General features: G+C 65.0%; 59 protein-coding genes and 3 pseudogenes (1 of these 62 only partly in view). 23 read left to right on the forward strand and 39 right to left on the reverse strand.

Features of this window, described 5'->3' with window-relative positions; translation table 11 throughout:
* The first annotated feature begins 225 nt into the window (after positions 1-225).
* Entirely contained in the window at positions 226-378 is a 153-nt protein-coding gene (locus AC1DF4_RS16560; RefSeq protein WP_476914000.1) for a maltokinase N-terminal cap-like domain-containing protein, read from the forward strand.
* Positions 379-873: 495 nt separating this feature from the next.
* Here AC1DF4_RS16560 and AC1DF4_RS16565 read toward each other — a convergent pair whose 3' ends face one another.
* The 10 genes and pseudogenes from AC1DF4_RS16565 to AC1DF4_RS16610 form a co-directional block, all read right to left on the reverse strand.
* On the reverse strand, positions 874-1,641 hold the full coding sequence (locus tag AC1DF4_RS16565) for an SCO1664 family protein (RefSeq protein WP_476913903.1): 768 nt from the start codon (positions 1,639-1,641) through the stop codon (positions 874-876).
* A complete protein-coding gene (locus tag AC1DF4_RS16570; RefSeq protein WP_476913904.1) occupies positions 1,641-2,195 on the reverse strand; it encodes a DUF3090 domain-containing protein in 555 nt (184 codons plus the stop codon). The genes AC1DF4_RS16565 and AC1DF4_RS16570 overlap by 1 nt, the downstream gene beginning before the upstream one ends.
* A 24-nt stretch (positions 2,196-2,219) precedes the next feature.
* On the reverse strand, positions 2,220-2,912 hold the full coding sequence (locus AC1DF4_RS16575) for an MSMEG_4193 family putative phosphomutase (RefSeq protein WP_476913905.1): 693 nt from the start codon (positions 2,910-2,912) through the stop codon (positions 2,220-2,222).
* Between the two features lie 353 nt (positions 2,913-3,265).
* Positions 3,266-4,468: a cation:proton antiporter gene (locus tag AC1DF4_RS16580; RefSeq protein ID WP_476913906.1), complete on the reverse strand. Its 1,203-nt coding sequence runs from the start codon at positions 4,466-4,468 to the stop codon at positions 3,266-3,268.
* Positions 4,469-4,629: 161 nt separating this feature from the next.
* Positions 4,630-5,732 (reverse strand): annotated as a pseudogene (locus AC1DF4_RS16585) (MFS transporter).
* A gap of 31 nt (positions 5,733-5,763) precedes the next feature.
* Positions 5,764-5,943: a hypothetical protein gene (locus AC1DF4_RS16590; RefSeq protein WP_476913907.1), complete on the reverse strand. Its 180-nt coding sequence runs from the start codon at positions 5,941-5,943 to the stop codon at positions 5,764-5,766.
* A gap of 16 nt (positions 5,944-5,959) precedes the next feature.
* The gene (locus AC1DF4_RS16595) at positions 5,960-6,940 is read right to left on the reverse strand and encodes an aldo/keto reductase (protein WP_476913908.1); all 981 of its coding nucleotides are present in this window, start codon (positions 6,938-6,940) and stop codon (positions 5,960-5,962) included.
* Between the two features lie 183 nt (positions 6,941-7,123).
* Entirely contained in the window at positions 7,124-7,987 is an 864-nt protein-coding gene (locus tag AC1DF4_RS16600) for an SDR family oxidoreductase (protein WP_476913909.1), read from the reverse strand.
* The gene (locus tag AC1DF4_RS16605; protein ID WP_476913910.1) at positions 7,911-8,942 is read right to left on the reverse strand and encodes a helix-turn-helix transcriptional regulator; all 1,032 of its coding nucleotides are present in this window, start codon (positions 8,940-8,942) and stop codon (positions 7,911-7,913) included. Before AC1DF4_RS16605 ends, AC1DF4_RS16600 begins: the two co-directional genes overlap by 77 nt.
* A 107-nt stretch (positions 8,943-9,049) precedes the next feature.
* Positions 9,050-10,270 carry a glycosyltransferase gene (locus AC1DF4_RS16610; RefSeq protein ID WP_476913911.1) on the reverse strand — a complete coding sequence of 407 codons (1,221 nt, stop codon included), beginning with the start codon at positions 10,268-10,270 and terminating at the stop codon, positions 9,050-9,052.
* A 104-nt stretch (positions 10,271-10,374) separates the two neighbouring features.
* Between AC1DF4_RS16610 and AC1DF4_RS16615 the strand changes: the two genes are divergently transcribed.
* The 3 genes from AC1DF4_RS16615 to AC1DF4_RS16625 all read left to right on the forward strand — a co-directional run bounded on the left by AC1DF4_RS16615 (position 10,375) and on the right by AC1DF4_RS16625 (position 12,404).
* Positions 10,375-11,085: a TetR/AcrR family transcriptional regulator C-terminal domain-containing protein gene (locus AC1DF4_RS16615; RefSeq protein WP_476913912.1), complete on the forward strand. Its 711-nt coding sequence runs from the start codon at positions 10,375-10,377 to the stop codon at positions 11,083-11,085.
* A 423-nt stretch (positions 11,086-11,508) separates the two neighbouring features.
* Positions 11,509-11,730, forward strand: coding sequence for a YegP family protein (locus AC1DF4_RS16620; protein WP_476913913.1), 222 nt, complete (start codon positions 11,509-11,511; stop codon positions 11,728-11,730).
* The gene (locus AC1DF4_RS16625; protein WP_476913914.1) at positions 11,727-12,404 is read left to right on the forward strand and encodes a PAS and ANTAR domain-containing protein; all 678 of its coding nucleotides are present in this window, start codon (positions 11,727-11,729) and stop codon (positions 12,402-12,404) included. Before AC1DF4_RS16620 ends, AC1DF4_RS16625 begins: the two co-directional genes overlap by 4 nt.
* Positions 12,405-12,996: 592 nt before the next feature.
* On the opposite strand, the gene AC1DF4_RS16630 is transcribed toward AC1DF4_RS16625, so the two are convergent.
* The gene (locus AC1DF4_RS16630) at positions 12,997-14,211 is read right to left on the reverse strand and encodes a virginiamycin B lyase family protein (RefSeq protein WP_476913915.1); all 1,215 of its coding nucleotides are present in this window, start codon (positions 14,209-14,211) and stop codon (positions 12,997-12,999) included.
* 242 nt (positions 14,212-14,453) lie between these two features.
* Here AC1DF4_RS16630 and AC1DF4_RS16635 point away from each other — a divergent pair, with 242 nt between their 5' ends.
* Positions 14,454-14,720 carry an amidohydrolase family protein gene (locus AC1DF4_RS16635; protein ID WP_476913916.1) on the forward strand — a complete coding sequence of 89 codons (267 nt, stop codon included), beginning with the start codon at positions 14,454-14,456 and terminating at the stop codon, positions 14,718-14,720.
* A gap of 298 nt (positions 14,721-15,018) precedes the next feature.
* Positions 15,019-15,468 (forward strand): P-loop nucleotide/nucleoside kinase family protein, encoded by a 450-nt coding sequence (locus AC1DF4_RS16640; RefSeq protein ID WP_476914001.1) that lies wholly within the window; start codon positions 15,019-15,021, stop codon positions 15,466-15,468.
* Between the two features lie 139 nt (positions 15,469-15,607).
* On the opposite strand, the gene AC1DF4_RS16645 is transcribed toward AC1DF4_RS16640, so the two are convergent.
* Positions 15,608-15,994 (reverse strand): VOC family protein, encoded by a 387-nt coding sequence (locus AC1DF4_RS16645; RefSeq protein WP_476913917.1) that lies wholly within the window; start codon positions 15,992-15,994, stop codon positions 15,608-15,610.
* Positions 15,995-16,018: 24 nt separating this feature from the next.
* On the reverse strand, positions 16,019-16,834 hold the full coding sequence (locus AC1DF4_RS16650) for a hypothetical protein (RefSeq protein ID WP_476913918.1): 816 nt from the start codon (positions 16,832-16,834) through the stop codon (positions 16,019-16,021).
* 63 nt (positions 16,835-16,897) lie between these two features.
* Between AC1DF4_RS16650 and AC1DF4_RS16655 the strand changes: the two genes are divergently transcribed.
* On the forward strand, positions 16,898-17,929 hold the full coding sequence (locus tag AC1DF4_RS16655) for an NADPH:quinone reductase (protein WP_476913919.1): 1,032 nt from the start codon (positions 16,898-16,900) through the stop codon (positions 17,927-17,929).
* A 113-nt stretch (positions 17,930-18,042) separates the two neighbouring features.
* Positions 18,043-18,582 (forward strand): NUDIX hydrolase, encoded by a 540-nt coding sequence (locus tag AC1DF4_RS16660; protein ID WP_476913920.1) that lies wholly within the window; start codon positions 18,043-18,045, stop codon positions 18,580-18,582.
* Between the two features lie 95 nt (positions 18,583-18,677).
* On the opposite strand, the gene AC1DF4_RS16665 is transcribed toward AC1DF4_RS16660, so the two are convergent.
* The 8 genes from AC1DF4_RS16665 to AC1DF4_RS16700 form a co-directional block, all read right to left on the reverse strand.
* Entirely contained in the window at positions 18,678-19,241 is a 564-nt protein-coding gene (locus tag AC1DF4_RS16665; RefSeq protein WP_476913921.1) for a dihydrofolate reductase family protein, read from the reverse strand.
* 199 nt (positions 19,242-19,440) lie between these two features.
* A complete protein-coding gene (locus AC1DF4_RS16670) occupies positions 19,441-20,619 on the reverse strand; it encodes an ROK family protein (RefSeq protein WP_476913922.1) in 1,179 nt (392 codons plus the stop codon).
* Between the two features lie 26 nt (positions 20,620-20,645).
* Positions 20,646-21,596 (reverse strand): N-acetylglucosamine kinase, encoded by a 951-nt coding sequence (locus AC1DF4_RS16675; protein WP_476913923.1) that lies wholly within the window; start codon positions 21,594-21,596, stop codon positions 20,646-20,648.
* Between the two features lie 94 nt (positions 21,597-21,690).
* Positions 21,691-23,031: a glucosylglycerate hydrolase gene (ggh, locus tag AC1DF4_RS16680; protein ID WP_476913924.1), complete on the reverse strand. Its 1,341-nt coding sequence runs from the start codon at positions 23,029-23,031 to the stop codon at positions 21,691-21,693.
* On the reverse strand, positions 23,028-24,110 hold the full coding sequence (locus AC1DF4_RS16685) for an ABC transporter ATP-binding protein (RefSeq protein ID WP_476913925.1): 1,083 nt from the start codon (positions 24,108-24,110) through the stop codon (positions 23,028-23,030). Before AC1DF4_RS16685 ends, ggh begins: the two co-directional genes overlap by 4 nt.
* Before the next feature lie 48 nt (positions 24,111-24,158).
* On the reverse strand, positions 24,159-25,001 hold the full coding sequence (locus AC1DF4_RS16690) for a carbohydrate ABC transporter permease (protein ID WP_476913926.1): 843 nt from the start codon (positions 24,999-25,001) through the stop codon (positions 24,159-24,161).
* The gene (locus AC1DF4_RS16695; protein WP_476913927.1) at positions 24,998-25,894 is read right to left on the reverse strand and encodes a carbohydrate ABC transporter permease; all 897 of its coding nucleotides are present in this window, start codon (positions 25,892-25,894) and stop codon (positions 24,998-25,000) included. The genes AC1DF4_RS16690 and AC1DF4_RS16695 overlap by 4 nt, the downstream gene beginning before the upstream one ends.
* Positions 25,894-27,243 carry an ABC transporter substrate-binding protein gene (locus AC1DF4_RS16700; protein ID WP_476913928.1) on the reverse strand — a complete coding sequence of 450 codons (1,350 nt, stop codon included), beginning with the start codon at positions 27,241-27,243 and terminating at the stop codon, positions 25,894-25,896. The genes AC1DF4_RS16695 and AC1DF4_RS16700 overlap by 1 nt, the downstream gene beginning before the upstream one ends.
* 212 nt (positions 27,244-27,455) lie before the next feature.
* Between AC1DF4_RS16700 and AC1DF4_RS16705 the strand changes: the two genes are divergently transcribed.
* The 8 genes and pseudogenes from AC1DF4_RS16705 (at position 27,456) to AC1DF4_RS16740 (ending at position 35,615) form a co-directional block, all read left to right on the forward strand.
* Positions 27,456-28,163, forward strand: coding sequence for a 4a-hydroxytetrahydrobiopterin dehydratase (locus AC1DF4_RS16705; RefSeq protein ID WP_476913929.1), 708 nt, complete (start codon positions 27,456-27,458; stop codon positions 28,161-28,163).
* Positions 28,164-28,467: 304 nt separating this feature from the next.
* Positions 28,468-28,998: pseudogene (locus tag AC1DF4_RS16710) on the forward strand (DinB family protein); the annotation flags it as partial.
* 121 nt (positions 28,999-29,119) lie between these two features.
* A complete protein-coding gene (locus AC1DF4_RS16715; RefSeq protein ID WP_476913930.1) occupies positions 29,120-30,259 on the forward strand; it encodes an aminopeptidase P family protein in 1,140 nt (379 codons plus the stop codon).
* A gap of 256 nt (positions 30,260-30,515) precedes the next feature.
* On the forward strand, positions 30,516-31,958 hold the full coding sequence (gene gadC / locus AC1DF4_RS16720) for a glutamate/gamma-aminobutyrate antiporter GadC (protein WP_476913931.1): 1,443 nt from the start codon (positions 30,516-30,518) through the stop codon (positions 31,956-31,958).
* Positions 31,955-32,401, forward strand: coding sequence for a hypothetical protein (locus AC1DF4_RS16725; protein ID WP_476913932.1), 447 nt, complete (start codon positions 31,955-31,957; stop codon positions 32,399-32,401). Before gadC ends, AC1DF4_RS16725 begins: the two co-directional genes overlap by 4 nt.
* A 3-nt stretch (positions 32,402-32,404) precedes the next feature.
* On the forward strand, positions 32,405-33,751 hold the full coding sequence (locus AC1DF4_RS16730) for a M20/M25/M40 family metallo-hydrolase (protein WP_476913933.1): 1,347 nt from the start codon (positions 32,405-32,407) through the stop codon (positions 33,749-33,751).
* Positions 33,752-34,350: 599 nt separating this feature from the next.
* On the forward strand, positions 34,351-34,959 hold the full coding sequence (locus AC1DF4_RS16735) for a lytic transglycosylase domain-containing protein (protein ID WP_476913934.1): 609 nt from the start codon (positions 34,351-34,353) through the stop codon (positions 34,957-34,959).
* 191 nt (positions 34,960-35,150) lie between these two features.
* Entirely contained in the window at positions 35,151-35,615 is a 465-nt protein-coding gene (locus AC1DF4_RS16740) for a phage tail protein (RefSeq protein WP_476913935.1), read from the forward strand.
* A gap of 58 nt (positions 35,616-35,673) precedes the next feature.
* Here the strand turns inward: AC1DF4_RS16740 and AC1DF4_RS16745 are convergent, their stop codons facing one another.
* From AC1DF4_RS16745 to AC1DF4_RS16760, 4 genes are all read right to left on the reverse strand, one after another.
* Entirely contained in the window at positions 35,674-36,075 is a 402-nt protein-coding gene (locus AC1DF4_RS16745) for a (R)-mandelonitrile lyase (protein WP_476913936.1), read from the reverse strand.
* Between the two features lie 198 nt (positions 36,076-36,273).
* Positions 36,274-37,290 carry an aldo/keto reductase gene (locus tag AC1DF4_RS16750; RefSeq protein WP_476913937.1) on the reverse strand — a complete coding sequence of 339 codons (1,017 nt, stop codon included), beginning with the start codon at positions 37,288-37,290 and terminating at the stop codon, positions 36,274-36,276.
* 20 nt (positions 37,291-37,310) lie between these two features.
* Positions 37,311-38,192, reverse strand: a complete 882-nt coding sequence (locus tag AC1DF4_RS16755) for an aldo/keto reductase (RefSeq protein WP_476913938.1) — start codon at positions 38,190-38,192, stop codon at positions 37,311-37,313.
* A 204-nt stretch (positions 38,193-38,396) separates the two neighbouring features.
* Positions 38,397-38,771 carry an MFS transporter gene (locus tag AC1DF4_RS16760; RefSeq protein WP_476913939.1) on the reverse strand — a complete coding sequence of 125 codons (375 nt, stop codon included), beginning with the start codon at positions 38,769-38,771 and terminating at the stop codon, positions 38,397-38,399.
* 143 nt (positions 38,772-38,914) lie between these two features.
* On the opposite strand from AC1DF4_RS16760, the gene AC1DF4_RS16765 reads away from it, so the two are divergent.
* Genes AC1DF4_RS16765 through AC1DF4_RS16775 form a run of 3 tightly spaced genes read left to right on the forward strand, consistent with a single transcriptional unit; the run spans position 38,915 to position 40,186 of the window.
* Complete coding sequence (locus tag AC1DF4_RS16765; RefSeq protein ID WP_476913940.1) at positions 38,915-39,796, forward strand: helix-turn-helix transcriptional regulator; 882 nt, start codon at positions 38,915-38,917, stop codon at positions 39,794-39,796.
* Positions 39,793-39,975, forward strand: coding sequence for an NmrA family NAD(P)-binding protein (locus AC1DF4_RS16770; protein ID WP_476913941.1), 183 nt, complete (start codon positions 39,793-39,795; stop codon positions 39,973-39,975). The genes AC1DF4_RS16765 and AC1DF4_RS16770 overlap by 4 nt, the downstream gene beginning before the upstream one ends.
* 37 nt (positions 39,976-40,012) lie before the next feature.
* On the forward strand, positions 40,013-40,186 hold the full coding sequence (locus tag AC1DF4_RS16775; RefSeq protein ID WP_476913942.1) for a hypothetical protein: 174 nt from the start codon (positions 40,013-40,015) through the stop codon (positions 40,184-40,186).
* 53 nt (positions 40,187-40,239) lie between these two features.
* Here the strand turns inward: AC1DF4_RS16775 and AC1DF4_RS16780 are convergent, their stop codons facing one another.
* Positions 40,240-40,923, reverse strand: coding sequence for a DedA family protein (locus tag AC1DF4_RS16780; RefSeq protein WP_476913943.1), 684 nt, complete (start codon positions 40,921-40,923; stop codon positions 40,240-40,242).
* A gap of 216 nt (positions 40,924-41,139) precedes the next feature.
* A pseudogene (locus AC1DF4_RS16785) lies at positions 41,140-41,226 on the reverse strand (DUF427 domain-containing protein); the annotation flags it as partial.
* Between the two features lie 503 nt (positions 41,227-41,729).
* Here AC1DF4_RS16785 and AC1DF4_RS16790 point away from each other — a divergent pair.
* From AC1DF4_RS16790 to AC1DF4_RS16800, 3 genes are all read left to right on the forward strand, one after another.
* Entirely contained in the window at positions 41,730-42,158 is a 429-nt protein-coding gene (locus AC1DF4_RS16790; RefSeq protein ID WP_476913944.1) for a DUF7144 family membrane protein, read from the forward strand.
* Positions 42,159-42,279: 121 nt separating this feature from the next.
* Positions 42,280-42,759, forward strand: coding sequence for a GNAT family N-acetyltransferase (locus AC1DF4_RS16795; protein ID WP_476913945.1), 480 nt, complete (start codon positions 42,280-42,282; stop codon positions 42,757-42,759).
* 285 nt (positions 42,760-43,044) lie between these two features.
* A complete protein-coding gene (locus tag AC1DF4_RS16800) occupies positions 43,045-43,821 on the forward strand; it encodes a type 1 glutamine amidotransferase domain-containing protein (protein WP_476913946.1) in 777 nt (258 codons plus the stop codon).
* A gap of 88 nt (positions 43,822-43,909) precedes the next feature.
* Here the strand turns inward: AC1DF4_RS16800 and AC1DF4_RS16805 are convergent, their stop codons facing one another.
* The 10 genes from AC1DF4_RS16805 to AC1DF4_RS16850 form a co-directional block, all read right to left on the reverse strand.
* Positions 43,910-44,437, reverse strand: a complete 528-nt coding sequence (locus AC1DF4_RS16805) for a DUF427 domain-containing protein (RefSeq protein WP_476913947.1) — start codon at positions 44,435-44,437, stop codon at positions 43,910-43,912.
* 140 nt (positions 44,438-44,577) lie between these two features.
* Entirely contained in the window at positions 44,578-45,456 is an 879-nt protein-coding gene (locus tag AC1DF4_RS16810; protein WP_476913948.1) for a glycerophosphodiester phosphodiesterase family protein, read from the reverse strand.
* Positions 45,457-45,597: 141 nt separating this feature from the next.
* On the reverse strand, positions 45,598-45,924 hold the full coding sequence (locus tag AC1DF4_RS16815) for a DUF1905 domain-containing protein (protein WP_476913949.1): 327 nt from the start codon (positions 45,922-45,924) through the stop codon (positions 45,598-45,600).
* A gap of 122 nt (positions 45,925-46,046) precedes the next feature.
* Positions 46,047-46,595: a TOPRIM nucleotidyl transferase/hydrolase domain-containing protein gene (locus tag AC1DF4_RS16820; RefSeq protein ID WP_476913950.1), complete on the reverse strand. Its 549-nt coding sequence runs from the start codon at positions 46,593-46,595 to the stop codon at positions 46,047-46,049.
* 27 nt (positions 46,596-46,622) lie between these two features.
* Positions 46,623-47,867 carry a non-homologous end-joining DNA ligase gene (gene ligD, locus AC1DF4_RS16825; RefSeq protein ID WP_476913951.1) on the reverse strand — a complete coding sequence of 415 codons (1,245 nt, stop codon included), beginning with the start codon at positions 47,865-47,867 and terminating at the stop codon, positions 46,623-46,625.
* The gene (locus tag AC1DF4_RS16830; RefSeq protein ID WP_476913952.1) at positions 47,868-49,034 is read right to left on the reverse strand and encodes a cytochrome P450; all 1,167 of its coding nucleotides are present in this window, start codon (positions 49,032-49,034) and stop codon (positions 47,868-47,870) included.
* A gap of 256 nt (positions 49,035-49,290) precedes the next feature.
* On the reverse strand, positions 49,291-49,932 hold the full coding sequence (locus AC1DF4_RS16835; RefSeq protein ID WP_476913953.1) for an NADPH-dependent F420 reductase: 642 nt from the start codon (positions 49,930-49,932) through the stop codon (positions 49,291-49,293).
* 163 nt (positions 49,933-50,095) lie between these two features.
* The gene (locus AC1DF4_RS16840; protein WP_476913954.1) at positions 50,096-50,497 is read right to left on the reverse strand and encodes an alpha/beta hydrolase; all 402 of its coding nucleotides are present in this window, start codon (positions 50,495-50,497) and stop codon (positions 50,096-50,098) included.
* Positions 50,498-50,632: 135 nt separating this feature from the next.
* Positions 50,633-51,832 (reverse strand): acyl-CoA dehydrogenase family protein, encoded by a 1,200-nt coding sequence (locus AC1DF4_RS16845; RefSeq protein WP_476913955.1) that lies wholly within the window; start codon positions 51,830-51,832, stop codon positions 50,633-50,635.
* Complete coding sequence (locus AC1DF4_RS16850; RefSeq protein WP_476913956.1) at positions 51,832-53,079, reverse strand: CaiB/BaiF CoA transferase family protein; 1,248 nt, start codon at positions 53,077-53,079, stop codon at positions 51,832-51,834. Before AC1DF4_RS16850 ends, AC1DF4_RS16845 begins: the two co-directional genes overlap by 1 nt.
* 108 nt (positions 53,080-53,187) lie before the next feature.
* Here AC1DF4_RS16850 and AC1DF4_RS16855 point away from each other — a divergent pair, with 108 nt between their 5' ends.
* Positions 53,188-54,084, forward strand: a complete 897-nt coding sequence (locus AC1DF4_RS16855; RefSeq protein ID WP_476913957.1) for a LysR family transcriptional regulator — start codon at positions 53,188-53,190, stop codon at positions 54,082-54,084.
* Between the two features lie 76 nt (positions 54,085-54,160).
* Here the strand turns inward: AC1DF4_RS16855 and AC1DF4_RS16860 are convergent, their stop codons facing one another.
* On the reverse strand, positions 54,161-54,262 hold the full coding sequence (locus tag AC1DF4_RS16860; RefSeq protein ID WP_476913958.1) for a helix-turn-helix domain-containing protein: 102 nt from the start codon (positions 54,260-54,262) through the stop codon (positions 54,161-54,163).
* A 209-nt stretch (positions 54,263-54,471) separates the two neighbouring features.
* Positions 54,472-54,516, reverse strand: the 3' end of a protein-coding gene (locus AC1DF4_RS16865; protein ID WP_476913959.1) for a 3-hydroxyacyl-CoA dehydrogenase family protein. It continues 834 nt past the right edge of the window; 45 of the gene's 879 nt are visible here — the last part of the coding sequence; its start codon lies beyond the right edge, outside the window — the gene reads right to left on this strand; the stop codon is at positions 54,472-54,474.

Below are 54,516 nucleotides of genomic sequence, written 5' to 3' on the forward strand. Positions count from 1 at the left end.
TTTGTGGGAGCGATATAGGAAGGAAGTAAGTGCAGCCATGATGAGTGCCTCCCGACGTGGAACTGCTGCTGCGCCTACTGATTCCGTGGCAAGGGTTTCCTGGCGTCTGAACTCCCACAATGACCCCACATCAAAAGCAATCGCGTCCCTACTGGCACTGGGGGAGAGCGATGAATACTCGTCACCACTGGAGCGGTGAAACTGAGACACACGCCTGGCGGAGAAGTGTGGGGAAAACCAAAATCCAAGGGTCTCGTTGCAAACGACGGCGCAGTTTTTCAGGTTCCGCTGACGTACCGGGGTTCGCCTCTTCCAAGCGGTGACCCGTGCCTTGTCGGCATGATGGTGGCTAGGGACGCTTACGACATGACTTGCTGATTGTTCTTGAGATCGACCGAGGTTTGCGGCCGGTCCGGAATTGCCGCTCTGATACCTGTTCATGCAGGAATGCGGAGGGAACGGCATGAGATGGCAACCGATCCGGAGCTGATCACGAGCTCGCTGGGCCTGGCCGGTCGGTAGGCGGGCCGGCCTCGAGGGCGATTTGCAGGAACCGGTGGGCTTTGCTGCCATGGCCTTCCCAAAAGTTGGCCCGCCGCCGCAGCCATCATTTTTCCCGTCACCGCCGCATCCGGCTTCTGCGTATCCGGCGTCGCTGTCCTGGCTGTCCTCGCTGTTTTGGCGGCGGGAGCTGGCCACGTTGCCCTCAATCAGATCCCGGCGATCTCGGCCTCCCCGGCGTCGACGCATGCTGGCGAGCAGCGCGGCGACGACCCAGACCGGATCCTTACCGATCGCCGGTACGATCGCGGCGGTCGTTCGTGGATACGAGGGCGTATCACATTGAGGAGTCCGGTCGTAGCCGTGATTCCCTTAGAACAGCGGCCAGGGCACCGCCGACATTTCACCGCTCGGAGCCGGAAACCGCCCTGCCAAGCGCAACCGGGCGCAGCGCGCGGCGAGCGATGCGATTTCTTCGGCGCTGAGCAAGTCCGCCAGGTTTCGGCCCAGCCCACCGTGCAGTCCTTCGCTGACACGATCGATGCCGTCGCGTTCCTCGGCGGTCAGAGCGTCTCCCAGCCATCCCCACAGCACCGTGCGCAGCTTGTGGTCACGGTGAAAGGTGAGCCCATGGTCCACGCCGTGCCGGTGTCCGTCGGTCATGGCAAGAATGTGGTCGCCTTTGCGGTCGGCGTTGTTGACGACCATGTCGAACACCGCCATGCGTCTGAGCGCCGGCGAGTCTTCGTGAACGAGGGCGACCATCCGTCCGTTTTCATCTCGTCCCTCGAGAACGCTTTTCCAGCCCGTCTCCGGCACGTGGTCCGTCGATACCACGTTGACGGCGCTTTGGGCGGGGTCTTGCTCCTGCCAGAGCTGCACCATTCCTTCGCCCATCGGACCATCGCGCAGCCAGGTGTGCGGCACGATGTCCCAGCCGAAGACCTGCGAGACCAGGTAGGCGGCCACCTCCCGGTGAGCCAGGGTGCCGTGGGGAAAATCCCACAGCGGACTTTCGCCTGCTATCGGCTTGTAGACGACCACCACGTCGCCGATGCTACCCAGAAATGTAGCGTTTGAAGCCGTCGTGATGCGGCCGGTGAGCGTCAGCTCGGCGGTTACTAGGTCCGGTGCTGGCATCAGACCTCGGGAAGGGTGCAGGTGTGCCCGTCGGGGTCTATGGGGTAACCGCAGAGCGAGCACATCGGGCGCCCGGCGCCCACGATCTCACGTGTGCGCTTGGTGAATGCGCGGGCGGTGCCGACCGGCATTCGCACCAGCAGCATTTCGGGCTCGTTCGCGCCGTCCTCATCAAGCGATTCGTCGTTGACATCGGCATCGACATCGGTGATGGGGTAGGCCTCCATTACGACCTGGGCCGTGGTTGGGTCCCAACCTAAGCTCATGGCGCCGGTGCGAAACTGCTCCTGAACGGCCTCGAGCTGGTCATTGTCGACAAGTTCAATAGGAGTACTCGTGGGAACGCTGAAAGGGTTGCCCTCGACGGTGATGAGCTGGTCGAGAATTTCGTCGATCATGTCCGCGAGCAGAGCCGACTGCTGCTTCTCCAGGGCAATACTCACGATCTGCGTCCCTGCGCGCACCTGCAGGTAGAACGTACGCGCCCCCGGAAGGCCAATGGTGCCAACGACGACCCGATCAGGCCAGGAAAACTCGTGAACACGTGTAGGCATGTCAGTATTTTAGGCACATGAGGTTCATGGCGCCTTTTGGCCTGCACCGCCGCCCACCGGCGCATCGCCAGTGTGGATGCCGTTCGACAGCCACGACAGATCACCCGCGTCGGTGTTGGTCGCGTAGACGCTCGGCCGACTGGCGCCGTAGCGCACGATCGATACGGAGGCGGGGCCCACGTTAATACGCTGGAACAGGTCAAGGTGCATGCCGAGCGCGTCGGCGAGGATTGACTTGATGATGTCACCGTGACTTACCGCCACCCACACGGCCCCTGGCCCGTACTCGGCTTCGAAGGCGGCATCGTGGCGTCGAATCGCTGCCACTGACCGAGCCTGCATCGCGGCCATGGATTCACCGCCGGGAAAGACGACGGCGGACGGTTGCGACTGCACCACCGGCCACAAATCCTCGGCCGCGAGATCACTGAGCGTGCGGCCCTGCCACCGGCCGTAATCGCACTCGGTGAGATCGAGATCGACCGGCGCGTACGGCGTGCCAGCCTGGCGATCGAGGATGAGCTGGGCGGTCTGCTGACAACGCTCAAGAGGGCTCGACACCACCCCGACTACGGGCACGGCCGCGAGCCGGTCTCCGGTCAGAGCAGCCTGGTCACGCCCGATCTGGTCCAGGCTGACGCCGACGGCCCGGCCGGCCAGCAGTCCAGTGGCATTGGCTGTGGTGCGGCCGTGCCGCACGAGGATAACTGTCGCCATCCAACCAGCCTAACCACCCGCTCGATGGCGGTGTGAACCGTACCGGGTCGCGCGTCGAGCAGGCAGATAAAGCACTGGCGGAACCCTTCAAGCACGCCGGCGCGCTCAAAGCCGCCCAGACAGACTCGGCACGCATTGCCAGTTCTAACGACGGTTTGTGCAGACGACTGTAAGGACCAGGGTTACCGGCACGGCGAAGACGACACTTCGGGACATGCAGCCCAGGCTGGTCCAGTGCAACCCTGTACGGTACCTGAAACAGCGCGGTGCAGAGCGGCCGGTCGAACCAGAACGCCCCGTCGTCCTCGGCCTTGGCCGTCGAAAGTCACGGTGGTGTCGCCTGGTCCGGTCTCCTACGGGATATCCTGTGGCCGCGTTGGGGTCGCCGATGGTCTGCGTTGAAGCTGGCGAAGTGCGAGCAGCGGGAACAGGAGTACCGAGAGCATTCCTGCTCCAACGAGTGCGGATGAGATTCCGCTTGAGATGAGCCCCTCGTCCCGGCCAATGGCTGTCACCGCGACGATAATCGGCAACCCCGTTGCCCCAAACAGTATGATGGCCCGTTTGTCGGCAGCAGTGGAGTTGGGGGGAGAAGCGAGCAACGACGGCAGACCGCGGATGATGAGCAGGAGGAGCAGAAACAGAGGGACCAACGCGAGAGCGGCCGGGCTGGCGGTTAGCGCTCCTAGGTCGAAGTCTATGCCGGTGTCGATAAAGAAGATTGGCACGAGGAATCCGAATGCGATGGCGTCGATTTTCGTCTCGATGATCTTCCGGTCTTGTTCGGGAGCGCGGGCGATGGCAACCTTCCAGAGGACTCCAGCGGCGAATGCACCCAGCAGCATGTCGAGTCCCAAGACCATGCTGAGCACGACGAGCACGCTGAGGATGAACATGATGGACCGTATGGCAAACTGGCCGCTGGTGTGGAGGGTCCTGGAGACTTGGGAGTGGAGCAGTGAGTGCTGTGCGCGCGATGCGAGATAAATCGCCAGGCCGGTCAGGAGAACAAACCCGAGGAGTACTGCAGTTGCCGGTCCCAACTGCCTGCCACTAAAGAACAGCGAGATCGCAACCAGTGGACCAAACTCACCGGCTGCACCCAGTGCGGTGACCGCGATACCGATCGGGGATTTCGATTCGCCGGCGTCGCGAAGGATAGGCAGCAGGGCGCCCAGAGCTGTGGAGCACAAGGCGACGCCGATGATCACCGCAGCCTCCGGCGTGGGGGCTAGGACGAGGCCAACGCAAATGCCTGCCGCCAGTGAGATGACCCAGCCCGCAGACGCACGGTTGGCGGGCCGGCCGCGGATTACGGCAAAATCAATCTCGTTGCCGGCAACGAAGAAGAGCATCGCCAGCCCGAATTCGGCCAGTGTATCCATGAACTCGGTGGATTGGATCCACCCCAACAGGCTGGGGCCGAGCAGGATTCCGAGGACAATCTCGAACACCACGATCGGCACCCTGACCACACGATCAAGAACGCGGGCCGCAAGGGGCGCCGCGACAGCCAGCAAGGCGATCAGAACCAATGACGTGGTCAAGCCTTGCATCAGCGGTACCTCCGGTACCTCGGCTGCTTCGAGGAAGAGTATTCCAAAGCTACTGCCACCCCCAGCCATGGCGCCATAACCGCCCATCCCCATGCCATTTGGCGGTTCTTCACGGTTCCTCTCAGGAAGGTGGCCAGGACAAGGAGAAGACCAAGTAGTTATCAGGGGCTGAAATTATGGCCAATCATGAAGTTCGGTCTCTTTCCACACTTTAGGGGGCCCAGCCCCCATAGTGCGACGGCGATGAGAACGATGATGAGGGTCCCGCCGCTGAAGAAGAGCACGGCGAACCCGACGGCGACGGTGGTGGGCGCCGCCGCGAGGGCGGCGTACACCGAGCGGGAGGAGAGTCGGCCGATCAGGATCGTGCCGACGAGTCCGCTGGCCCCGATCAGGAACAGGGTGACGCTGGTGATGTACTTCGGGATTCCGAGGTCCTCGAGATAGGCATCAATGTAGGTGAGAACGACGAAGTGGGCGAGCATGACGAGTGCCCAGCCGATTGCGACCCGCAGCACACCGGGCAGCCGGGCCGTCTGAATGAACGACAGACCCTCCTTCTGGCGTTCGCGCACGGAGGGGACGATAAGGGACATCAGCACGCCTGCGATCAGGGCAAGCACGGCAGCAGCGATGAACGTGACCCGCAACCGAAGGCGTTTCCCGCCAACGATGCAAGCGGTGCACCGAGCGCAATGCCAAGGCTGGTGGCGGCGAAGACAACGGTGATGGCCTTCCCGGCGTGCCGGGGCCCGGCGATGCGAACGGCGACTGCCGGGAAGAGGGTGCAGATCAGCGCATAGCAGGCGCCGCCCAGGAACCGTCCCACGTCGGCGGCGACCAGAGTCGGGGCCAGGGCGACGATGACGTTGCTGGCGACGAAAGTGACCATGACGACATTGAGTGCGCTGCGCCGCGAGAAGCGCAGGGCCAGCGCGGTCAGAGTGAGCACCAGGATCGCGTTGCCGAGCGCGTAGGACGTAGTGAGCGTTCCGGCGGCCGCGGTGCTGATGTTCAAGTCGGCCGCGATGCCTCCGAGCAGCCCGGCCGGACTGAGTTCGATGGCGACGGCGAGGAACCAGGCGAACCCGAGCACCAGGATCGGCGCCCACGGGAACCGCGTGGGCGCAGCCGGTTCCGGTGGGCGAGCGGCCCATTCTGTGAGGGTTACGGCGGAGTTAGTCATGGTCTTCCTGTCTCCTGGGGGAGTTGGGGCGGGCTTGCGAGCGGGGAGCGGACGCAGAGAGGGGCGCGGATCGGGCATCCGCGCCCCTTGTCTTCGTGCTGGTTAGCCGTCAGCCGGCGTTGGTGCCGGCCTGGGATGGTCGTGCCGCACGCACGTAGACGGCGCCGCCGACGACAAGCGCCCGGGTCTGGTTGGGCGTGCCGTGGGTGGTGCCATCCTCGCGGAACGGGGAGGCAAACAGGTCCTCGGTCTCGGCGATCGTCTTGAGCTGCTCAGCTGTCCATTTCATGTTCTGCCCCTTCGGATCAGCGGTCGATGGAGGCCATGTTGGCCTCGTCCTGGCGTTCCCCGGCGGCGGGCCGGAGGGCGTTCAGGCGCTCCAGCTGGTCACCGGTCAGTTCGATACCGTCGGCCTCGGTGTTCTCCTCGACCCGGGTGACCCGGCGGGTGCCGGGGATCGGGGCAATGTCGTTCCCGCGGGTCAGCAGCCATGCGAGGGCGGTCTGCGCCGGGGTCGCGCCGATCTCGGCGCCGATGGCCTTCACCTCGTCGACGATCGCGAGGTTGCGGCGGAAGTTCTCGCCGGTGAACCGCGGGTTGGTCTTGCGCCAGTCGTCGTCGGAGAAGTCGTCGACGGAGCGGATCTGGCCGGTCAGCAGGCCGTGGCCGAGAGGTGAGTACGGGACGAAACCGATGCCGAGTTCGCGCAACAGCGGCAGGATCTCCGCCTCCACGTCGCGGGTCCACAGCGAGTACTCCGTCTGCAGCGCCGAGACCGGCTGCACGGCGTGTGCCCGGCGGATGGTCCCCGGTGAGGCCTCGGACAGCCCGAAGTGCAGCACCTTGCCTTCGGCGATCAGGTCCGCGACCGTACCGGCGGTCTCCTCGATCGGGGTGCCCCGGTCGATCCGGTGCTGGTAGTACAGGTCGATGTGGTCGGTGCCGAGGCGCTTGAGGGAGCCCTCGACGGCGGCCTTCACGTTGGCGGCGCTGCTGTCGATCATGCCGGGGCCGCCGCCGGAATGGGAGACCAGGCCGAACTTCGTTGCGATCTTGACCTGGTCGCGACGGCCCTTGATGGCCTGGCCGACGATCTCCTCGCTCAGGAACGGCCCGTAGATCTCCGCGGTGTCGATGTGGGTGACCCCGAGCTCGAGTGCCCGGTGGATGGTGCGGATCGACTCCGCGTTATCCAGGGCCCCCTCGCTGGTGTAGGTACCGGCCATGGTCATGGCGCCGAGACCGATGCGGGAGACTTCCAAGCCTCCGAGGCGTGCGTTCTTCATGTTGTTTTTCCTTTCGGTGTGGTTCTCAGGCTTGGGAGGTGGGCATGGCCCACATCTCGGCGCTGGAGGATCGGCGGGAGCCGGTTTTTGGGCAGGCGCTAGCCACGTGCGTCCCACGGAATTGACTTGGGCGGTCGGCCGGCGCCCTGGGTTCGGGGACGCGGCCGGCGCCATTAGGGGGTGTTAGGCGTTGTCGTGGGCGAGGTTGCTGGAGAGTTCGCGGTGGGCTTCGGCCTGGTTCTGGAGTTCCTTGGCCCTGGTCTCGAAGACTCCGACGGCGTCGGCTCCGGCAGCGAAGCGCAGTGGCGGCTCGTCCAGCTCGGCCAGTTGGATGAGGGCGTCGGCGAGTTTGGCAGGGTCCCCGCCCTGCAGGCCGTTCATGCCCTTCCAAGCTGTGACCGTCTGCCGGGTGCGCTCGGCGTAGTCCTCGATGGTGGATGCAGCGTAGCTGGTGGATTCCGGGGTGAGCAGTTCGGTGCGGAAGAATCCCGGTTCCACGATCATGGTGCGGATGCCAAATGGGGCGACTTCGGGGGCCAGCGACTCGGCCCAGCCCTCCACGCCGAACTTCGAGGCGGCGTAGGCGGTCAGGAACTCTCCGCCGGCGATGCCGGCGGTCGAGGAGATGGTCACCACGAGGCCTGAGCCCTGGGCACGCAGGACCGGCAGGGCCGCGCGGGTGACGTTCATGGGTCCGAACATGGTGGTTTCGACTTGTCTCCGGAAGTCCTCCGGGGTGATTTCCTCGAAGAAGCCGGCGTAGAAGTTGCCGGCGTTGTTGACAAGCACGTCGATCCGGCCGAACCGGTCCACTGCGGCCTGGATGGCGGCGGCCGCGTCGGCGGGGTCGGTGACGTCCAGTTTCACTGCCAGCAGGTCCTCGCGCGGGCCGATGGCATGGGCTACCTTTTCCGGGTTGCGTCCGGTGGCGACCACTGCGTGTCCGGCGGCCAGGGCCGCCCTGGCGATGTCAGTGCCCATACCGCGGCCAGCGCCGGTGATGAACCAGACCTTCTGCTCGGTCCTGGCGTTGTCTTGTTGAGTCATGTTCTGTCTTTCCTGGGTTAAGTGTTCCGGGCCGCGCGTGGGAGCGCAGATCCGGGGAAGCTCCGCTGGTGGTGGTTGTTTCGGGAGGCGATGCCGCCCAGCTGGCGAGGAACGCCAGCGCGGTCTCGGAGGCTGAGCCGGGCTCGGCGGTGAAGGTAAACAGGGTTTGTCCCTCATCGCCGGGAAGGTGAAGCGTCTCGAACTGCAGCGACAAGTCTCCAGCGACCGGATGATGGAAGCGCTTGTTTCCCGTGGTGTGGATCCGCACGTCATGGCCGGCCCACAAGGCGGCGAACAGCCCGCTGCGTGTCGTCAGCTCGCCGACCAGCTCGTTCAATGCCCGGTCGTGGGGATGCCGCCCCGCTTCCGAGCGCAGCATCGCCACCGTGGTGGCGGCGATCGCGGGCCAATCGGGGTAGAAGTCCCCGGCGCCCGGATCGAGGAAAAGGTAGCGTGCCTGATTCGGCAGCCAGCCGGGAGTCCCCGCACCAGCAGCTGCTGCGGACTCGAATACCGGCCCGTACAACGCGCGGCCCAACGGGTTGGCGGCCAGCACGTCCGAACGTCCGTTCTGCACCATGGCGACTGCTCCGGTCATCCCGTCCAGCAACCGTAATATTCCGGGACGGACCCGCTGCTGTGGTGGCCGGCGCGCCGCGCGCCGGGATGGCGTGTTGGCCGTCCTCGCCAGGTCCATCAAATGCGTCCGCTCTGCCTCATCCAACTGAAGGGCGGAAGCGACAGCGTCGAGCACTGAGTCTGAAACGCCGCGGATGCTGCCGCGTTCCAGCCGCGTGTAGTAGTCCGTGCTTACCCCGGCGAGCTGGGCCACTTCCTCACGGCGCAGGCCCGGCACGCGGCGCAGCTCGCCATAGGTGGGGATGCCGGCCCGCTCCGGGGTGATCTTCGCGCGCCGCGAGATCAGGAAGTCACGGATTTCTTCTTTTCTTTCCATATCCACCACGCTACGCAGGCAGGACGGGCCGTGGCAGTGTCTATCAGACACCCCCACTGGATGAGGATGCAGGCGTGGACCCTCATAAACGACCGTTTTTGGAACGCCTACATCTGCTTAGCAGCGGCCCGCAGCGCTGTCGCGACGGGCGCGGTTCCGTCTTCCGTTGCGAGCATTGCTGCCAGTTGGCGTGCTCGTGCGGCGTAGGCCGGCGTCGTGGTGGCCTGCGTGATGGCGTCGGCCAGCCGTTCGGTGGTGAGTTCCTTGTAGGGGACCTGTTGCGGGCCCGCGCCGAGGGACGTGATCCGTGCGGCCCAGAACGGTTGGTCCGTATATATCGGCACGCTGACCGTCGGCACACCGGCGCGCAGCCCCGCCGCGGCGGTCCCCGCTCCGGCATGGTGGACGACCGCGGCCATCTGCGGGAACAGCCATTCGTGCGGAACAGCACCGATGCTGATGGCATCGGGTCCGGAGGCACCCTGCACGCCCTGCAGTACCGCGCGAACCCTCGCACGGTGCGCGGCGTCGAGCATGAAGTCTGCGTCCAGGGCCGCACTGCTACCAAAGCCGATGAACACCGGGGGCGGTCCGTCCGCGAGGAATTCGACCAGCTCCGCAGGTGGCTGCCAGCCCGGCTCGACTTCTGGCCACCAGTAGCCGGTCATGGTGAGTCCGGATCGCCAGTCCGCCGGGCGTGGGAATATGGTGCGGCTCATGCCGTGGAGAACGGGACTGTTGGCTTTCCTCCGGCTACGGTCGGACGCAGACCGGGCCGTTTTGGGTAAGCCGAGCACCTGGCGGATCCGGGCGCTCGGGGCGTCGTAGGGTGCCTTTCCCGCTGATATCAGTGAACCGAGCAGCTTGTTTCCGACCGGCCCCAGACTGCGGGCGGTCCCCAGAACCACGGGAGGGTAGGCGGTGCTGGGCTCGGTCGGCTGCAGGTGGGCACCGATGGCGGGGACACCGAGGGCCTCCGCAACATCGTAGGCATAGGGGGCGATCGCATTGGCCAGGATCACGTCGGCGCCGGCCTCGGCCGCGGCAAGGGTGCCGGTCGCGGCCAAGTCCATGTAGTCACCGAGTTCGCGCATGTACGTGCGCAGATCCGCGCCCGTGGCCTTCTTACCTGGCGCGGCGGGGCTGACCAGGTGGCTCATATCACCGCGCAGTTCGCGGTACTCACACCCGGCTGCGGTGACCAGCGGGGCATAGGCGGCATTCGCCGCGATTGCGACGTCAAAGCCCAGGGCTTGAAGTCTGCTGCCGAGCCCGGCTATCGGGGCGACATCCCCTCGGGTCCCTGGCGTAATCATGAGTACCCGCATGACATTCCTCATTCCGCTTGATTGCGATCACTGTTCGCAATCAAGAATATAGTGGAATAGGTATGGAACCTAACCCAGGCGGCTAGACGAAAGGCGGAACAGGTATGCCCTCTCATGACCGCGTTGATATCTGGCTGCGGCCGGAGCGTTCCGGTGTCGGGCCCAAACCAGAGCACTCACGCGCGGGGATTGCCGCGGCGGCGATCGATATCGCCGACCGGGACGGCCTGACGGCGGTGTCCATCCGCCGCGTGGCCGCCGGCATCGGAGCCGGCGGGGCGTCCCTGTACCGGTATCTGAAATCCCACGACGAGCTCATCGAACTCATCGTTGACACGGTCAGTAGTGAATACGACCTTGACCCCTCCGATGAACCACCACCGATCCAGCTGCTGAATCTGGCACGGCAAGGCCGGGCCATTATGCACCGGCACCCGTGGCTGGCTCCGCTGCTGCTGACCCGGCCCTCAATGGGCCCCAACGCACTCCGATATCTGGAGCGTGCCTTGTCCGCAATGGAGCCGGTGGACATGCCCGGGCCCGCCAAGCTGCAGACCGTGGCCATGATGACCGCCATCACCTCCGCATTTGTACAAAATGAGCACGCATCAGCCGACAGCTCCGGGACGGGCCGCGACGGTGCGAACGCGCGCCTGCAGTACCTGTCCGATGTAGTCCAGTCCGGAAATTACCCGTTGCTGGCGGGCGCACTCACCGGGCAACCCGACCCCAAGAGACCAGAAGAAGTGTTCAACAGCATCATCACCAATTACTTGGCGGGCGCGGGCCTTCCAGTCGCCGACGGTTCCGCCTGAGGGCACCTGAACCGCCAAACCGAGCTGTGGAAAAACCGCCATTCTGGATTAACAGTCACACCCTGACGCCACGTAGAAAGCGGCCCGACCGTCTCAGTAATCGATGGATTACTGAGATGGGCGCGCCGCTTTTCAACGGCTCTCAGGAGTGTCGGGATTTGTCATTTTCAGAAGCTGACTGCGCAAACCTTCCCCGTGGCATCGGAGGAACTTGGACGATTTGTCCGAACCCGTCCGCCGGTCTTCCTGGCTGGCAGCCGCCTACTCGCCCGTACGTGGGCTCGTCCGTACCGTAGAAGTGGGTGGGGCTGGGGCCACAGGGGGTACGCCCTCTCCCGTTACCGGGCCAACCGGAGCACAGCGTTGCCTTCGGAGTTGATGACGTCGCCCTGGGCTTTTCACCGGGCGTCCAGAGGGGTAACTATGACCGGAGCGTTCGAGCTTTTTCACGACGGGAACCTGGCTTTTGGGTTTAGGTTGAAGGCTGCCGATGGGACGGTCGTGGGGGTATCGGGCCCGTTCCCGGACAGGGCGTCGGCTGTCGAGGATATCCGTGTCGTCCGTGAGTGTGCCGGAATGGGTTTGATCACCGATCTTTGCCCCATGCCGGGGGAGTCCTACGACGGTCTCATGCGGACAATATGAGTTCTTTGGACGGCATGTTCACCTACTCCAGCGCGCTGGGGGCCAATGACTGCACCGCGGGGACCTTTTTCATCGATGCCGTGACCGGGGTGATGACATGGTCCGATGCGCTCTACCGGATCCACGGATACCAGCGGGGAGAAATCGTGCCCACCCTTGAACTCGCCCTGGCGCACAAGCACCCGGACGACAGGGCGAAACTGCTGGAAATGAATGCCGGTCTGGGCAAGGCTGGCGGGCACTTCGCCAGCTACCACCGCCTTATCGACTCCCACCAGCGCGAACACAGGGTTCTGACGACCGGGGAGGCCGTCCTCGACGCGAACGGCAGGCTCTCCTCCATCACGGGAATCATGGTCGACTTGACCTCAACGGTCCGCGCCGAAACTGAACGGGCCGCCAGGGATGCCGTCGCCGGAGCCGTCCGCGCCCGCGCCGTCATCGAACGAGCCCTGGGCATCCTCATGGGACGGCTCAGCATCAATGCCGATGCAGCCTTCTCCCTGCTCTCCGTCCACAGCAACCACACCAACACAAAACTCGCCGCCATAGCCTCCCAGCTTGTCGGCCTCGCCGAAAACCCTCGCAACGCGGCCGCGCTCACTGTGTTCGTCCATGACCTTCGACGTCACACAGTTCGTGCCCCTGGAGTACGCCAAGGGCACGCCAATTGAGGGTTTGGCTTAGGTATGGGAACCGCCGTCTAGTGGTTAGTGCAGAAGGCTTCTAGTGGGAAGATGACACCTTCCATCTCAAATACGATCTATTAGTGAGACAGGCGGGCGGGATCGTCCGGGGCTTCAGGAGCTGCCAGTTTTCGAAGTCGGCTGCACGGAATGTCCACACTCGTCTGCACGTCCCACTACATGTCCGTATGGGGATCCCTCTACCGGACTCTATCGATACCACTCGGCGTGCAGGCGCAGCGATTCAGGACTGACTCCGGGTTCGCATTTGAGAGTAGTGCCTGGCTGAAACCAAGAGTGGGCTTCGCCAGCATGTCCATGAACTCTAGCGGCATGTGTTTCCGCCATTTCCTGTTTGCGACGATCGTGGCTCGGACTGACTTCTTTCGGCGGGGTGAAGCGTGCCATATATAGATAGCTGGCGACCCCTCCGACCTCTGCACACCGTTGCCTGCGACCGAACTGCCCATCCGAAGTTGGTGAAAGCGTGGCGTGGAACCGCGGATAGCTGTGGCTACGGTTTACTGTCCGGGTTTTCCACATCAGCTCGGGACAGCCGGTTAAGCCCGCTCGGGCCAGATCACTTGCTTTGGCCTGCATCGGCGTGCCCGCTCCAGAAACCTGCGCTGTGGTGATCGGCGGGGTGTTCCTCTGACCCGCTGGCGCGGTCGCGAAGGGACGCCATTCGCCGGCGTTGCGTGGCCACGATGAGCAGGGCGATGACGAGAGCTGCTGCTCCGGCCGTTCCAGCGATTCCGGCCGGGGAGTTCCACGGGGTTGTCGCCGCGTCGTCGGGTCGGGTCGCGGCGGATACCGGTGCCGAGGCTGGGGCGGGGGCCGAAGCCGCAACTGCAGCGGCCGTGGCGTAGCGGGCCACGGAACCGTTTCCCGCGCCGCTGCCCGGGGTCGTCACGATGATGGTCCCGTCCGGAGCTACCGCGAGGCGACCGGGGTTGCTCCCTGTCGGGATGGAGGGGCCGGTCGCTGTGGCCCCTGGCGGTATTACGGACAGGGCTGGACTCAGGGCGCTGGCCACGTAGAGGGTCCCGTCCGGCCCGACGGCGGCCTCCGTGGGTCCGCCCGGGACATAGATGCGGTAGGCCACGGTGTCGGCGCCCGGCTTGATGACAGCGACATCATTGGAACTGATGTTGGTGACATAGATAGTCCCGTCCGGGCCGGCGGCGATGCCGTGGGGGTTCTCTGTCCTCCCAGGCGTGGAGCTGACCTGGATGGTCCGCGAGACGGTGTTCGCCCCGGCCGGGATCACCGAAACCGTCCCGCCGTACTGGTTCGTCACGAACGCGGTGCCGTCCTTCGTGACCGCCACTTCCACCGGGCCTGCCCCGACCGTGACAATGCGGTCCACCGCCGATCCATTGGGCGCGATGACCGACACAGTGCCCTCGGCAGGGTTCGGAACGAAGACCGTCCCATCGGGTCCGACGGCAATCAGATGGTTCCCATCCGACACCGGAATGCTCCGTACGACACCCGCCGCCCCGGCCGGGATGACACCCACCACTGCCTCACCCAAGGCACTGTCCTGCTGTGCCACGTACAACGTGCCGTCCGAGGCCAATGCGATCCCGGAGACATTGATACCCGTACTGAGCGTGCGCGAAGGCCGGGACGCTCCCGGCGGTATCACCCGAATCCCGCCGGTGCCGTAATCGCCCACGTACGCTGTGCCGTCACTGCCAACCACTACCCCGAGGGGTGTCCCGCCGACGTCGAGAATCTCGGCAGGAGCCCCCACGGCCGGTGCCGCCCCCAGGAAAAGGACCGCCGTCACCGCTGCGGCAGTCCTCAGACTTTGATGCTTCACGCTTTTCTACCCCCAATAGACGTGGCACCACACAGCGCCACAATGTCATTGCATGGAGCTTAGTCCAGCCACCGGCGACTTTCGGCCCTACGGAATCCAGACAGCATGTCCGTCGGTGTGCGGAAACAGCGCCCGCCCAAGGATCGCTTACTGAGACATCACCGAAACCTGTCCTCGACAAGGATCTGGCTCTCAGCGCGCTGGCTGCGTTGGGAGACAAGAAGCAGTTCGTCCTGCGGCGTTTTTATTACGACGTCGCCCTGTCCGCCAGCCCGGCGGCGTTGCCCAGCCTGCTCGAGGTAGCTGACCCGGATCGCATCACATACGGCACTGACTTCCCGTTCGCCCCCTCCGCGGCGATCGATTTCCTGAACATGCAGTATGAGAACTACCCGCTGGATCCCGGAGTGCGCGCGGCGATAGACCGCGGCAACTCCGAGGCGCTGTTTCCCCGTCTGGGCCCTGACCGAAAATAGGTCATGGAGGGCGTTCCGCCCCGTGGCCGGCTATTGCCCAGGAAGCCGGGCAGCGGCGAGGGCTTCCTCGGCCCTTTCGGCGATCACCGTCGCAGGTGATTATGGCAGTTTGTGTGGGGACCGGTTCTGCAGTCTGAGTTTGGCCCACTTCGCGGCTCGCCGGTTGATGAAACGCAGTTTCAGTTGAGCCCACCCACGGTTGGTTCCATCAGGGTTTCTTTCAGATGGGCATGCCACGCTGCTCCGCCATGAGCGCTCCTTTGGCCCGTACGATCGTGGAATGAGTCGAGTCGTTTTCATGTGCGGCCCAGCCGGCGCAGGTAAATCCACGATCGCTCGGCAACTGGAAGCTGATGGAATGACCCGGCTCTCTGTCGACAACGCTGCGTGGCAGATGGGACTGCGCACCATGCCCCTCGGGTTGGAATATCAACGCGAGATTGATGCAGCACTCCGGGCACGCCTGGTCGCCCTTATCGAGTCAGGTGAAGACGTGGTTCTCGACTTCTCGTTCTGGTCCCTAAGCATGCGGGAGGAATACCGCCGTCTGCTTAGGCCGCTGGGAGTGGAGGCCGAGACCATCTATCTGGCCACGCCTCGAGACGAGGTCCTGGCCCGCATTCGTGCCCGGGGGACGAACCACCCGGACAACTTCAGCTTGACCGAGGAACTGGCGGCCGAGTACTTCGACCACTTCGAGGTTCCGACTAACGACGAAGGACCACTAACGGTCATAGCCAGCTCGTAGAAGGTGTCGCCAATATGGACATGTAACGGGATGTGCAGACGAGTGTGGACACTTCGTGCAGACGACGTCGGCACCCGGACCAAGACCGGTAGGCGTGCTGCCGGTCACTCGGGACCGTCCCGGGATGCGACCCAAGTGTTCATGCAGCACCCGATCCGTACGGACGCGTGATCGCTTCGAGGAAATGTCCGTCAGGATCCGCGAAATAGACGCCACGTCCGCCGTCGTTGTGGTTGATCTGCTGCGGGCGGGACCGTCCCGGGTCTGCCCAGTAGGGGATGCCTTGGGCCTGAATCCTTGCGAATATTCCGTCAAAGTCCTCCTCGCTGACCAGGAATGCGTAGTGCTGCGGGGAGATTGGCCCGTCTGCCGTGGCGAAATCGAGGGCCACTCCGTGGTCGAGGGGCACGGTCATGAAAGACCACATGGCCCGGGGTTTCGGCAGTCCGAGCACGTTGGCCAGGAACTCCGCCGAATGGCGCTTGTCCGTTGCGTAAACGATGGTGTGGTTGAAAGTGACCGTCATGGTGACCTCCTCGGGTGGGGCTGATCAGGCATTGGCGATCGGCAGCACCAGCATGTAGCCGGTCGGCATATCGCTGCTCCAGCGTCGCGGCTCGCGGACGACGAACTGCGTCGCCAGCTGTTCGGGGGTTAGCAGGGCGTTGGGCGCGGGGGACGGTCCCCACTTGTCGTCGCCGTACGGGTAGAGCGGATCCTGGACACGGATGCCGGTGACCGGGAACTCCGGGAACTGGTCGGGGTCGCCGAGTGACTCGAATCCGCTCATCACCCATACGTGGCGGCCGTGCCACATGACCAGCCCGACCGGCCGATCCGTGTCGGCAATGGCGCGCGCCGCGGTCTGCAGCGCCTGCTCGTAGTCGGCGACGCTCACGACGACGTACGGCCCCATCCCGACGTCGGTCAGCACCTCCGCCCAACCCAAGGGGTTGGCACCGTTGAACGAGTTGAACGACCGGGCCCGGGCCATCTCCCAGAGCTCCCCCTGCTGGACGCGATCGGTCCACGTGCCGGCCCCGGTGTCGTCGATGAGGTTGTGCATCATCTGGATGCTCGCCGCCACACACCAGTCAAAGGTGTACTGCGGCACGAAGTCCCCCTCCTGGTAGAGGTTGAGGGCGAACGCCTGGGGCGCCGGGGGCTGCGTGGGAGCCGGCGTCGGGGTGGGGGACAGGGGCCCGTGAGGAGCGGGGACGTCATCGCGTGCGGCCGGCGGGGCCGAGGAGGTCGGGATCGGTGGATCCGTGGTGGCCACATCGAGTCTGATCGTTGGCGCGCAGGCCGAGAGGAGGGTCGCCAGGATGACCAACCAGACCAGAAGACGGAGCGGGGCACCGATCATGATCGGTCCAGTTTATCGCGACGCGGCGGGAATTTTCGGTCCGGGCCGGCGTTAGGTCTGAGTATGAAAGCAATCGTGTACCGTGCCACGGGTGATCCGTCTGTCCTCGAACTCGTTGACCGCGAGGTCCGCGACCCGGGGCGCGGGGAGGTGCGCGTGCGGATCATGGTCTCTGCGGTGAACCCCACCGACTGGAAGTCGCGCCGCGGCGCCAGACCAGGGGAGCCCTTGCCCTTCGCGGAGGTCGTGCCGAACCAAGACGGTGCCGGAACGGTGGACGCCGTCGGACCCGGCGTCGAGCGTCTCCGCGTCGGTGACAGGGTCTGGGTGGCCTTGGCCGCTTACCAGCGCGCCGACGGCGGGACAGCCCAGGAGTTCGCCGTCCTGCCGGCCGAGCGGGTCTTTCCGCTGCCGGAGAACGCCGGGTTCGACCTCGGCGCAAGCCTGGGCGTTCCCGCGATCACCGCCCACAGGGCCCTAACCATCGCCGAGGACGGCCCGCGGCGGCTGCGCCCGGGAGCCTTGGACGGCAAGGTAGTTCTTGTTTCTGGAGGGGCCGGCGCCGTGGGCCATGCGGCGATTCAGCTCGCCAAGTGGGCCGGCGCTGTTGTGATCACGACCGTGAGTGGACCGGCGAAGGCTGCGCTGGCCACGGCCGCCGGTGCTGATCACGTCATCAATTACCGGGAAAGCCACGCGGCCGCGGAGATCCGTCGGATCGCTCCCGAGGGCGTGGACCAGATCGTGGAGGTGGCGCCGGCGCAGAACGCGGAACTCGACCTGGCGGTAATCCGCAACCGCGGCTCCATCGCGGTCTACGCCAACAACGGCGGCGATCAGGTGACCCTGGACGTGCGCAGGCACTTCAGCCTCAACGTCCGCTACCAGTTCGTGTTGCTCTACACCGTTGGCATGGCGGCGGTGCATGACGCCGCCGACGACATCAATGCGGCCATCGCCGACGGCGCCCTTCCGGTGGGAGAGACCGCAGGCCTGCCGCTGCATCGCTTTGACCTGGCTGACACGTCTGCGGCCCACGCGGCGGTGGAAGAGAGCATCATCGGCAAGGTGCTGATCGATGTGTCAGCGAGCTAGCCGATAACGCCTCGGGGGCTAGATGAGTGCACTTCCAGCTGATCAGACAACCGACACCGGTCAGTTTGTCGTGGGATTGAGCTGTTCTTTGGCGCGTGCGGCAAGGTGGCAGCATGCCTCTTGACGATCTGCTCGCCAGCCTCCAGGAAGTTCCCGAGTCCAGTTCGCGAGACGCATATCTACGGTTCGTGACCTCTGCCGGGGATGCGGCGTTGCGTCGCGATGGCGGCCCGGAGCATGTCACAGGGTCCTGCTTCGTCTTTTCGCCTGCATTCGATCGTGTTCTTCTGTGCTTCCATCGCAAGGGGCAGTTCTGGGTGCAGTTCGGCGGGCACATCGAGTCGAAGGACGCGTCGGTGGCGGAAGCCGCCCAAAGGGAGGCCCGCGAGGAATCCGGAATTGTCGACGTCGTCCTGCTATCTACCGCGATCGTTGATCTTGACCGCCACGATCTGCACACGGGATTCTCTTGCACCGCCCACTGGGATGTTGGATTCGCTGCGACCATCGACCCTGATGCCGAGATCGCCGTGAGCGATGAAAGCGACGACGTCCGATGGTTCCCGATCGACGAACTGCCCGATCAGGTGCCAGCAGGCTTCGTCGCGCGCTTGGAACACGTCCGGCGCAGGGCAATCTCACTAACTGGCTGACGCCGCGCCGCCAGCAGTCCTGTCAGGCACAAGCCTGATGAGGTGCGACAACGATCTGGAGGGAGTACTTCCCCGACCACGCGAAGGAATTGCGCTCAGCGCCTCGTCTCGTACCGGGTCAGGACCACGCCGTCGGGAAACGTCCGCGTCTCTACCAGGTTCAGGTTCACCCAGCTGTCCAGCATGGTGAAGAACGGGGTACCGCCGCCCACCAGGACCGGATGGGTGGCTAGGGCGTATTCGTCGATCAGCCCGGCCCGCATGGCAGCCCCGGCGAGCGTTGCGCCGCCGACGCTCATCGGGCCGCCGTCCTCGGCTTTGAGGCGCGTGATCTCGGCGATCGCGTCGCCGGTGACCAGACGGGTGTTCCAGTCGACCTTGTCGATCGTCGAGGAGAACACCACCTTTGGCGTGTCCCGCCAGTTCCGCGCGAACTCGATCTCCGCCGGGGTGGCGTTGGGTTGCTGGTCGCCAGTGGGCCAGTAGGAGCTCATTGTCTCCCAGAGCTTGCGCCCGTACAGCGACAGGCTGCTAGCCTGCTCCTGGTCGAGCCACCACTGGAACAATTCGTCGCTCGGCCCGCCCCAGCCGATGTCGTCGCCGACCGCGGCGATGTAGCCGTCCAGGGTCAGATTCATGCCGTAGATCAGTTTCCGCACGGCGCCAGCCTTCCGTCTCGTATTGGTCGAGGGCGTCATTGAACTCTGTCGTCCCGCATATGATCGGGAGCATCCTGTCCCTCATGGAGCCACCGTAACGGCCCTTGATCTGGATGCCATAGTGCGTCAAGAGGGTTATCGGGTACTAGCGGCCATTCTGAGGCGAAAGAGGAAGCTGGCGCAATGACTTGCACCCCGTTTATGCGCTCGGAACGAGGTCGTTGAGCAGCGCATCGATCGCTTTGGCGGAGTAGACCTTGCGGACGACGAGCCGGGTAAGTCCGTCGACGGCGGCAGTGTCACCGGACAGGCCCGCAGTGACGGTCAGGCCGTAGGAGATCCGGTCGACGACGTCCCGGAGGACCCGGTCACGGACCTGGTTGGCGAAGAGGGGGATTGTCCCGATTTTTCCGCCGAGCACGAGTTTGCTGGGATTGACGGTGGTGACGGTGGCCGCGAGGGCACCGCCCAGGACATCCGCCGCGGAGAGCAGGGCTGCTTCCACGCTTGTATTGCCCGCTTCGGCGGCCGCAATGATGTCATCGAGAGTGTTCATCTTTTCGTTGCGAAGCCGGTCCAGGAGCGAGCCGCCGGAACTGAAGGTGGCAAGGCAGCCGCGGCGTCCGCAGCGGCACAATGCCCCGCCGGAGGCGATGTGGATGTGGCCGATGTCGCCGGCCGCGCCGTGCGCGCCCCGAAGGATTGCACCCTCAACGACAATGCCGCAACCGATGCCAGTGGCGATCTTGACGTAGACGGTGGTGTCGGAGTCGTCACGGCACTCGCCCAGCGCGCTGGCCCGGGCGTCATTTTCGACGACGACCGGCACTGGCCAACGGGCGGACATCGCCGTCATGACGGCACCCGGCTCCCAGCCGGGAATAGTCGTTGGGTGGACGACGAAGCCTGTGTCCGCTTCAACGGGAGCCGGTACTCCCACGCCGATACCGATCAGCTGTTCGTCATTTCCGGCGTCGAGGAGTTCTCCGCCGATCCGGATCAGGGGCTGAAGGACTGCCTCCGCCGGAGCATTGATGAGGTGTTGAACGGTGCGTGCCCGGAGCACCAGCCCGTTGGTGTCGGAAACCGCCACAGTGGCGTGGGTCTGGCCCATGGCGAACGCCAGGACGACGCGGCCACGGTCGTCAAAGCGGATCTTGCGTGAGCGGCGCCCGCCGGTGGCCTCCATGCTTTCGGCCTCGTAGATGAAGTGTCGTCGCAACAGGGCTTCGAGGCGTTCGTACAGAGTTGCCCTGGACATGCCAGTACTGGCCAGCAGTTGCTGCCGTGACATACCCCCGGTGGCCCTGATCAGTTCCAGGAGGCTGCCGTGCGAGGTGGCGCCGGTGATCCTTGCACGTACTCGTTCAGTTGTCATTCCGCCTCCTGTTTCGGCTCATAATCCTAGCGGGCCCGCGCGTACCGTTCAGTGTCGCGGCGGATCCTGGAGGACGGCTGGCTTTCAGTCCGGCCGCGTATCAGGTGCAGGACTCCAACAACGGGTTCCTGGGTCAGCACGCGGACGTCGCTGAGCCCGTGGCCTTTCAGATGCTCCCTGATGTTCTGCACGTAGCCAGGTTGGTTGGTCACCAGGCCGCCGCCGAGTACCACCGGACCTGTCTCGCCGATCCGGGCTGCAACGACGGCCGCCTGTTCGGCCAGGCGCCTGGCACCGGCGTCGATGATGGCGAGGCTGGGGCCGTGGCCGGCCGCCGCCGCATCGAAGACCAGCCGCGAGGTATCGGCCCAGTAGTGGCGTTCGGCGGTGCCGTGGAAAAGGCTGATCAGTTCCTCCGGTGCGGCGAGGCCGCAGTAGCCAAGCAGCTCCCGGGTCAGCAGGTCGGTGTCCTGTCCGCGGTTCGCGCGGTCGAGGCTGTGCCGCACAGCTTCCCGGCCGAACCAGTAGCCGCTGCCCTCATCCCCGAGGAGGTATCCCCAGCCGCCTGCGCGGCTGGTCTGCCCTGTTGCGGTGTTTCCCCAGACGGCTGAGCCGGTTCCGGAGATGATGGCGATCCCGGTGTCCGTACCGCCGGCAGCAAGGATCAGCCGCGTGTCGTGGATGACGGTGACGTCGGCGCGCGGGGCATGGGGAGCGATCAGCCGGCGGAGTTGCTCGGCGTCGGCATCGGTGTCTATCCCTCCGGCGCCGACGACGACGGCGCCGGCGTCGGACGCACCGAGGGCGGACAGGAGTCCGCCGAGCCGCCGGGCCGCTTCCTCAAGGTTGACGTTCTGGACGTTGGTGCTGCCCGTGGATCGGTCATCTGCGATGGAGCCGTCCACGATCCGGATGCCGCGCGTTTTTGTGCCGCCGATGTCGAGCCCGATGACGGTCTTTTGGTGCGCGGCGGTCACAGCCGGTCCTCTGCGATCCTCGCGGTGGCGGCCTGCAGGATGCCCACTGCCTCGTCGATGCGGGCTCGGATGCCGCCTTCCGCAAAGAGAGCGGTCATCGGTCGGCGCCGATCCATTCCAGGGCGGCGGCGGCTGTCCATGCCTGGTTCAGGCTGCCCAGCGGTTCCCCGGTGAACGGTTCGTAGTATTCACCGAACTTCAGGTCCGCGAGTTGGCGCAGCGACGCGGTCTTGAGGGTCTCGAACAGCTCGTTCTGCCCGTCACGCTTCGCTGCCCAGCCAAGTAGAAGGTTTAGGAACGGCCAAACGGGACCGCGCCAGTACGTCCGGGGCCGGAAAGCGGTGCTTGCCGGCGACGTGGAGGTCGGCAGAGGGAACCGCAGGTCCGGGAAGCCCATCCAGCGCGGACCCTGAAGGAGGTTCCGCTGGACGGCCAGGGCTGCGGGGTCGCCGCCGGCGACCAGGGGGGCGAAGCCGGACACCGTCTGGGTGGAAATCCACTCGCCGGCAAGGACGTCGTAGTCACGGGCCAGGCCGGTTTCCGGGTCGATGCTCGACGCGACACCGTTCTGGAACCGCCGGGCGTAGCCCCGCATCTGCTCGGCGTCGTCCCGGCGGCCGATCTCGTCGGCGAGGTCAGCCAGGACGGTACTGGAAGCGGCCATGATGCCGGAGAAGAAGACGTCCCTGACCCGGAAGTCGATGATCTCCTGGACCGCCCGGTCATCGAAGTCAACCGAGGCCATCTGCTGGACCAGCCAGAGATACTTGGTGTATTCGGCATTGTCGGGGCGTTCGCTGGCATCGGCGACGTGGAGTGTGTCGCGACGGGTGAACGGCTCGACCGGCCCGGGTACGATCCGGGAGTAGGGGCCGTCCCAGCGGGGTGAGTTGTCGAACCCCGATTCCCAGCCGTGGTGGATCTCAATCAGGCCAACCCCGTCCGGGTCGCGGACCTCGGCCAGCCAGCGGTGCCACGCCAGCCAGCCGTCGATCGATTCGCGCAGGAAGGCTTCGGCCGCTTCCTGGTCTGCTCCGCCGTTTTCCCGGCCGCGGTCGACGATATGCCGCACCGCGATGGCGTGGACGGGGGGCTGGCAGATGCCGCTGCTCTGGAACCTGGCGGGGCGGGCTGCGGCGGATGCGGTGCCCCAGCGGTCAACGCCCGGGAAGTAGCCGGCGGAGTTTTCGCTGAAGACGATGTGGGGGATCATTCCGGTGGACCATTGGGCCGCCAGCAGGGTGCGGAGCTCCGTGATGGCGCGCGGCACGTCGTAGCGGGCAAGTCCGATTGCCACGAATGCCGCGTCCCAGCTCCACATGTGCGGGTACAGGTTGGGTGCGGCGCTGGTCATGGTGCCGAGATCATTGAGTTTCAGGACCTCGATCGCGGATTGGCGCAGTTCCTCGACGCCGACGGTCGTTGCAGTGTTCACTTGGCCTCCAGTGCCATGGATGTTGCGCTGTCGTAGAAGCGCATGGTGTTCGGGGAAAAGGTGAGCCAGATCGTCTCGTGCGGCGATGTCCGGAAGGTAGGCGGCGCCTGGACCTTGATGGTTTGGCCGTCGACGTCGACTGTCAGGAGCACTGTGGAGCCCATCGGTTCGACAACCAACACAGTTGCCGGGACGTCGCCAGAGGACCGGTCTGTGGCCACTCCGATGTTTTCGGCTCGGACGCCAAGGACGATGTCCGCGTTGGCGAAGGAGCGCAGCATCGAGGGTGCGAACAGATTTTGGTCGCCGAGACGCAGCGAGTCGCCGTTCCCGGTGACTGCGGCGCTGATGAAGTTCATGGGCGGCGAGCCGATGAACCCGCCGACAAATTTGTCGGCCGGTGCGTCATAGACGTCCAGGGGATCCCCAAGCTGGGCGATGCGGCCCTTTCGCATCACGGCCACCTGGTCGCCCAGGGATAAGGCCTCGCTCTGGTCATGGGTGACGTAGACAGTGGTGGTTCCGAGGTCCTTGACAATCTTCTTCAACTCAGAGCGGAACGTCATGCGGAGCAGGGCATCCAGGTTGGATAGGGGTTCGTCCATGAGGAGGACATCGGCGTCCATCACGATGGCCCGTGCCACTGCAACTCTCTGGCGTTGGCCCCCCGAGAGCTGGGCGGGAAGCCGGTCGAGATAAGGGGTGAGCTGCAGGAGGTCGGCGGCCCACTGGACCTTCCGTTCGATTTCCTTGGAGTCCACCTTGGCCATCAGCAGTCCGAAGCCGATGTTGTACCGGACCTTGCGGTGCGGGAACACGGCGTAGGACTGGAAGACCATGGACATGTTTCGTTTGTTCGGCGCCAGGTAGGTGACGTCGCGGCCGCCGACCGAGACCGAGCCGGAGTCAGGGAGCTCCAGGCCCGCCAGCATCCTCAGGAGCGTGGTCTTGCCGCAGCCTGAGGGACCCAACAGGACGGTGAAGTCGCCGTCATTGATGTCCAGGGAGACATCGTCGGTGGCGCGGCCTGCGCCGCCGGGGTATGTCTTGACAAGGTGGGAGATGGAGATGTCAGCCATGATCGGCTCCTTCGAAGGTGATTCCGGGAAGTGTGGAGGGGCGGAGCATCAGCGGATCGTGGAGCCCCACATGTTGATCAGATACCGCCGCATGAAGGCGATGAAAATGATCGAGGGGATAACCAGCGCGAAGCCGCCGGCGAAGCGGTACGCCAGGGGCGAATCCGACAGTGAGGTCAGGACTTGGGCCGGCAGCGTGCGGTGGTCCAGCGTCAGGATGGAGGCGCCCAGCACTTCGTTCCACGACATCACGAAGGTGAAGATCGAGGCCGCAGCCAGTCCGGGCAGCGCCATGGGCATTACCACCCGGGCGAAGGCACCAAACGGACTGCAGCCGAAGATGCGGGCGGCCTCTTCCACATCGGCCGGGACTCCGAGGAACACACTGGCCGAGATCAGGATGGTCGTAGGCAGGGCCAGGGATGTGTGGAGCAGGATGACGCCGTAGGTTGTGTCGTAAATGTTGGCGGTCAGGAACACCTTCGCCAGCGGCACCGACAGCACCACGATCGGCAGGGCCCGGGTAAATAGCAGAAACAATTGGTACGGGTCCTTGCCGGGGAAAGCGAATCGGGCCAGGGCGTACCCGCCGGGGATCCCGATAACCGCAGAGAGGAGCAGGGTGCCCACGCCGACGATCAGGGAGTTGCCCAGTGCTCCGAAGATTCCGGTGGAGGACAGGAACGCGTTGAGGGTCTCGAAGGAGATATTGGTCGGGAGGAGGCTGAGCGGGAACTGGTTGAGGGATTCGCGCGTCGAAAGTGCGGCCAGCGAGATCAGGTAGATCGGGGCCAGCATCATGAGTGAGATGCTGACGCAGGCCATCTGCAGGTACATCCGGTGCCGGCGCCGTCGCCGGAGGGGTGCTGTGTCTACGGTGGGGGTGCTCATCGGGTGCTTCCCTGCCCTTTCTCGCGGAGTGCCCGCAGGTAGAAGATGGAGGTCAGCATCGACGCGACGAGGATAACCAGCGCCAGCGCCGCGGCGACGTTCGGGTTCTGCAGGGCCGTGTACCAGCGGTAGGTTTCGCCGACGACGAGGGGGAAGTTCTGTCCGGTGAGTGCCTGTGCCACCGCGAACGTCTGGAACGCAAGGATGGTGCGGAGTATCAAGGCCACCTGCAGGCTGGGCTTCAGGAGCGGAAGGGTCACGTGGCGCAGGCGCTGCCAGAAGGTGCCACCAAAGACCTGGGCGGCTTCGTCGTAGTCCTTCGGGATGCCCTGCAGGCCGGCGACGACGATCACCAGGACCAGCGAGGTGGAGCGCCAGACTTCGGCGATGAGGACGCAGAAGAAGAGCGTTGCCTGGTTGTCGTAGGCGAGCCAGGAGATACCGTCGATGCCGAAGCCTTTGAGGAACGAATTCAGGTAACCGCGGTCGTTGAAGATGGACAGCCATACCAGGCCGGCGGCCAGGTCGCTGAGCGCCAGGGGAATGGCCCAGACGAAGAAGTGCAGCTTGTTCAGCCGCGGGTTGGACCGCAGGAGCAGGGCCATGGAGATGGCAATGCCGAACTGGAGCGGGATCATGACCGCAACCAGCAGGACCGTGTTCCGCACCGCGGGCCAGAAGTAGGGGTCCTCGACCATCCGGTTCACGTAGTCAAGGGTGAAGCCCTGCTCGTTCTGGAAGGCCTGCAGGACGCCTTGGACAACCGGCCAGCCGAGCAGCAGGGACATGAAGAGGATCGACGGGCCGATCAGCCACACGGCGGGCGGCACGCGGCGGGGCCGCGGTGGGGCCTGGACCTCAGTCGGGCTGGCAGGCGGGGATATGACGGTCATTACGCCACCTCGCACTTCGTGCCGGGCGAAACGGGGTCGGGATCCCAGCAGGGCACGTTCAGCTCTTTCAGTATGGTGTTGAGCTGGGTGGCCTGGCGGTCCAGGGTGGACTGGACAGGGGAGTCGTTCAGGCAGATCTCCTGGAAGCAGTTCTTGAAGATTTGGGAGACTTCCCCGTCCTTCTTACCCAGCCCGACCGGCGGCAAGGCCAGGAGGGCGCCGGGCGATCGCTGCTGGAGGCGGACGGCCGCCGCTTCGAGTGCGACGGCGCCCGCAAGGTCGGTGGGCAGTTCCGTCTGCACCACGGGGAAGAACGCATTGCTGCGCAGGGTTTCGACCTGCGTGAGCGGTTCCGAGAGGCCACGGATGGCCTGTTCGGCGCGCTCGCCTTCGCGTCCGCCCTTGGGCATTGCGACGCCGGCGACGATGAGCATGTAGCCCCGGCCCTTCGGTCCGCGCGGGGCCGGGACCATGAGCCAGTCATTCGGCTTGTCAGCGGGCGCACCAACGAGCCGGGCGACGTGGTCCCAGGCCACCAGCACTTCGCCGCGCGCCAGGGGTTCCTGCATCGCGTCGTAGTTGGTGGAGGCGGGGGCCATGTTGTCCCAGAGTTCGCGCATGTAGTTCCATGCCGTGACGGCGTCGGGATTCCGGAAGGTGGTGATCTGGCCGCCGCTGAAGCTCGGAAGCAGGAAGCCCTGATAGAAGCGGTGGTGCAGGCCCTTGGGTCCGGCCGGCATGCCGAAAACCGGACGGCCGGCGCCCTGTTTTGCCGCCTTGGCCCACGCCAGGAAGTCCTCATAGCTGAGGTCGTTGACGTCCACTCCGCTGGGCAGCCATTCGAGGGCTTTCTTATTGACGGCCACCACATATGTTGCCTGCATCCAGGGAACATATTTGGAGGTGGTGCCGCCCACCTTGGTCAGCTCGATGATTTCCTTGCCGAAACCGCGGCCCGCCAGGTCGCGGATCAGAGGGTCGACGTCTTCGAGCGAGTCCGCCAGGGGGGCGAGGTCGCCGTGAAGACCGCCCAGGAGGGAGAGACTCACGTTGCCGGATTCCACCTGGGACCGAACCGTCGACGCGAAGACGCCGGCGTCGACCGGGTTGTAGGCCACGGGCACCTTGAGGAATTTCTTGAGGACAGCTTCGTAGCGCTGCTTTTCCTCGACGGGCGTGAACTGCGTCGAGAGGAAGCCGACGGTGCCTTCACCGGCGGCCGCACCGCTGGTATCGAAGCCTGCACAGGCTGACAGGAAGGGCAGGGACATGGCGGTCCCGAGCCCCGCGAGCAGGATGCTTCGACGTGAAGGCTGGCTCTGTGAGGGCTGTAAGTAGTTCCGATTCATTGACTGCTCCAATCGGGTGTGCGTCACTGCAACACCTTCTGTCCAATAATTAGACAAAAGTGTAGGTGTGTCAAGGGACACACTTGGCCGCGGCGATGCCCGGGCTGGCCAAGTCTCAGCGGGCCGAGTAGCACCGACGAGCTGCTCAACAGCATTGGGACAGGCTTGCGGACTGCCAGCACTCTTGACTGACCTTGGTAGGATCCCCGTCTATGGACATGCTGCGGGGCGAACAGATCGCCGAGGCCAACCTGACCGACTGGCGCAAACTGGCCCAGGGGCTGCATGCCCGCTACCTGGTCGACGACTTCGGCGCCGGCGCACGGTTCGTCGCCGCGGTGGGCGAGGCGGCCGACACGCTCGGACACCACCCGCGCGTGTCGATCGGCAATGGGTACGTCGACCTCAAGCTGATCACGGACGACGCCATCTACCGCGACGGCGAGGGCACCGAACACGTCGTTGAATGGGTGACCCAGCAGGACGTCGACCTGGCGCGGCGAATCACCGAGATCGCCGCAGACTCCAGGATCGACGCCGACCCGGCCTCGGTCAGCCACGTTGAGCTCGGCCTTGACACGGCGCGTTCCGCGACCATCGCCCCAGTGTGGGCCGCCCTGCTGACCGGGATCGCCGAGGCCCAGGGCCGCGGGTCACCCAGCGACGAAATCCGGGACGCCACGGGACGTGTACCGAACCTGTGGTTCGGGGACGCCGACGAGCACGAGACCCCGCGCCAGCGGTTCCATATCGAGGTATATGTGGCGCCCGAGGTGGCTGAGCTACGGATCGCCGCCGCCCTCGCCGCGGGCGGGACCGTCGTCGAAGCAAGCAACGCGCCCTCCCTCACAGTGATCGCCGACCAGGACGGCAACCAGGGAATCGTATGCATCGACGTGTCCGCCGCGAAGAAGGATTGAAAAGCGAGTGCGGTTGACCTGCGGCGCCGGCCGCCGGTCCTTTCGCCCGCGGGATCGAATACCGTGTACGGCGCTTCTGGCTTCTTGCGGGTCTCTTCGTCGCCGTCGCCGCTGGAATCTTGTACGCCGAATGGGTTTTAGTGCTGCAACCTTCTCATCCCGACGACGAGAAATCACCAACCTCACCAATTGCGATTCACTAAAGCGCGGCTACCTACCCGGACATGTGAGCGCCGTAGACTTCGGACCGTGATCGACGAATCCGGGAAAAGCACACCTTCACGAGCGACACCGACAAGCGCGTGAACAATTCGTGACGAAACTCGAGGGACTGAGTGAGTACGACGTGCGCCGGCCCATGAGCCGAACAGGCACAAACCTTCTCGGCTTGATGAAACACCTGACGCTTTACGAGGCAGCCTACTTCGGGCATGTGTTCGGTCGGCCGTATCCAGAGCAGCCCGTCCCAACGCTCGACGGTGACTTTCGGAATCGGGACTTCATGTGGGTACCAGAGTCTGAGGCGCGTGCCGACATTATGGCCGCGTACCAGCGGGCATGCTTGCACGCCGATGCCACGATCGAGTCACTGCCCATTGACGCAGCGGGCCACGTGTCATGGTGGCGTTCAGACGTCTCCCTCCTCACCGTGCTGGTGCATATGCTCATCGAGACGTCTCAACATTTGGGACATGCAGACATCATTCGCGAAGCCATGGATGGAGCGGTGGGAGCCAATACGGCGCCGCTGACCACGGCCGAGGAAGCCGATCGGGCAGCGCACCGGGCGATGGTCGAAACTGCTGCCCGCAAAGCGGCGACGATCTGGTTCTGAGGAGACGGAGAAGCCGCGCTCAGTGACTTGCCGTTGTTGGGCGGTCCGATCCGCAGCTGGTTGGGCGCGCTGTCCGGGCGATGGGTTGACCAGTGATGCCCCGCGCACGAAAATGCGAAGCATGAGTGATCATCGCAGCCTTTCCGAGCCGGCTCCGTTCACTGCTGATGATTTCGCGGAGCGGTTGCGGCGGGCAGCCCACGCCGCCCAAGATGCCGGGCTCGACGGCATCCTGGTCACTCCCGGACCGGACCTCCTGTACCTCACAGGGTATGCACCCGTGGCCATCACTGAACGCATCACCATGCTGGTGATCCCAGTCGATGCGGAGCCCGCCATGATCGTTCCGAGGCTCGAGAGGCCCGATGCGGAAGCGGCCGCCGGCGCCTCGATTCTGCGGATCACCGACTGGACCGACGGGAGCGACCCCTACACGGAATCTGCGACGCTGATGGCCGGCGCCGGACGTTACGCCGTCTCTGACTCGGCTTGGGCCATGCACCTCCTCGGTCTGCAGGATCGACTGCCCAAGTCGTCCTACGTTTCGATGACGACCGCCCTGCCAATGCTTCGGGCGATCAAGGATGACGATGAGATCGAGCGTCTGGCGGCGGCCGGCGCCGCCGCAGACCAGGCGTACGAGGAGATCGTCACCGTGCGGTTCGCTGGGCGCAGCGAGGCCGACGTCGGCTCTGATCTCTCCGACCTGCTTCGCCATTTCGGTCATTCGCAGGTGGACTTCACCGTCGTCGGCTCGGGTCCGAACGGCGCCAACCCTCACCACGAGATCGGCCCGCGGATTATCGAGGACGGCGACATGGTGGTGCTCGACTTCGGCGGCCTCAAACACGGCTACGGATCAGACACGACGCGGACCGTGCACGTCGGCGAACCCACCGCCGAGGAGCGCGAGGTTCACGACGTCGTCAGGCTCGCACAGCAGGCCGGTTTCGAGGCCGTGCGGCCCGGAGTCGAGTGCCAGGAGATCGATCGCGTGTCCCGGGCGGTGATCACTGAAGCCGGCTACGGCGACTACTTCATTCACCGCGTCGGGCACGGAATCGGACTGACCACTCACGAGCCGCCGTACATGGTCGAGGGCGAAACCCAGGTCCTCCACCCCGGCATGTGCTTCTCGATCGAACCCGGAATCTACCTGCCGGGGAGGTTCGGCGTACGGATCGAGGACATCGTGACGGTGGTTCCCGACGGCGGACGGCGGCTCAACCAGACCTCGCACGAGATGAGAATCGTCCAGTAGTTTGCCCGCCTGGCCTTGATCACCGACCTGCTCTGCAAGTGCGTCCGAGGGCGGGCAGAATAGCACCGTGGCGGCCGGGCAATAAGAGGAGATGGATACTATTCGCGGCTAATTCCTAGGTCCATGCTGTAGGCACCGAGCACATTGTGCGATAAGGGGGTAGTGGCATGTTCAGGCCGTTGACTACTTGCCCCAGGCGGTTTAGCTCCGTCTGGCCTATGCCCCCCGCCGCGGAGCGCCCCGGGAGGTGGTTGCCGTGAGCGATCAGACTATGGCCCGCCCGAAAGTGCCCACCGCCGTGTGGATCTCCTGGGTGGCCCTTGCCCTGATGACCACCAGTTCGGTGGCCAGCCTGCGAGCCGCCCCGACCATGGCCGTCTACGGACTCGCGTCAGTCTTCCTGTACGTGGTTCCCGCCATCGTCTTCCTGCTGCCCACCTCTCTCGTGTCCGCCGAGCTGGCGTCCGGATGGACGGGCGGTATCTACAAGTGGGTCGCGACGGGCATTTCCAAGCCCATGGGTTTCCTGGCAGTTTGGTGTCAGTTCGCGATGACCATTTTCTACTATCCGACTCTGCTGGGTTTCGTCGCGAGCACGCTCGCCTATGTGTTCAACCCGGACCTGGCCAGCAACGGTGTCTGGACCGCGCTGGTGATTGTGGTGTTCTACTGGGCCGGCGTATATGTCTCATCCCGGGGCACGAAGGGTGTGGCGGGCCTGGCCAGCGGAGGATTGATCATCGGGACCTTGATCCCGGGCGCGCTACTCGTTTTCCTGGGCGTCATGTTCCTCGGCCAAGGCAACGAGTCGGCCGCCCCGATGACTGCGGCCAACTTCCTCCCCGAGTGGGCCGGGCTGGCCAGTCTGGTGCTGATCGTGAACAACTTCCTGTCCTACAGCGGCATGGAAATGAACGCGGTGCACGTGTCCTCGCTGAAGGACCCGGCCAAGGAGTACCCAAAGTCGATGTTCCTGGCCATGGGACTCGTCCTCCTGATCTTCATCCTTCCGGCGCTGGCGATCAGCTGGATCGTCCCGGCTGAGGAGCTCTCCCTCACTGCGGGCGTCATGCAGGCCTTCGACGCCGTGCTGGCGTCCTTCAGCCTGCAAGGCCTCACTCCGATCCTTGGAATCATGCTGGTCGCTGCCTCCCTCGGCGGCATGCTCACCTGGCTGGCCGGTCCGTCCAAGGGCCTGCTGCTGATCTCGCGTGAGGAAGGCTACCTCCCACCGTTCCTGCAAAAGCTGAACAAGAACGGCATTCAGCAGAACCTCCTGGTGGTCCAAGGACTCGTCACCACCGTGATCGCGCTCGGCTACGCGCTGATCCCGGATGTCTCCAGCGCGTACTGGATCTTCTCGGTGATCACCACGCAGGTCTACCTGATCATGTACCTGCTGATGTTCGTGGCAGCCGTCCGGCTCCGCCGCAACGATCCGGACCACCCGCGCGGCTACCGCGCGCCGATGCTGATCGGGCTGTGCGGCGTCGGGTTCGCCGCTTCACTGGCCGCCCTGCTTGTTGGGTTCGTCCCGCCGTCACAGTTCGGCAACGGCGATCCGGTTGTCTATTTCCTGATCGTCGGCGGCGGCGCGCTGGGGCTCGGCCTGCTCGTGCCGTTCCTCTTCTACAGGTTCCGCAAACCGTCGTGGAAGCTGCCTGACGACGCGGCGCAGAAGGGAGTGCCGGAGTCATGAGCACACATATGGAGTCCTCCACCAAGCGCGGCCGCTCGGTCGTTTACATCGTCTCCATGATCTTGCTCGTGATATTCGCCGTTGTCGCTCTGCTGAACTTCAGGTCGGCGAGGGAGACCCAACAGTCCCTGGCGAAGGCCGACCAGCTGATCGCGGAGATCAATGCCGCCGGGGGAACGGCCCCATCGCGCGAACAGATAGCCCGGGTGCTTGGCGACGACGGTGGCGCGGTCTGCGCGAACCCGAACGACGCGCTGAGCCGGGCCATCTTCCACAGCCAGCTGACGAACGGCGCAACCGGGCCCGGAAACAGGCCGGTGATCGCGAGCGACCGCGTCGCCAGAGGCGAGCTCGCGATTATCAAGATCTATTGCCCGGACAAGCTGGCTGACTTCCAGCAGTTCATCGACGGCCTTAATACCTACACGTCGGGCGGTGGGTGAGCCGTGGACTTACGCTCCCGCATTGCCGATCTGATGCGTCCGGCGCAGGGGGAGCTCGCCGAATTTGTGGCCATCCGCTCTGTGGCGGACCCGCGGCAGTTTCCCCCGGAGGAGTGCGCCAAAGCGGCGCACTGGGTACTCGACAAATTCGCCGAGCTCGGCTTTTCGGATGCCCGCCTTGAGCGGACACCGGACGGCTCAGACGCCGTCGTCGGCTCGAGACCGGGACCCGATCCCGACGCGCCGACAGTGCTCCTCTACGCGCACTACGACGTTCAGCCACCCCTCGACGATGCAGCATGGCGGACCCCGCCCTTCGAACTCACGGAAGTGGGCGGCCGCTGGTACGGGCGCGGCTCCGCCGACTGCAAGGGCAACATACTTGCCCACCTGATTGCACTCAGGGCGCTTGGCGACGACGTGCCGGTGAACCTGAAGCTGGTCGTGGAGGGGTCGGAGGAACAGGGGACCGGGGGACTTGAGGCCTTCGTCGAGAGCCACCCTGACCTGCTCCGGGCCGACAGCATCCTGGTCTGCGACACCGGCAACGCCGCAGTGGGACACCCCGCGGCGACCGTGACCCTGCGCGGAATGGTCAACGTCGTTGTGACGGTGCAGGCGATGGCGTCAGAACTCCACTCCGGCATGTTCGGCGGTGCAGCCCCCGATGCTCTCGCCGCGCTGATCTCCATGCTGGCATCTCTGCGGGACCAGCAAGGCAACACAACCGTCAGCGGATTGGACAACGCCCAGACCTGGACCGGCGCGCCCTATCCGCCCGAACAGTTCCGCGCCGACGCCGGTGTGCTCGAGGGCGTCTCATTGTTGGGAGACGGCAGCGTGTCCGACATGCTCTGGGCGCGGCCGGCCATCACCGTGCTCGGCATTGACTGCCCGGCGGTGACCGGCTCGACGGCGTCGATCGTGCCGCGGGCATCGGCGCGCCTGAACCTGCGTGTCCCGCCCGGCATGGCCGCAGCGGACGCCCACACGGCCCTGGTCACCCATCTCCGGGCTGCAGCGCCCTGGGGTGTCCACGTCACGGTGGACCTCGAGGCCATCGGATCGCCGTTCCAGGCGGAAGTCGGCGGCCCGGCCTTCGAAGCGATGAGCGCCGCGATGTCGGAGGCCTATGGGCGGCCCATGGCAACCCTGGGGCAAGGGGGATCTATCCCGCTCTGCAACGTCTTCGCCGACACCTACCCGGATGCGGAGATCATCCTGCTAGGGGTCGAGGAACCCCTCGCCCTCATTCACGCACCGAACGAAAGCGTGGACCCCAGTGAGATCAGCGCCTTGGCCGAGTCCCTGGCATTGTTCCTGAAGCACTACGCAACCAAGCCCGGCTAGCCGCGCCAGGCCGCCCGTGCCTCACCAGCCAGGACGGACCAACTTCCGAGACTTAGCACTGGCCGCCGTTTGCAGGTCGCTAACCGCGGCCTGGACGTTGGCTGCTTAGTCCCGCAGGGAGTTGACCGCCTGGGTCAGCGTGGCAGCGTCGGGAACGTCCTTGACGGCCCGATCGAACTTGTTTTCGGCCGCTTGAATGGCGTCCACCTCGTCTCTCGCGACGTCCTGACTCGCCTTGACCAGATCGTCATAGGTCTCCGCAACCTGGTCTCGCGCCGTCTGGACCTGCCTGCGGCGTCTGCTACATGACGCTGGATTTGGGAGGCGATGTGCCGTGGGGAGCTGCCTGCTGCGTGTCTGATGCCAAAGCATCCGCGACCGACCCGACGGCCTTCTTGATCCGACGTGGACCGGTTCGGCACTCGGTCTGGGAGCTGGGATGGTTTGATTAGTCAGTGCTCCGTCTAAAACGCTTTATGGTTTTCAGCCTGTTCGCGGTGTGCGTCATCACCGCATTCTCGTTCTGGGTAACCAGGCAGCCCGGCGCAGACGCCTACGGGGCTCTTTCTGCACCTCCGCGAGCGGGGGCGAAACTTGAAATGTTATCGACCGGCATCACCACCGCCGTGAATGTGACCCCGAGCCCGGATGCCCAGTGGCTCATCGGGGCTGCCGCGCAGACCGGGATTCCTGCCCGCGCGCTCCGGGCCTATGTTGCTGCTGCCGCCACGGCCAACGATTCCGCTCCGATGTGCGGGATTGGCTGGAACACCGTGGCAGCTGTCGGCTCGGTCGAATCAGCGCACGGAACTTACGGCGGAGGCAGCGTCAACGCCGCAGGGCAGGCGAGTGGCCCAATTGTGGGCCCGAGCCTCGATGGCAACGGATTCGCCGCCATCGCCGACACGGACGCCGGTGCCCTGGACGGCGACGCCCGCTGGGACCACGCCGTCGGACCCATGCAGTTCATTCCCACCACCTGGCAGCTTGTCGGCCGGGACGGGAACGGGGACGGAACAGCGGACCCGTTCAACATCGACGACGCCGCCCTCAGCGCGGCGACCTATCTGTGCGCCCACGGCCGTGACCTCACAACCGCGCAAGGATGGACCGACGCCATCTACTCCTACAACCAGTCCGATCCCTACATTCGCCAGGTGCGGGCCCAAGCCACCGCCTACGCCGTGACGACGGGCACTGCCGAATGAGTCCACGGGGCCGAAAGACCCCGAGCGCCGCATTTGATGGGGCATCCGCTGCGCGGTTCCGCACCATTTGCGGCTTGTTTCTCCCATCGTCGGTCTTGAGTCATGTCTCTCGTCCGCGTGCATAACTTCGACGTCGGTGAAAGCATGTCGCCACGATATCGTTGGTCCAACACATCTGCTGAGGAGGACGTATGCCGTACGTTGTTGACTTCGAAAACGTTTCCACGGTTGGACTGGAATCGTCTCCTGTGGCCGCATCGCTCGCTGGGTTGCGCGCCAACGAGGGGCGCTACTACCGCAACAAGTACGACCACGTCTTCACTGTTAGCTCTGCAATCGAGGTTCCGGAGGTCGTCGACCGGGTGAACCGCATCCTTAGGGACGAGCGTGACATTGTCATCGGCTCCCGCCCGCTCGAAGCGACCGCCTTCGAAGTCGACGGTTTACGGATGGATTACGTGTTCTACGAGTCGGGGCTTTCGATCAACGTCATGTACAGCATCGAAGAGGGCGGGAAGCGCGCCGTAGGATTCAAACTGGCCGAAGGCATGGAGATTCCAGAGGAATTGGCTTCGCGTTTCAAGTTCGCCCGCCAGAAATCAAAGCTGGCAGGCGTTATCCGCGGCTCCTACTTCGTGATCAAAGGCGAGTACTGATCGGCTGACGTTCCGCGCCACTCCCGCCCGGACTATCTCGGCCGCATGTGATCCGGCTTTAGCGGCCGTTGTACTCCTCGTCTGTGATGTGCTCACCCCATGTGGTGGTCTTGGATGGGTCTTCGCCGTTTTGGAGCATGGCAATGTGTTCCATGAAGCAGTCTGGGGCGGAGGCGTGCCAATGTTCCTCACCGGGTGGAGTGTAAAGCGTCTGGCCGGGGTGGACTTCGATGATCACTCCGTCCCGGGTACCGAATCGGCCTACACCTTGGGTGACGCGCAGGTACTGGCCGTGCTCGTGGGAGTGCCAGGCCGTGCGCGCTCCCGGCGCGAAGCGGACTGTCGCAACGACCATCGTTTGGGCGGCCTCGTGAGGCAACGCGATCGGGTCAAGCCACACGTCGCCGGCGAACTGGGCCGCCGGGTTCTTGGTGGTCGGCGCTGAAGGTTCGATATTCATGGTCTTCCTTACTATTTGTTGTCTGTGCAGAGCTGCCTGGCCACGCCCATTGCCGACATGCCCTTGGGCCAGCCGGCGTAGAGCGTGACATGCGTGATGGCTAGCTGTTTGGGCTGGTCAGTCATGAAGTTCCTTCCTTCAATGTGGACACTGATGTGAAGTCGTCGGCAAGGCTGGCGTCCGGCGTGGTCACGTCGGTCACCGCCGTCGTGCCTGGGGCGTGAGCTCGTGCGCGCCGTAGCTGTTGTCGTCGGGGTTGACGGTCACGCCGGGGGCGACGAGTTGGTCGATGCGGTCCAGCACGTCGGCACCCAGCCTGATGTCCGCGGCGGGCAGGTACGACTCGAGCTGTTCCATGGTGCGCGGTCCCACGATCGCTGCCGTGACGCCCGGGTGGTGGATCACGAACGCGATGGCCAGTTCGATGAGCGTCAGCCCGGTTTGTTCGGCGAGCTGGGCGAGGTCTTCAACGATGTCGAGTTTTCGCTGGTTGGCCGGACTTGTCATATCGAACCGCGCGCTCGGGCGGGCTGACGACGTGGGTGCGGACGCCGAGTCTTTGCGCCAGCGCCCTGAGAGCCACCCGCCGCTGAGCGGGCTGTAGGTGAGGGTCCCCATGCCGTGGCGTTGCACTGTCGGGAGGATGTCTTCCTCGATGCCGCGGACCAGGACCGAGTAGGGCGGCTGCTCGGTGACGAACCGCTCCAGGTTGCGTTCCCGGGAGGCCCATTGGGCCTCCACAATCTGGGATCCCGAGTACGACGACGAACCGATGTAGCGGACCTTGCCTTGGCGGACGAGGTCGGTGAGGGCACCGAGCGTCTCCTCGATGTCGGTGTCCGGGCTGGGCCGGTGGACCTGGTAGAGGTCGATGTAGTCCGTGTTCAGGCGGCGGAGGGAGTTTTCGACTTCGCGGATGATCCAGCGGCGGGATCCGCCGCGCTGGTTGGGGTCTTCGCTCATGGGCATGAAGAACTTCGTCGCGAGGAACACGTCATCGCGCCGGCCCTCCAGTGCCTGCCCGACGATTTCCTCGGACGCCCCGCCGGAGTAGACGTCGGCAGTGTCGATGAAGTTGATGCCCGCGTCGAGGGCATGGTGGATGATGCGGATGGAATCGGCGGTGTCCTTGTTGCCCCAGGGGCCGAACATCATCGCGCCCAGGCACAAGGGACTGACCTGCACACCGGTGCGGCCGAGGGGACGGTATTCCATGATGACTCCTTGTTTCTGTCTTAGGCTTCGGGGATGACCATGGCGAAGCGCTCTTCGCGGGCCTGGTCCGGGTCCGGGCCGTTGCGCATTCCGGTGTCGAGCGCGTCGATGGCGGCGAGCTCGACGGCACTGAGTTCGAAGGTGAACACGTCGAAGTTTTCGGCGATGCGTGCCGGTTTCGTGGATTTCGGTATGGCTGAGCGGCCGAGCTGCAGGTGCCAGCGGAGCATGACCTGCGCCGGACTCTTCCCGTGGGCCTGCGCGATGGCGGCGATTGTGGGGTCTTCCATGACGTTGCGCCGCTCCTCGCCCCACCCTGGGTAAAAGGTGATCCCGCCGATCGGTGACCAGGCCTGGGTAAGGATCCCGTTCCGGGCATCGGCGGCCTGGACGTCGGGCTGGGTGAAGTACGGGTGTAGTTCGATCTGGTTTACGGCCGGGACGACGTCGGTCGCGTCGAGCAGCTGCTGCAGGTGGTGCGGCATGAAGTTGCTGACACCGATCGCCCGCACCCGTCCGTCAGCAAGCAGCGCCTCCAGCGCCTTATAGGCGGCGATGGTCTTTTCGAACCGGTCGGGGGCGGGCTGGTGCAGGATGAGCAGGTCCAGATAGTCGACGCGGAGTTTGCCGGTCGCCTTATCCCAAGCACGCAGTGTCTGGTCGTAGCCGTAGTCACTGACCCAGACCTTGGTCTCGATGAACACCTCGGCACGGTCAAGGCCGGAGGTGCGGATCCCCTGCCCGACTTCCCGCTCGTTGCCATAGGCGGCTGCGGTGTCGATGTGCCGGTAGCCGGTGGCCAGCGCGGCCTCGACGGCGGCGGTTGTCAGTTCGGGGGCGCTTTGGAAGACGCCGAGCCCGATAGCGGGCATGATGACCCCGTTGTTGAGTGTGATGTTCATGGTTTGTCCTGTTCCTTCGCTTACGGGCGGTCGAGCACTTTGAGCGCTTCGCGGCGGGCCATGGCCTGGTAGCCGGCCGGAACGGTTTCGACGCGCACGTCGCCGGCGCCGTACATCAGTGTTGCTCGCATGGTGAAATTCCTTACTCGGTTGTCGGATATTCCAGTCAACTCCGGTCACGTACTTCGTGGGAGTCACGGCCGATCAGGGTACTGACAGGGCCCCCTTCGGGTTTGGCGGTTCAGCTGGCGTCTCGGCCAGTTCCACAGGCCGCGCCGCGGGCAACGCGATGCCCTGGCCCGCGCTAATGAGGACCATCGGCAGGGCCACACCGGCCAGATAGCCGGAGTCGACGCCGACACGGACCAGCCCGACGACGAAGACCCGCCGGCGTCCGAGAAGGTCTCCTGCCCAGGCGCCGAGGAGCAGCAGGCCGCCAAAGACCAGCGTGTACGAATCCTGAACCCAGGACAGCTCACCGGTGCTCAGCCGCAGGTCAGCGTGCAGGCTCGGCAGGGCGGTGAAGATGACCGAGTTGTCCAGCAGGATCATGAAGTAGCTGACGAGGATGATCGCCAAGATCGCTGCCGGTGGGGAGCGGTTGTGGGTTCAGGTTTCATGCTTTCAATGCAACCCCGATTCCGCACGGGCCGGGAGTCACGGCCGTTCCGGGTAATGGCAGTGCCTCCCTCGCGCCAGCGGCCGCGGGTAGCGTGGAAGCCATGACACACAGCGACGACGTGCGGAAATTCCTGACCTCCCGGCGCGCAAGGATCACCCCGGATGAAGCCGGCCTGCCGGTCTATGGAGGCAACCGGCGCGTTGCCGGGCTGCGACGCGAGGAAGTCGCCATGCTCGCCGGAATGAGCATCGACTACTACATCCGGTTGGAGCGGGGAAACCTCTCCGGCGCCTCGGACAGCGTCCTCGAAGCCCTCGGGCGGGCCCTGAAGCTTGACGACGCCGAAACGGCCCACCTATTTGACCTGGCCCGCGCGGCCACAGCCTCCCCACGGGTGCGGCGCAAGCGCAGTCCGCAGACAGTGCGGCCGAGTGTGCAACGCGTCATCGAGGCGATCACGACGGCGCCGGCCTGGGTCCGCAACGACCGCGGTGATGTCCTCGCTGCCAACGAATTGGGCCGTGCCCTGTATCTGGACTTGATGGCCGAACAGAACACCCCGCCGAACAGTGCACGGTTCACCTTCCTGAACCCGAAAGCGCGGGAGTTCTTCGCCGATTGGGAACGGGCGGCGGATGACATCGTCGCCGTCCTGCGGTCCACAGCCGGGAAGAACCCGTACGACAAGGACCTCACAGACCTGATCGGTGAACTCTCAACCCGAAGCGAGGAGTTCCGCGCCCGGTGGGCCCGGCACGACGTGAAGTATCACCGTGCCGGCCGCAAACGGCTCCACCACCCGATCGTCGGGGATCTGGACTTGAGCTTTGAAGCGTTGGAACTCCCCGCAGACCCGGGACTGCGTATCAATGTGTACACAGCAGATCCCGGCACACCCTCCGAGGACGCGCTGAAAGTACTGGCCAGTTGGGCCGCCACCCAGGGTGAAACGACAAGGGCCACAGTCAAGCAGAAGAAATGAGCCGCCGTCCGTCCACTGTTCTGATTGTCGGTGCCACCGGAAGCATCGGCCGCTACGCCGTGGCCGCGGCGCTGCAACAGGGCTACATGGTGCGGGCGCTCGTGCGCGGCCAGGCCCGCGCCGCCGGCATTCTCCCCGGACCAAATCGCCCGGATCCTCATCGACAGCCTTCACATTGACGCCGCCAACCACAAAACGATCGAACTCATTGCAGACTTGGGACCGGAACAAGACGAGCTCACCACCGTCTTCGCCGCCCTCACTCCAGACTCAGGGGAATCCCTCGACGCGGCCGAAGACCTTGTGGACTTCCACACGGAGAGTGAGCCCGAACTGTTCCGTGACGACCTCGCCACCATCGCAGCAGGACGCCTCAACGCCGGGGACTAGCGTTCAGGGCGGGGGCCGACGTTGATCCCGGCAGGACAATGAAGCCCCGGCCTTTATTCGGCGTCGGGCACGCCGTCCCCTGCCCCTTCCGCTGACTTGAGCTTCCGGCGTCTGCGCCGGCGCCAGACAAACACCAGGCCAAGCGCCACGATGGGGACCAGCACCCAGCCGCCGATGTCGAGAGCGTCACCGATCGCATGGGCAACTGCCCCGGCCAGATAGGCGAGAACGCTGAGGCTGGCGACCCAGGCAATACACCCTGGGATGGTCCACAGCAGGAACTTGGGCCACGGCATCTTCGCGGCCCCCGCGGCAATGGCGCCCCAAAGCCGCACTACAATGACCCAGCGGCCGAAGAACAGGGCTGTGCCGCCGTGCCGGTCGAAGAACGACTCCAGTTGGGCAATGCGGTTCTCGTCTGCGTGGAAGCGCCGTGCAAGTCGCAGCATCAACGGACGGCCTCCCACCCGCCCAAGTATGTAGCCAATAGTGCTCCCGAGGATGGCGCCCAGGCTGCCGACCGCGATAACGGCAGGAAGGTTCAGATCTCCGTGGCGCGCCGAGGCGTAGGCCCCAAGCAGTACGGCCACGGCGGGAAGCGGGACACCGGCGCACTGGGCCAGCACAATCACGAAGACCCCGAAGTAATACCCCCAATCGTCCGCAATCCCCGCTTCCGCGGCGATGAAGCCTGCCCAGCCGAGCGCCGCGAAGCGCAGGGCAGCTAATCCGGTCATCGCTCACACCTCACTTCGCTGATCCGCCCTGGGTCACAATGACGGTCCCCGCGCAGCCCGCGTTTGATTTGCGGTCCTGGCCCCCGCGACGACACCAGCATGGCCTTTGTCTACCCTCGTGGCCCGGGCCGCGTCAAGAGCCCGCGGCGGCCCCGGCCGGGCCCGGCGGCGGCACTGCTTTTCAGGCCTGCGGCGCCAGGCGCAAGAGCGCTGTGCTCACCACCCGGCCGTGACCGGGCCACCCTTGAACGGACCAACGATCTGCCTGGTGATCCAACCGCCATAGAAGTCGCCATCTTGCGCGGCGGCCGCGGGTAGTCCCACACCGATTCTTGACCAGCCTTGGGTTTGATGGGCTGGGGGCGCGCCGGAAGAAGCCGGATACACCGTGAGCAGGAGTCATGTCCCCATGGTGCCATCGTCCGCTGGGATGCCACCGTGATGGTCGGAACCAACCGGTCCCACCTGCGCCGTGACGCTATTGAGGAACCATTCCTGCGACGGGGACCTTTCGTCGCAATTGCAGCCAGCTTAGTCACCGCCGTGCTCGGCGGCAGCTCGTTCCTCCTGCTACGCAATGGTGAGCGATGGGCCTGCTAGATCAATATCTTGGTCTGAGATCCCCCGGAGCGGATGAGGTGCCGCATTTCACCGAGGCGCAGGATGGAGTAGCGGAGGACCTTCAGATCTAGGTTGACCGGCCCGGACTGCGAGGAACATAACCGGAATCGGTACGGGGCTTCACGACACGACTGCGCCGACCCTGAGGCCGACGACAGAGCATTCAACGGAAAGAGGTCGGCAAAATGAGTACTGCCCATCATCCTGTCGCTTCGACTGGCTGGACCGGTTGGGTCCGTTTCGCCGGAGTCATTCTGATAATCAATGGCGTTTTCAGCGGCCTTCAAGGCCTCGTCGCGCTCACAGGGCCCGACAGCTACTATTTGTCCACGCCTAACGCTCTTTTCCTCTTCGATGCCAAGGGATGGGGCTGGTGGAATCTGGCCCTTGGGGTGCTTTTGATCCTCACCGCGGTCGCGCTCTTCTCCGGTGCAACGTGGGCTCGAGTCGTTGCTGTCGTCCTTGCGGGCGTCAGCGCGGTCGTCCAACTGATGCTCATTCCGGCGCAGCCATGGTGGTCCCTGATCGTCATCGCCATCGACGTGCTGATCATCTACGCGGTCATCGCCCACGGCGACGAGCTACGGACCGGAGAAACCCCGCCAAACTCCTAAACCGGAAACGCAAACGGGTTTCCTCTCGAACCAGGAGTCAGCGGGAAACCGGCAGGCGGGGGTCCACCGATTGTGCGCGGTCATGGTGGACTTCGCCTCGCCTGCTCCTCATGATGAAGACATGACCCCCGACGATTCGGCCGGCGTCCAGAGGCCGCGGCGGGCGACGCCGGCCGACGCCGCTGCCGTTGCCCGGTTGCTTCATGCTTTCAACAGCGAGTTTTCGACTCCGACGCCGGACCCGGACGAGCTTCGAGCGCGGCTGGGACTGCTCTTGGCGGGGGACGACGTGGTCGTGCTGCTCATCGGCGAGCCAGCAGGCGGTCTTGCCGTGCTTAGTTTCCGGCCCAACGTCTGGTACCCAGGTCCGGTCGCGATCCTCGACGAGCTCTACGTCCGTCCAGGCCTGCGCGGCCGTCGCCTGGGCAGCGCACTTTTGGATGCAGCGTGTGACTTGGTTCGAGACCGGGGCGGCGAGCTAATGGAAATAAACGTCGACGGCGAGGACACCGACGCACGCCGGTTCTATGAAGTACGCGGGTTCACCAGCACCGAACCCAATCAGACGGACCCCATGTTGTACTACTATCGAGAGCTTTGACGGTGGGCCATTCGCCCACCCCGCCGGGCTACAGACTGAGCGTGCGGTTGATGACGTCCGGTTGATGACGTGCGTTGCCGTGTCGTGCAGAGTCTGATGGTTCGCCCAGGCAAATTCGCGTAACCCTCGGAACGCCTCTTCCGGCGCCGGCACGGATATGGTCGGCCGCCGCAGAAGAACTGCAAGCAGGAGCGCGCCAGGGGTGCGCCGGCCGAAGGCCACGGCAGCATCCAGTCGGGAAATTGGGCTGGGCGTAGGGTGGAAGTCGGACGAAAGGAGCATTTCATGAAGAAAATCCTCATGGTACTGACCAGCGTTTCCGAGATCGGCGATACAGGGGAGAGGACCGGCTACAACGTGGCCGAGGCTGCCCATCCCTGGAAGGTCTTCAAGGATTCCGGGCATTTCGTCGACTTCGCGTCCATCCAGGGCGGCCAGCCCCCGCGCGACGAGGTGGACTCGGAAGATCCTCTCCAGGTCGCCTTCACGGAGGACGAGACCACGAGCGCAGGTCTCTACAACACTGCCCGCGTCGAAGTCGTTGATCCCGACCAGTACGACGCCGTCTATCTCGTGGGCGGGCACGGCACCATGTGGGACTTCCCCGACAGCGAAGGCTTGCAGCATCTGGTGGCGAGCGTCTACAACGCCGGCGGCTTGGTGGGCGCGGTCTGCCACGGACCGGCCGGCCTGCTGAACGTGGAACTGGAGAACGGGCTTCGCCTGGTCGAGGGCCGGAAGGTCGCCGCCTTCACCAACGACGAGGAAGTTGCCGCGGGAAAGGACAAGGTCATCCCGTTCTTTTTGGCAGACCGGCTCGAGGAACAGGGCGCCACCCACGTCTCCGCTGGTGTCTTCGAGGAAAAGGTTGTGGTCGACGACCGGCTGGTGACCGGTCAGAACCCGGCCTCAGCCGCCGGCGTGGCCAAGGAGATGGAGAAGCTCTTCGCAGCGGTCATCCGCCAGGAAAAAGCCGAGGAACAGCACGAGACAGAGACTCTGCGGGCCGAGAAGGACGCCGAGAAAAACGCCAAGAAGGCTGCCGCAGAAGCGGAGCACTAACAGCTCACTGAACCTGGCGGSCGCCCCSGCGACGGGGCGGCCGCCAGCGGGAGGACGTGCCAGTCTTGCCGGCGCTAGGGCGGTGTGCTCACCACCCGGCCGTGCCCGGGCCGCCCTTGAACGGACCAACGACCTGCCCGGTGATCCAACCGCCGTAGAAGTCACCGTCCTGGAAAGTCACCAGTTCGCCGTCGACCTCGCAGGAGTCCATGTGACGCGGGTAGAGGGCCACCCGGCTACTGAGCGACTCGAACCCCGGCGCCGGATTTGGATAAGTCCACCCGGCACGGGGAACAACGACTCCGCCGGCAACGACGTCGAAGTACTGCGCTTCTCCCTTGAACTCGCAGAAGCTGGTGCCCTCGACCGGGACGAGTACACCGGGAGGGAATGCACTCAATGGCAAGTAGTAGACAGGCGGATGACTCGTCTCCAGGACGCGCACTGCCTCGGTGGTGTCGGCAATCACCTGCCCGCCCAGCCGCACGATGACCCGTTCGGATCGCGGCTCGACCCTTGGCGGCCGCGGGTAGTCCCACACCGATTCCTGACCCGCTTTGGGTTTGATGGGCTGGGGACGCCGGAAGAAGCTGGATACGCCTGGAGCAGGAGTCATGTCCCCATGGTGTCATCCTCCGCTGGAAGGGCACCGCGAACGCGGGGGAGGAAGTGCCAAGGAAGGCTCCGTCCGATACGGACGGAGCCTTCCTCGAAGCCGGCACCGGACTTGTTAAGCCGCAAGTGTCAGCGCCGAATCTAGATGATGTCGCGCAACACCTGTGGGTAGTTGGTGATGACCCCGTCGACGCCCCAATTAATGGCGCGGCGCATGTCCTGGCCGCCGTTCACGGTCCAGGTGTACGTCTTCAGGCCGTAGCCATGGATCATCGCGACGGTGTTTTGCGTGATGTCGCCGAGTGCCGGGTTGGCAGCCTGCGCCCAGGTGGCGGCGTCGGCGAGTTGCGCCTCGGACGGCGGGCCGCCGGCGAAGAGCAGACCGACCGGCACGTCGACCGCTAAAGCATCGTATGCGCGCAGCCACTCGTGGTTGAAGGACTGCATCATTACCCGGCCGTGCCGGAGGGCTTGGGTGAATTCGGGAAGGGCTCGCAGTTCCCTGTCGACATCGATCTCAATGCCTGGGTAGAGCTCGGGCGACTTGACCTCCAGCAGCATGCCTGTTTGACGGCCGACGGCGTGCGCCCACTCCGCGAGCGTCGGCACGCGCTGGCCGGCGAACTCGGGCGCGAACCACGAGCCGGCGTCGAGCTTCTTGATCTCGGCGAGGGTGAAGTCGCGGACGTTCCACGGTGCCCGGTCGGGAAAGACAGTCTCGACGTCGGTGGTGCGGGCCAAAGTCGTGTCGTGAACGATCACAAGGGCGCCGTCGGCGGTGCGCTGGATGTCGTTCTCGACCACGTCGGCGTCCTGCTGCAGCGCGAGTTCAACGGCTGCGAGGGTGTTTTCGGGGGCTGCGCCACTGGATCCCCGGTGGGCGATGACCTGGACGGTGGAATGAGGCCCGTTGCCCTGTGCCATGCTCTGGGCGGCCTGCGCGGCCGGTGCGGTGAAGGCACTCAGGGCGGCCACTGCCAACCCCGTGACGATCCCGAGCACGCGTTCTGTGCGGCGCATGTAAAACCTCTTCCTGTTCCGAACCGGCAAGTGCCGGTCACGCCCACCTAGGCTCTCGAAACTTTGTGCACTCGCATCGAACTGCCCATGGCCGGCAGGTGAACTGTCAGGGATCAGGTCTTGGTGCTTTCCGCCGGTGCCTCACACGGTTGGGCCGGTGCCATTGGCGGCCCGACCCCCGCGGGGAGCCACGCTCATGGCCACCGTCACGGTGTCGCCGCCGCCAAAATGTTCCTGTGTGCGGACCGCCTTTTTCATCGGCAGCACGTACCCGCCGTTGCGCGGCAGCAACGAGGTCTCCCATACGGTGCCGCCGATCCGAACGCACACCGGGATGGCTCCCCACCCGTAGGTGACGGCTGCTGCCTCCGCCCGCAGGTAGTCACATACGTCCGCGGGCGGCGACACCCAGTAGAAGGGCGCGGGGCCACGCCATTCGAACACATCCGCGCTGAAAGTCACGTCCACGTCACGTAACGGTAGTGGCCGGACGCCGCGTTATCAACGCCCCTTCCGGTGGGCGCCGGCCGCTGACCTCGGGCAGGTCAAGGATGGAGCGGCAGGCCATTTTCCGGAGCCGAGCCGGGCGATCACACGACCAATGATGCAACGAGCCGGGCGAGCGGCGGAGGCGCATGCCCGGCCGGCAGTGCGTCGACCAGCAGCGGGGCGTACCGGACCTTGTTGCCGCTGCGTCCTCCGAAGAACCGTTGCAACTGCTCCGTTACAGGCCGCTCCCGCAGTGACGGCTGGCGTTGCAGGAGCCGAAACGACGCGAGCTCGCCTTGAGCCGCGATGACGTTGAGCACAGCGTCGATCCCCAGGCAGCGGATGAGTTCGTCCTCTAGATCGGCACGACAGACATGGAACCCAAGCTCAGCCAGCGGACCGGGCCCGATACCTGCACGGCCGAGCGCGCGGGCGATGCCACGGGATTCGCCCTCATCGCACAGGCCGAACAACCGGTGGCCCGCGCCATTCGGGCCGTAGTAGTCGAGGAACCGGACGATGCTGGTCGCACCTCCCATCGGCACGACCGACACCCGCAAGGCTGTCAGGTCAAGGCCACGGCGAATAGCCAGCGTCTCGACCGCCAGCCGGTCACTCTCGCCCTCGACCAACACCGTCGTAGCCTGCATGTAACCAGTATGTCGGACCCGGTGGTGTCAGGGCCCGGTGCGCCCCGGCCACTCCTTGCCCGCCCAGGGGTTGTAGTCAGCGATGAGGTCTTCCTGAGGCGGACGTTGATTTTCGGGGACGTGCTGCAGGTTCACCCGCACCCGGTACCAGAGGGAACTCGATCCGCGCATTCCGTCGACGAGTATGTCGGCCGGATGCAGAGCAGGGACGAGGCCCGCATGCGTGGTCTTCCATTCGTCGAGCGCCGCAAGCGCCTCGGGCTTGGTCTTGGTACGTGCCACCTCGATCAGCGGCATCACCGACTTCCGGCGGCCCGCGCCGTCGCCGCCGCGCGGCGGCTTCTCGGCGGGGCCGAGTTCGGCAGCCAAAGCGAGCAGGCCGTCGAGCGAACCGGCCGCGTCGTCAATGCCGGAGTGGGGGTCGCCCACGTCGGCGAACCGCTCGGGAACCGTGAGCACGGTGAATTGTTCCGGCCGGGTGGAGGTGACCTCGGCCCAAGTGAGCGGAGTCGAGACCCGGGCGTCGGGCAGGGGCCGGATCGAATACGCCGATGCCACGGTGCGGTCTTTGGCGTTCTGGTTGAAGTCGACGAACACACTCTCCCCGCGCTCCTCTTTCCACCACCGCGCGGTGGCGAGGCCCGGAGCGCGGTTTTCGACCTCGCGGGCGAGTGTCTCGGCGGCGAGCCGCACGTCGCGGTACGACCACCGGGGCGCGATGCGCACCAGGATGTGGAGTCCCCGCGAACCGCTCGTCTTGGGCCACCCCACAAGTCCGACTTCCTCAAGCACCTCCCGTGCGACATAGGCGACGTCGACGATCTGCTTCCAGTCGACCCCCGGCATCGGGTCGAGGTCGACCCGGAGCTCGTCGGGGTGCTCCAGATCCTCGGCGCGCACGGGGTGCGGGTTGAGGTCCAGGCATCCCAGATTCACCACCCACGCCAAGCCCGCAGCATCCCGGATGACGGCCTCCTCGGCTGAAGTCCCCGACGCATAGTGCAGCGTCGCCGTGTCGACGAAGCCGGGATGGTTTTCCGGCACACGCTTTTGGAAGAACGGCTCAGCGCCGATCCCCTTCGGGAAGCGCTTGAGCACCATGGGCCGTCCGCCGGCGCCACGCAGCGCACCATCCGCGACGGCGAGGTAGTAGCGGACCACATCGAGCTTCGTCAGCCCGGGCTCGGGAAACACCACCTTGTCCGGACTGGAGATGCTCACCTCGGCGCCGGCAATATCAAGGATCTCGGCCGGCGTCTTCGACGGGTTCATTCAGGCCGCGTTCCAGCTGACCGGAAGCGACTTCACGCCGTAGACGATGGTGCTGTCCATCCGTTCCAGCTGGGCTCCCGGGGCGAGGGCCAGTCCGGGCAGTCGGGTCAGGGTGGCCTCCAGCGCGATCCGTGCTTCGAGCCGTGCCAGCGGGGCACCAAGGCAGAAGTGAATGCCGTGGCCGAAGGCCAGATGCCGGATCTGGCCGCGGTCGACGTCGAACTGGGCGGGCCGCTCGAACTGCCGCTCGTCTCGGTTCGCGGAGCCGATCCAGGCCACCACCGGGGCCCCGGCCGGAATCTGGACGTCGCCCAGGGTGGTGTCAGCAACGGTCACCCGGTACATGGACTGGACGGGGGAGCGAAAGCGGAGCACTTCTTCTATGGCCTGGGGAAGCAGTTCTGGCTCCTGCACCAACCGATCGATGGTGCCGGGCACTTCGGTGAAACAAAGAACTGCGTTGCCGATCAGATTGGTGGTTGTCTCATTGCCCGCGACGAGCAGCAGGGCGCAGAAGCCCAGCAGTTCAGCCACGCTCAGCTTCTGCCCGTCAATCTCGGCGGCAAGCAGGTTGCTGATCAAATCATCGCCTGGCCGGCTCCGCCGCTGTTCGATCAGGTCCAGGAAGTACCCGGTCATCTCCTGGTTCGCGGCCTGGTGGTCCTCAGTCGCCGCCCCGGTCCTCGTCTGGCTCACGATCACATCGGACCACCGCTTGAAGCGGTCACGGTCCTCCGCGGGAATCCCCATCAGTTCCGAGATCACGATGACCGGCAGCGGGTACGCCAGCGCCTCGATCAGGTCCGCTGTTCCGCGGGAAGTGATCTCCTCAAGAAGCGCGGCAGTGAGCTCCGATATGCGGGGAGCAAGCGCATCCACAGCTTTCGGCGTGAAGGCCTGGGTGACCAGCGAGCGTAGCTGCCGGTGCCGCGGCGGGTCTGTCGTGATCAGGCTCGACGCGAACAAGTGACCTGCCTCGGACGACTCGTCGCCGCCCATTCGCGAGGAAAACCTGGCGTGCTCGGACAGCACCCGCTGCACGTCGTCGTACCGGAAAACATGCCAACTTCCCGACTGCCCGTCGAGAAAGACTGGTGTGGATTCCCTCATCCGCTCGTACTGGGGAAAAGGATCCAGCGGTTGCCCGGTGGCGGGGACGAAGTCCATGGCTGGCCTCTCTGCTCAGCCCGGCGATCTGTTGGTCTTGCCGAACCGTCGGGGCGTCGGTTGATGGACCGTGGGACCCCGATTTTATCCGACGCCTGCTTGGCCTGTCAGTAGGGAAGTACGGCGGCTTTGCCCTCCATTGGCAGCATTCCGCGCGGCGGGAGGGGCTCGCCAGCGGCAAACGAAGGAGCACGACGGCGGGAAACTTCCCGCCGTCGTGCTCCTGGTTCCGGCGGCTGCCAGCAGCCGGTTACTACTACTTGGTGACCTGGAGTCCTGTGTCCCAGTTGAAGTCGGCGAACTCCGGGTTGGCCTGCATGGTCATGAGGACGAACTGGAAGCCTTCCAGTTCGCGGGCGCGCTTGAGCGGACCGACCACCAGGGGGCGCATTCCGCCTGCGCCGACGAAGGTGCTGACAGCAGCGTTGGCTGCTGCATTGTCGCCGGCGATGAAGACGTCCAGCGGCTGTCCGCCTGACTCGCCGGCCACCAGGGTGCCGGCGAAGGTCGTGTTGAAGGCCTTGACAACATGGGCGCCAGCGGGGGCAAGCTTCGCGATTTCCTCGGCGGCGGAGTTCCCGGGCTCAATGACCAGGGAATCGAAGGTCTCGAAGTTCACCGGGTTGGTAATGTCCACGACGGTCTTGCCGGCCAAAGCATCGCCATAGGCCCTGACAATGGACTTCGCGGCGTCGAACGGGACGGCCAGGACCACGATGTCGCCCTGAGGAGCGTCAACTGTGGTGCCGAAGGTGACGCCGGCGCCGAGCTCGGCGGCCAGTTCCTGCGCCTTGGCGGCGTCCTGTCCGAGGATCTCGACGGTCTGGCCGCCGGCGAGGGCACGGGTTGCGATGCCGCGGGCCATGCTGCCGTTGCCGATGATGGTGAGGTTCGTCATTGGAGTCTTCTTTCCGAATATGCGGGCCAGGAGGGTTTTCATCAGATTCTGTTCTACTGGGAGAGCGTTAGTTGAAGCTACAACTAACGTATTCCTAAAAAGTTGAAGCGTCAAGTATTTGGGAAAGGGATGCGCGGAAGCTGTCGGCGTTGGCCCATCTGGCTCAGGGGCGGCGGGCCTCGACGGCTTCAGGGAAGGGCGAGGTCTCGTGGATCCAGTCCCCGAGTTCGCCCAGTGTCTGTTCCGTAATGCGGTGCCCTCCGGGATCGCGGCGGGCGCGGGTGCGGGCGGCGGATTCCGTCTGCAGGTATCGCCAGGTGCGGGCCAGCAGCTCTGCGGGGATCACCGTGTCCTGGTCGCCCTGGGCGACGAAAACCGGAAGGCCGGCCAGCCGTTCCGGCGTGACAGGGACCCCGGCGTCGAACGGCAATGTGCCATACAAAATAGCCGCTCCGGAGTAGCGCTGCGGATCGTCAAGTATCAGCCCGCCGGCGAAGGCTGCACCCCCGCTGAATCCGACGAGCAGCACGGGCCGGCCCGCGAGTGTGCCGATCTGGAACAGCATGGGAGTGGAGGGCGCCGCAATGGATTCCCAACGGAAAAGCACGGCCATCTGATGGGATGGCCGTGCTTTGGTGTCCGGCACGTGCTTGCCGGGGAACTCCGCGGCGGCTGGTTTCGAACCGCGCCGGATGGGGCGTCAGGAGAAAGCCGAGACTCCGGTGATCTCACGCCCCAGGATCAGCGACTGGATGGAGTCGGTGCCTTCGTAGGTGTGCACCACTTCCATGTCCGTCAGGTGGCGTGCCACGTGGTGTTCCAGCAGGATTCCGTTCCCGCCGAACATGTCCCGGGCGTCCCGGCACAGGGTTCGCGCCTTGTCCCCGGTAAACATCTTGGCCAGGGACGCCTGCTCGTTGCTGAGCCGGCCCTCGTCCTGCAACGCCGCAGTGCGGAAGCAGATCAGCTGCATGGCCGTGAGGTCCGCAAGCATATTGGCGAGTTTGTTCTGCACCAGCTGGTAGCTGGCAATCGGGCGGCCGAACTGGACGCGTTCCCGGGCGTATTTGACCGCCATCTCATAGGCCGCGGTGGCGTGGCCGAGCGATTCCCAGGCCACAGTGCTTCGGGTGGTGTTCAGCACCGCTCCGACGTCGCGGAAGGACCGGGACTTGGCCAGCAGGTTGCCGGCGGGGATCCGCAGGCCGTCGATCTCGATCTGTGCCTGCTGGATAGCCCGCTTGGCCATCTTTCCCGTGATGGCTTCGGCCTGGTAGCCGGCGGGGTAAGTGCCGTCGTCGTTCTTTTCCAGAACGAAAGCCTTCACCTTCTGGTCGGCGGCGTCGCGGGCCCAGATGATGACGAGGTCCGCCACGTGGCCCAGCCCGATCCAGCGCTTGGAGCCGTTGATGACGTAGTGGTCACCGTCCAGCCGCGCGGAGGTTTCCAGGGCCACCGAGTCGGAGCCGTGGTCCGGTTCCGTCAGGGCGAACGCGCCCAGCTTTTCCAGTCTGGCCATCGCCGGCAGCCAGCGCTGCTTCTGCTCTTCGCTGCCGAGCAGGTTGATGCTGCCCATTGCCAGTCCGGAATGGACGGCGTTGAAGGTGTTGATGCTCCCGTCTCCGCGCGAGAGCTCCATCGCGACGAGACCGGTCTGGAGCCGTGTCAGCCCCGGGCAGCCGTAGCCGTTGATAGCCGTTCCGATGATGCCCAGCTCTGCGAACTTCGGTACCAGCTGGTACGGGAAGTCCGCTTTCTCCCAGTATTCGTTGATGATGGGGGTGACGTCCTGTTCGACAAAGGAACGGACGCGGGCGATCAGTGCCCGGTCGGAGTCGTTGAGATAGTCGTCCAGGGCGTAGAAGTCGGAATTGACGGACAGGTCCGTTGCGGTGGTCATCAGTGCTCCTCAGGGGATTGTGCGGCAGTGCCAGTCACGGCGCCTGCCATGGGGTGTTCGTCGTCGCCGAGCCAGGCGCGGACCAGATCCGCGCCGCTGTCCAGATCAGGCGGGGTCAGGTCGTAGCTCACGGGAGTCTTGGACAGCCGGATGGGGTTGCGCACCCCGGGCTGGGCGCGTTCACCCTGCCCCACCGTCACGACGGGCTCCAGGCCGATGCTCTCGGCGAAGTCGATCCCGGCGCGCAAGTCCTGGATCGGCGCACACGGAAGCTTCGCTTCCGTGAGGATGTCGAACCATTCGGAAGCGGCCCGGGTCGAGAGGCACTCCACCAGGGGCGGACGCAGTTCCGTGCGGTTGGCGCTGCGCAGCGGCGCCTTCTCGAACCGCGGATCCACGGCCAGCTCCGGCCGGCCGATCGCGGCGCAGAAGGTGCGGTACTGGGAATCGTTGCCGATCGCAATGACGAGCTTCCCGTCGCCCGTGTCGAAAGGCTCGTAAGGGTAGATGCTCGGGTGTTCGTTGCCGAGCCTGACCGGGGCGGCGCCGCCCAGCACAACGGCTGCAGTCTGGTTCACCATGCCGGAGAGTGCCGAGGACATCAGGTTCATTTCCACCAGCTGGCCTTCCCCAATGCGGTCCCGGTGCCGGAGGGCGGCGAGGATGCCGATGCAGGCGTGCAGGCCGGTGATGACGTCGAACACCGCCACTCCTGAGCGGAAAGGTTCGGTGTCCGGCGCTCCGGTGAGGTCCATAAGCCCGGAGAGCGCCTGGATCAGCAGGTCGTAGCCGGGGAGCTGGGCGCCGCCGGCGGTCCCAAAGCCCGTGATCGAGGCGTAGACAACGTCCTTGTTGGTGGCCGCGACGGTGTCGTAGTCCAGCCCGTAGCGCACCAGATCGCCCGGCTTGAAATTCTCGACGACGACGTCGGCACGTTCCGCAATGCGCTGGGCCGTCCTGCGGTCGTCCGGATCGCGGAGATCGAGCTTGATCGAGGTCTTGTTGCGGTTGATCGAGAGGAAATATGTCGAGTCATTTCCACGGGTGGGCGGGCGCCAGGCCCGGGTCTCGTCGCCGGCGGGGCTCTCAATCTTGATCACGGTTGCCCCGAGGTCGGCCAGCAGCATGGTGCAGTAGGGTCCGGCCAGCACCCTGCCGAAATCTGCGATCAGGATACCGCTGAGCGGGCCATCTGAACTGCGGCCGAATGCCGAGGGCTCAGAAGTGGGGGAGTGTTGGCTGTCCATCGATGGGCTCCTCGCATAGGTACTCCATCCACCATGACGGACGGCATTGCTGTCCGTCCAATACTTATTGATGGCCCTTTTGTTGCATCAGGTGCAATAATCGGGTGAATGGAGATCCAACAGATCCGCGCCTTCCTGGCCGTCGCGGAGGAGCTGCATTTCGGCCGCGCAGCAGAGAAGCTGCACATGGCGCAGCCTCCGGTCAGCCGCAGTATCCAACAGCTGGAGCGTGAGCTGGGAACCCGGCTTTTCGACCGGAGCACCCGCAGCGTCAAGCTGACGGGCGCCGGAGAAGCGTTCATCGGACCGGCGACGGAGATCATTGATGCCACGCGCCGGGCCGGCATCGCGGTCCACGCCGCGGACAAAGGAGAAGTCGGGCGTGTCCGGGTGGCCTATGCCGGCGCCTCCACCCACACCCTGGTGGGCCGGCTCGCCCGGGAGGTCCGGCGCGACCACCCCGGAATCCAGATCGAGCTCTTCAGCCAGAACTTCGCGCAACCTGCCATGGACCGTGTCCTGAGCGGCGACATGGACATCGCGTTGGGACGCTGGGACTACATTGCTGCCGGTATTGAAACGCGGCTGCTGGCGGCCGAGGACCTCGTGGTGGCCGTCCCGGCGAGCCACCGCCTGGCCGACGCCGGGGAGGTCCGGATGGCTGACTTCCAGGGGGACACGTTTGTGTCGCTGCCGCCGCATGCGGGGGCCGTGCTCAACGACCGGCTTCGCCGCCTGACGCACGCCGCCGGGTTCGAGCTGGACATCGTCCAGATCGTCCCGGATTCCTGGACTGCCCTCTCGCTGGTGGCGGCGGAGGTGGGCTGCACGCTCACCCTGTCCTCGGTGGCCGAGGCGGTCACCGATCCCCATGTGCGGTTCGTGAAACTGCTGGACAAGACGATTCCGGTGGAACTGCGCATGGCCTGGCGGCGGGACAACTCCAGCCCCGCTCTGCGGGCGGTCCTGGAACTGGCTGAGCGGATCCTGCCCCGCGCCGAATAACGGTCCCCGCAGCCGGACAGCATGGCGGGCAATGGGGCCTCACAGCCTGGTCGGATGACGGATCACGGATGACGGATCAGGACGCCATGGACTCCGGCGATTCGATCCCCAGGGCACGGAGCTTCCGGTACAGCGTGGTCCGGCCCATGCCTAGGGATTCCGCGGCGACCGTGGACATGAGGACCTCCTGGTCGCCTCAGCGGTTGTCTAAGCAACTCCACTGTGCAACCGGAGGTCCTCACCCATCAGTCAATGACTCCAGCGAGTCATCACATTCACCGAACCAACGTCCCTGGGCAGTACAGCTAGGCGAACGCCTGCGCCCTTTAACAACTGCGGCGGCCAGCGAAAACCGCCGGCCGCCGTCGTGTTCCAACTGCAGACCTGTCAGGAGTAGTCGTAGAAGCCCTTGCCGGATTTGCGGCCGAGCTC

It is taken from the genome of Arthrobacter sp. 05N429 (genome assembly GCF_056397045.1).

Coding starts and splice junctions, on each gene's coding strand:
- AC1DF4_RS16615 (WP_476913912.1), top strand. CDS start 10,375: ATGCCCTCTCATGACCGCGTTGATATCTGGCTGCGGCCGGAGCGTTCC.
- AC1DF4_RS16695 (WP_476913927.1), bottom strand. CDS start 25,894: ATGACCGTCATATCCCCGCCTGCCAGCCCGACTGAGGTCCAGGCCCCA.
- AC1DF4_RS16590 (WP_476913907.1), bottom strand. CDS start 5,943: ATGAAATGGACAGCTGAGCAGCTCAAGACGATCGCCGAGACCGAGGAC.
- AC1DF4_RS16660 (WP_476913920.1), top strand. CDS start 18,043: ATGCCTCTTGACGATCTGCTCGCCAGCCTCCAGGAAGTTCCCGAGTCC.
- AC1DF4_RS16685 (WP_476913925.1), bottom strand. CDS start 24,110: ATGGCTGACATCTCCATCTCCCACCTTGTCAAGACATACCCCGGCGGC.
- AC1DF4_RS16810 (WP_476913948.1), bottom strand. CDS start 45,456: ATGCGCCGCACAGAACGCGTGCTCGGGATCGTCACGGGGTTGGCAGTG.
- AC1DF4_RS16580 (WP_476913906.1), bottom strand. CDS start 4,468: ATGCAAGGCTTGACCACGTCATTGGTTCTGATCGCCTTGCTGGCTGTC.
- AC1DF4_RS16845 (WP_476913955.1), bottom strand. CDS start 51,832: ATGACCACCGCAACGGACCTGTCCGTCAATTCCGACTTCTACGCCCTG.
- AC1DF4_RS16855 (WP_476913957.1), top strand. CDS start 53,188: ATGGAGATCCAACAGATCCGCGCCTTCCTGGCCGTCGCGGAGGAGCTG.
- AC1DF4_RS16790 (WP_476913944.1), top strand. CDS start 41,730: ATGAGTACTGCCCATCATCCTGTCGCTTCGACTGGCTGGACCGGTTGG.
- AC1DF4_RS16610 (WP_476913911.1), bottom strand. CDS start 10,270: ATGCGGGTACTCATGATTACGCCAGGGACCCGAGGGGATGTCGCCCCG.
- AC1DF4_RS16745 (WP_476913936.1), bottom strand. CDS start 36,075: ATGAATATCGAACCTTCAGCGCCGACCACCAAGAACCCGGCGGCCCAG.
- AC1DF4_RS16625 (WP_476913914.1), top strand. CDS start 11,727: ATGAGTTCTTTGGACGGCATGTTCACCTACTCCAGCGCGCTGGGGGCC.
- AC1DF4_RS16860 (WP_476913958.1), bottom strand. CDS start 54,262: ATGTCCACGGTCGCCGCGGAATCCCTAGGCATGGGCCGGACCACGCTG.
- AC1DF4_RS16715 (WP_476913930.1), top strand. CDS start 29,120: ATGAGTGATCATCGCAGCCTTTCCGAGCCGGCTCCGTTCACTGCTGAT.
- AC1DF4_RS16700 (WP_476913928.1), bottom strand. CDS start 27,243: ATGAATCGGAACTACTTACAGCCCTCACAGAGCCAGCCTTCACGTCGA.
- AC1DF4_RS16795 (WP_476913945.1), top strand. CDS start 42,280: ATGACCCCCGACGATTCGGCCGGCGTCCAGAGGCCGCGGCGGGCGACG.
- AC1DF4_RS16840 (WP_476913954.1), bottom strand. CDS start 50,497: ATGCTGTTCCAGATCGGCACACTCGCGGGCCGGCCCGTGCTGCTCGTC.
- AC1DF4_RS16830 (WP_476913952.1), bottom strand. CDS start 49,034: ATGGACTTCGTCCCCGCCACCGGGCAACCGCTGGATCCTTTTCCCCAG.
- AC1DF4_RS16600 (WP_476913909.1), bottom strand. CDS start 7,987: ATGACTCAACAAGACAACGCCAGGACCGAGCAGAAGGTCTGGTTCATC.
- AC1DF4_RS16805 (WP_476913947.1), bottom strand. CDS start 44,437: ATGACTCCTGCTCCAGGCGTATCCAGCTTCTTCCGGCGTCCCCAGCCC.
- AC1DF4_RS16670 (WP_476913922.1), bottom strand. CDS start 20,619: ATGACAACTGAACGAGTACGTGCAAGGATCACCGGCGCCACCTCGCAC.
- AC1DF4_RS16850 (WP_476913956.1), bottom strand. CDS start 53,079: ATGGACAGCCAACACTCCCCCACTTCTGAGCCCTCGGCATTCGGCCGC.
- AC1DF4_RS16800 (WP_476913946.1), top strand. CDS start 43,045: ATGAAGAAAATCCTCATGGTACTGACCAGCGTTTCCGAGATCGGCGAT.
- AC1DF4_RS16725 (WP_476913932.1), top strand. CDS start 31,955: ATGAGCACACATATGGAGTCCTCCACCAAGCGCGGCCGCTCGGTCGTT.
- AC1DF4_RS16570 (WP_476913904.1), bottom strand. CDS start 2,195: ATGCCTACACGTGTTCACGAGTTTTCCTGGCCTGATCGGGTCGTCGTT.
- AC1DF4_RS16605 (WP_476913910.1), bottom strand. CDS start 8,942: ATGGAAAGAAAAGAAGAAATCCGTGACTTCCTGATCTCGCGGCGCGCG.
- AC1DF4_RS16755 (WP_476913938.1), bottom strand. CDS start 38,192: ATGAACATCACACTCAACAACGGGGTCATCATGCCCGCTATCGGGCTC.
- AC1DF4_RS16650 (WP_476913918.1), bottom strand. CDS start 16,834: ATGATCGGTGCCCCGCTCCGTCTTCTGGTCTGGTTGGTCATCCTGGCG.
- AC1DF4_RS16765 (WP_476913940.1), top strand. CDS start 38,915: ATGACACACAGCGACGACGTGCGGAAATTCCTGACCTCCCGGCGCGCA.
- AC1DF4_RS16595 (WP_476913908.1), bottom strand. CDS start 6,940: ATGAAGAACGCACGCCTCGGAGGCTTGGAAGTCTCCCGCATCGGTCTC.
- AC1DF4_RS16835 (WP_476913953.1), bottom strand. CDS start 49,932: ATGACGAACCTCACCATCATCGGCAACGGCAGCATGGCCCGCGGCATC.
- AC1DF4_RS16640 (WP_476914001.1), top strand. CDS start 15,019: ATGTGCGGCCCAGCCGGCGCAGGTAAATCCACGATCGCTCGGCAACTG.
- AC1DF4_RS16620 (WP_476913913.1), top strand. CDS start 11,509: ATGACCGGAGCGTTCGAGCTTTTTCACGACGGGAACCTGGCTTTTGGG.
- AC1DF4_RS16820 (WP_476913950.1), bottom strand. CDS start 46,595: ATGCAGGCTACGACGGTGTTGGTCGAGGGCGAGAGTGACCGGCTGGCG.
- AC1DF4_RS16655 (WP_476913919.1), top strand. CDS start 16,898: ATGAAAGCAATCGTGTACCGTGCCACGGGTGATCCGTCTGTCCTCGAA.
- AC1DF4_RS16735 (WP_476913934.1), top strand. CDS start 34,351: ATGTTATCGACCGGCATCACCACCGCCGTGAATGTGACCCCGAGCCCG.
- AC1DF4_RS16575 (WP_476913905.1), bottom strand. CDS start 2,912: ATGGCGACAGTTATCCTCGTGCGGCACGGCCGCACCACAGCCAATGCC.
- AC1DF4_RS16705 (WP_476913929.1), top strand. CDS start 27,456: ATGGACATGCTGCGGGGCGAACAGATCGCCGAGGCCAACCTGACCGAC.
- AC1DF4_RS16770 (WP_476913941.1), top strand. CDS start 39,793: ATGAGCCGCCGTCCGTCCACTGTTCTGATTGTCGGTGCCACCGGAAGC.
- AC1DF4_RS16780 (WP_476913943.1), bottom strand. CDS start 40,923: ATGACCGGATTAGCTGCCCTGCGCTTCGCGGCGCTCGGCTGGGCAGGC.
- AC1DF4_RS16750 (WP_476913937.1), bottom strand. CDS start 37,290: ATGGAATACCGTCCCCTCGGCCGCACCGGTGTGCAGGTCAGTCCCTTG.
- ligD (WP_476913951.1), bottom strand. CDS start 47,867: ATGAACCCGTCGAAGACGCCGGCCGAGATCCTTGATATTGCCGGCGCC.
- AC1DF4_RS16645 (WP_476913917.1), bottom strand. CDS start 15,994: ATGACGGTCACTTTCAACCACACCATCGTTTACGCAACGGACAAGCGC.
- AC1DF4_RS16740 (WP_476913935.1), top strand. CDS start 35,151: ATGCCGTACGTTGTTGACTTCGAAAACGTTTCCACGGTTGGACTGGAA.
- AC1DF4_RS16690 (WP_476913926.1), bottom strand. CDS start 25,001: ATGAGCACCCCCACCGTAGACACAGCACCCCTCCGGCGACGGCGCCGG.
- AC1DF4_RS16565 (WP_476913903.1), bottom strand. CDS start 1,641: ATGCCAGCACCGGACCTAGTAACCGCCGAGCTGACGCTCACCGGCCGC.